Annotated in this window: 53 protein-coding genes and 1 tRNA gene (1 of these 54 only partly in view); 24 read left to right on the top strand and 30 right to left on the bottom strand. The window is 63.5% G+C overall.

From position 1 onward, the window contains the following. The 5 genes from ACIDOCELLA78_RS000000108660 to ACIDOCELLA78_RS000000108640 form a co-directional block, all read left to right on the top strand. A protein-coding gene (locus tag ACIDOCELLA78_RS000000108660) for a glutamate-5-semialdehyde dehydrogenase (RefSeq protein WP_201729239.1) crosses the window boundary here: on the top strand, nucleotides 1-523 show its final stretch. It extends 740 nt beyond the left edge of the window; the window shows 523 of its 1,263 coding nt (coding positions 741-1,263); the start codon falls outside the window, past its left edge; the stop codon is at nucleotides 521-523. Next, nucleotides 481-1,164: a nicotinate-nucleotide adenylyltransferase gene (locus ACIDOCELLA78_RS000000108655; RefSeq protein ID WP_307850923.1), complete on the top strand. Its 684-nt coding sequence runs from the start codon at nucleotides 481-483 to the stop codon at nucleotides 1,162-1,164. Before ACIDOCELLA78_RS000000108660 ends, ACIDOCELLA78_RS000000108655 begins: the two co-directional genes overlap by 43 nt. Before the next feature lie 155 nt (nucleotides 1,165-1,319). Beyond that, the gene (gene rsfS / locus ACIDOCELLA78_RS000000108650) at nucleotides 1,320-1,685 is read left to right on the top strand and encodes a ribosome silencing factor (RefSeq protein ID WP_374223260.1); all 366 of its coding nucleotides are present in this window, start codon (nucleotides 1,320-1,322) and stop codon (nucleotides 1,683-1,685) included. Continuing rightward, entirely contained in the window at nucleotides 1,682-2,158 is a 477-nt protein-coding gene (locus ACIDOCELLA78_RS000000108645) for a 23S rRNA (pseudouridine(1915)-N(3))-methyltransferase RlmH (RefSeq protein WP_249676289.1), read from the top strand. The genes rsfS and ACIDOCELLA78_RS000000108645 overlap by 4 nt, the downstream gene beginning before the upstream one ends. A 54-nt stretch (nucleotides 2,159-2,212) precedes the next feature. Beyond that, a tRNA-Met gene (locus ACIDOCELLA78_RS000000108640) sits at nucleotides 2,213-2,287 on the top strand. A 242-nt stretch (nucleotides 2,288-2,529) separates the two neighbouring features. Here ACIDOCELLA78_RS000000108640 and ACIDOCELLA78_RS000000108635 read toward each other — a convergent pair. The 5 genes from ACIDOCELLA78_RS000000108635 to flgF form a co-directional block, all read right to left on the bottom strand. Beyond that, a protein-coding gene (locus ACIDOCELLA78_RS000000108635; RefSeq protein WP_374223207.1) for an IS5 family transposase occupies nucleotides 2,530-3,284 on the bottom strand; the annotation gives its coding sequence in 2 pieces (ribosomal slippage) (nucleotides 2,530-2,961 and nucleotides 2,964-3,284; 753 coding nt in all). Nucleotides 3,285-3,496: 212 nt separating this feature from the next. After that, on the bottom strand, nucleotides 3,497-4,276 hold the full coding sequence (flgH, locus tag ACIDOCELLA78_RS000000108630) for a flagellar basal body L-ring protein FlgH (protein WP_201729244.1): 780 nt from the start codon (nucleotides 4,274-4,276) through the stop codon (nucleotides 3,497-3,499). Further along, nucleotides 4,269-5,267, bottom strand: coding sequence for a flagellar basal body P-ring formation chaperone FlgA (flgA, locus tag ACIDOCELLA78_RS000000108625; RefSeq protein ID WP_201729238.1), 999 nt, complete (start codon nucleotides 5,265-5,267; stop codon nucleotides 4,269-4,271). The genes flgH and flgA overlap by 8 nt, the downstream gene beginning before the upstream one ends. Nucleotides 5,268-5,277: 10 nt before the next feature. Then, nucleotides 5,278-6,060 carry a flagellar basal-body rod protein FlgG gene (flgG, locus tag ACIDOCELLA78_RS000000108620; protein WP_201729237.1) on the bottom strand — a complete coding sequence of 261 codons (783 nt, stop codon included), beginning with the start codon at nucleotides 6,058-6,060 and terminating at the stop codon, nucleotides 5,278-5,280. A gap of 27 nt (nucleotides 6,061-6,087) precedes the next feature. Next, complete coding sequence (flgF, locus tag ACIDOCELLA78_RS000000108615) at nucleotides 6,088-6,831, bottom strand: flagellar basal-body rod protein FlgF (RefSeq protein ID WP_201729236.1); 744 nt, start codon at nucleotides 6,829-6,831, stop codon at nucleotides 6,088-6,090. Between the two features lie 168 nt (nucleotides 6,832-6,999). On the opposite strand from flgF, the gene ACIDOCELLA78_RS000000108610 reads away from it, so the two are divergent. From ACIDOCELLA78_RS000000108610 to ACIDOCELLA78_RS000000108575, 8 genes are all read left to right on the top strand, one after another. Continuing rightward, nucleotides 7,000-7,596, top strand: coding sequence for an ImuA family protein (locus ACIDOCELLA78_RS000000108610; RefSeq protein WP_249676284.1), 597 nt, complete (start codon nucleotides 7,000-7,002; stop codon nucleotides 7,594-7,596). Then, a complete protein-coding gene (locus ACIDOCELLA78_RS000000108605; RefSeq protein WP_201729235.1) occupies nucleotides 7,535-8,821 on the top strand; it encodes a DNA polymerase Y family protein in 1,287 nt (428 codons plus the stop codon). Before ACIDOCELLA78_RS000000108610 ends, ACIDOCELLA78_RS000000108605 begins: the two co-directional genes overlap by 62 nt. Beyond that, nucleotides 8,821-11,436, top strand: a complete 2,616-nt coding sequence (locus ACIDOCELLA78_RS000000108600) for an error-prone DNA polymerase (RefSeq protein ID WP_249676280.1) — start codon at nucleotides 8,821-8,823, stop codon at nucleotides 11,434-11,436. The genes ACIDOCELLA78_RS000000108605 and ACIDOCELLA78_RS000000108600 overlap by 1 nt, the downstream gene beginning before the upstream one ends. A 118-nt stretch (nucleotides 11,437-11,554) precedes the next feature. Then, nucleotides 11,555-11,944: an OB-fold nucleic acid binding domain-containing protein gene (locus ACIDOCELLA78_RS000000108595; protein ID WP_249676277.1), complete on the top strand. Its 390-nt coding sequence runs from the start codon at nucleotides 11,555-11,557 to the stop codon at nucleotides 11,942-11,944. 117 nt (nucleotides 11,945-12,061) lie between these two features. Continuing rightward, nucleotides 12,062-12,529, top strand: coding sequence for a flagellar basal body-associated FliL family protein (locus ACIDOCELLA78_RS000000108590; RefSeq protein ID WP_249676274.1), 468 nt, complete (start codon nucleotides 12,062-12,064; stop codon nucleotides 12,527-12,529). A gap of 49 nt (nucleotides 12,530-12,578) precedes the next feature. After that, entirely contained in the window at nucleotides 12,579-13,103 is a 525-nt protein-coding gene (locus ACIDOCELLA78_RS000000108585) for a DUF6468 domain-containing protein (protein WP_201729233.1), read from the top strand. Continuing rightward, nucleotides 13,093-13,818 carry a hypothetical protein gene (locus tag ACIDOCELLA78_RS000000108580; protein ID WP_201729232.1) on the top strand — a complete coding sequence of 242 codons (726 nt, stop codon included), beginning with the start codon at nucleotides 13,093-13,095 and terminating at the stop codon, nucleotides 13,816-13,818. Before ACIDOCELLA78_RS000000108585 ends, ACIDOCELLA78_RS000000108580 begins: the two co-directional genes overlap by 11 nt. Continuing rightward, nucleotides 13,815-16,136: a hypothetical protein gene (locus tag ACIDOCELLA78_RS000000108575; RefSeq protein ID WP_201729231.1), complete on the top strand. Its 2,322-nt coding sequence runs from the start codon at nucleotides 13,815-13,817 to the stop codon at nucleotides 16,134-16,136. The genes ACIDOCELLA78_RS000000108580 and ACIDOCELLA78_RS000000108575 overlap by 4 nt, the downstream gene beginning before the upstream one ends. A 58-nt stretch (nucleotides 16,137-16,194) precedes the next feature. Here ACIDOCELLA78_RS000000108575 and ACIDOCELLA78_RS000000108570 read toward each other — a convergent pair whose 3' ends face one another. The 13 genes from ACIDOCELLA78_RS000000108570 to ACIDOCELLA78_RS000000108510 form a co-directional block, all read right to left on the bottom strand. Continuing rightward, nucleotides 16,195-16,677 carry a nuclear transport factor 2 family protein gene (locus ACIDOCELLA78_RS000000108570; RefSeq protein ID WP_201729230.1) on the bottom strand — a complete coding sequence of 161 codons (483 nt, stop codon included), beginning with the start codon at nucleotides 16,675-16,677 and terminating at the stop codon, nucleotides 16,195-16,197. A gap of 28 nt (nucleotides 16,678-16,705) precedes the next feature. Beyond that, on the bottom strand, nucleotides 16,706-17,905 hold the full coding sequence (locus tag ACIDOCELLA78_RS000000108565) for a pyridoxal phosphate-dependent aminotransferase (RefSeq protein WP_201729229.1): 1,200 nt from the start codon (nucleotides 17,903-17,905) through the stop codon (nucleotides 16,706-16,708). Nucleotides 17,906-17,936: 31 nt separating this feature from the next. Continuing rightward, nucleotides 17,937-20,126, bottom strand: a complete 2,190-nt coding sequence (locus ACIDOCELLA78_RS000000108560; RefSeq protein WP_201729228.1) for a hypothetical protein — start codon at nucleotides 20,124-20,126, stop codon at nucleotides 17,937-17,939. A gap of 4 nt (nucleotides 20,127-20,130) precedes the next feature. Next, nucleotides 20,131-20,916 carry a hypothetical protein gene (locus ACIDOCELLA78_RS000000108555; RefSeq protein ID WP_201729227.1) on the bottom strand — a complete coding sequence of 262 codons (786 nt, stop codon included), beginning with the start codon at nucleotides 20,914-20,916 and terminating at the stop codon, nucleotides 20,131-20,133. A 50-nt stretch (nucleotides 20,917-20,966) separates the two neighbouring features. Beyond that, nucleotides 20,967-21,839, bottom strand: a complete 873-nt coding sequence (locus ACIDOCELLA78_RS000000108550) for a DUF1217 domain-containing protein (RefSeq protein WP_201729226.1) — start codon at nucleotides 21,837-21,839, stop codon at nucleotides 20,967-20,969. A gap of 21 nt (nucleotides 21,840-21,860) precedes the next feature. After that, a complete protein-coding gene (locus ACIDOCELLA78_RS000000108545; protein WP_201729225.1) occupies nucleotides 21,861-22,202 on the bottom strand; it encodes a flagellar biosynthesis regulator FlaF in 342 nt (113 codons plus the stop codon). Nucleotides 22,203-22,235: 33 nt separating this feature from the next. Then, nucleotides 22,236-22,634 (bottom strand): flagellar biosynthesis repressor FlbT, encoded by a 399-nt coding sequence (locus ACIDOCELLA78_RS000000108540; RefSeq protein ID WP_201729224.1) that lies wholly within the window; start codon nucleotides 22,632-22,634, stop codon nucleotides 22,236-22,238. Between the two features lie 70 nt (nucleotides 22,635-22,704). Continuing rightward, entirely contained in the window at nucleotides 22,705-23,598 is an 894-nt protein-coding gene (locus ACIDOCELLA78_RS000000108535; RefSeq protein WP_201729223.1) for a flagellin, read from the bottom strand. A 96-nt stretch (nucleotides 23,599-23,694) separates the two neighbouring features. Beyond that, entirely contained in the window at nucleotides 23,695-24,756 is a 1,062-nt protein-coding gene (locus ACIDOCELLA78_RS000000108530; RefSeq protein WP_201729222.1) for a flagellin, read from the bottom strand. Then, complete coding sequence (flgK, locus tag ACIDOCELLA78_RS000000108525; protein ID WP_201729221.1) at nucleotides 24,753-26,213, bottom strand: flagellar hook-associated protein FlgK; 1,461 nt, start codon at nucleotides 26,211-26,213, stop codon at nucleotides 24,753-24,755. The genes ACIDOCELLA78_RS000000108530 and flgK overlap by 4 nt, the downstream gene beginning before the upstream one ends. Nucleotides 26,214-26,256: 43 nt before the next feature. Next, nucleotides 26,257-27,801, bottom strand: coding sequence for a flagellar hook protein FlgE (gene flgE, locus ACIDOCELLA78_RS000000108520; RefSeq protein ID WP_249676255.1), 1,545 nt, complete (start codon nucleotides 27,799-27,801; stop codon nucleotides 26,257-26,259). Between the two features lie 94 nt (nucleotides 27,802-27,895). After that, a complete protein-coding gene (locus ACIDOCELLA78_RS000000108515) occupies nucleotides 27,896-28,189 on the bottom strand; it encodes a hypothetical protein (RefSeq protein WP_201729220.1) in 294 nt (97 codons plus the stop codon). A 168-nt stretch (nucleotides 28,190-28,357) separates the two neighbouring features. Beyond that, a complete protein-coding gene (locus ACIDOCELLA78_RS000000108510; protein WP_201729219.1) occupies nucleotides 28,358-28,588 on the bottom strand; it encodes a hypothetical protein in 231 nt (76 codons plus the stop codon). A gap of 115 nt (nucleotides 28,589-28,703) precedes the next feature. Between ACIDOCELLA78_RS000000108510 and ACIDOCELLA78_RS000000108505 the strand changes: the two genes are divergently transcribed. The 5 genes from ACIDOCELLA78_RS000000108505 to ACIDOCELLA78_RS000000108485 all read left to right on the top strand — a co-directional run bounded on the left by ACIDOCELLA78_RS000000108505 (nucleotide 28,704) and on the right by ACIDOCELLA78_RS000000108485 (nucleotide 35,529). After that, nucleotides 28,704-29,453 carry a flagellar hook-length control protein FliK gene (locus ACIDOCELLA78_RS000000108505; RefSeq protein ID WP_201729218.1) on the top strand — a complete coding sequence of 250 codons (750 nt, stop codon included), beginning with the start codon at nucleotides 28,704-28,706 and terminating at the stop codon, nucleotides 29,451-29,453. Nucleotides 29,454-29,501: 48 nt separating this feature from the next. Further along, nucleotides 29,502-30,254: a flagellar hook assembly protein FlgD gene (locus ACIDOCELLA78_RS000000108500; protein ID WP_201729217.1), complete on the top strand. Its 753-nt coding sequence runs from the start codon at nucleotides 29,502-29,504 to the stop codon at nucleotides 30,252-30,254. 738 nt (nucleotides 30,255-30,992) lie between these two features. Further along, nucleotides 30,993-31,820 carry a response regulator transcription factor gene (locus ACIDOCELLA78_RS000000108495; protein WP_201729216.1) on the top strand — a complete coding sequence of 276 codons (828 nt, stop codon included), beginning with the start codon at nucleotides 30,993-30,995 and terminating at the stop codon, nucleotides 31,818-31,820. Nucleotides 31,821-32,239: 419 nt separating this feature from the next. Then, the gene (locus ACIDOCELLA78_RS000000108490; RefSeq protein ID WP_201729215.1) at nucleotides 32,240-32,563 is read left to right on the top strand and encodes a hypothetical protein; all 324 of its coding nucleotides are present in this window, start codon (nucleotides 32,240-32,242) and stop codon (nucleotides 32,561-32,563) included. After that, nucleotides 32,563-35,529 carry a glycosyltransferase gene (locus ACIDOCELLA78_RS000000108485; protein WP_201729214.1) on the top strand — a complete coding sequence of 989 codons (2,967 nt, stop codon included), beginning with the start codon at nucleotides 32,563-32,565 and terminating at the stop codon, nucleotides 35,527-35,529. Before ACIDOCELLA78_RS000000108490 ends, ACIDOCELLA78_RS000000108485 begins: the two co-directional genes overlap by 1 nt. Here ACIDOCELLA78_RS000000108485 and ACIDOCELLA78_RS000000108480 read toward each other — a convergent pair. The 8 genes from ACIDOCELLA78_RS000000108480 to ACIDOCELLA78_RS000000108445 form a co-directional block, all read right to left on the bottom strand. Then, nucleotides 35,489-36,457 (bottom strand): L-threonylcarbamoyladenylate synthase, encoded by a 969-nt coding sequence (locus ACIDOCELLA78_RS000000108480; RefSeq protein ID WP_201729213.1) that lies wholly within the window; start codon nucleotides 36,455-36,457, stop codon nucleotides 35,489-35,491. The two genes, ACIDOCELLA78_RS000000108485 and ACIDOCELLA78_RS000000108480, sit on opposite strands and share 41 nt — an antisense overlap. Then, a complete protein-coding gene (rbfA, locus tag ACIDOCELLA78_RS000000108475) occupies nucleotides 36,454-36,876 on the bottom strand; it encodes a 30S ribosome-binding factor RbfA (protein ID WP_201729212.1) in 423 nt (140 codons plus the stop codon). The genes ACIDOCELLA78_RS000000108480 and rbfA overlap by 4 nt, the downstream gene beginning before the upstream one ends. Further along, nucleotides 36,846-39,524, bottom strand: a complete 2,679-nt coding sequence (infB, locus tag ACIDOCELLA78_RS000000108470) for a translation initiation factor IF-2 (protein ID WP_201729211.1) — start codon at nucleotides 39,522-39,524, stop codon at nucleotides 36,846-36,848. The genes rbfA and infB overlap by 31 nt, the downstream gene beginning before the upstream one ends. A gap of 55 nt (nucleotides 39,525-39,579) precedes the next feature. After that, nucleotides 39,580-40,338, bottom strand: a complete 759-nt coding sequence (locus tag ACIDOCELLA78_RS000000108465; protein WP_201729210.1) for a DUF448 domain-containing protein — start codon at nucleotides 40,336-40,338, stop codon at nucleotides 39,580-39,582. Then, nucleotides 40,271-41,785, bottom strand: coding sequence for a transcription termination factor NusA (gene nusA, locus ACIDOCELLA78_RS000000108460; RefSeq protein WP_201729241.1), 1,515 nt, complete (start codon nucleotides 41,783-41,785; stop codon nucleotides 40,271-40,273). The genes ACIDOCELLA78_RS000000108465 and nusA overlap by 68 nt, the downstream gene beginning before the upstream one ends. A gap of 30 nt (nucleotides 41,786-41,815) precedes the next feature. After that, nucleotides 41,816-42,340 (bottom strand): ribosome maturation factor RimP, encoded by a 525-nt coding sequence (rimP, locus tag ACIDOCELLA78_RS000000108455; protein ID WP_201729209.1) that lies wholly within the window; start codon nucleotides 42,338-42,340, stop codon nucleotides 41,816-41,818. Between the two features lie 136 nt (nucleotides 42,341-42,476). After that, on the bottom strand, nucleotides 42,477-43,103 hold the full coding sequence (locus tag ACIDOCELLA78_RS000000108450) for a phospholipid-binding protein MlaC (RefSeq protein WP_201729208.1): 627 nt from the start codon (nucleotides 43,101-43,103) through the stop codon (nucleotides 42,477-42,479). 39 nt (nucleotides 43,104-43,142) lie between these two features. Beyond that, nucleotides 43,143-43,952, bottom strand: coding sequence for a VacJ family lipoprotein (locus tag ACIDOCELLA78_RS000000108445; protein WP_249676234.1), 810 nt, complete (start codon nucleotides 43,950-43,952; stop codon nucleotides 43,143-43,145). Between the two features lie 198 nt (nucleotides 43,953-44,150). Here ACIDOCELLA78_RS000000108445 and metF point away from each other — a divergent pair, with 198 nt between their 5' ends. From metF to ACIDOCELLA78_RS000000108430, 3 genes are read left to right on the top strand one after another with little or no spacing between them, the layout of a single operon-like run. Further along, a complete protein-coding gene (gene metF / locus ACIDOCELLA78_RS000000108440) occupies nucleotides 44,151-45,083 on the top strand; it encodes a methylenetetrahydrofolate reductase [NAD(P)H] (RefSeq protein WP_201729206.1) in 933 nt (310 codons plus the stop codon). After that, a complete protein-coding gene (locus tag ACIDOCELLA78_RS000000108435; RefSeq protein WP_201729205.1) occupies nucleotides 45,080-47,266 on the top strand; it encodes an ATP-dependent helicase in 2,187 nt (728 codons plus the stop codon). The genes metF and ACIDOCELLA78_RS000000108435 overlap by 4 nt, the downstream gene beginning before the upstream one ends. Beyond that, the gene (locus ACIDOCELLA78_RS000000108430) at nucleotides 47,266-48,183 is read left to right on the top strand and encodes a 50S ribosomal protein L11 methyltransferase (protein WP_201729204.1); all 918 of its coding nucleotides are present in this window, start codon (nucleotides 47,266-47,268) and stop codon (nucleotides 48,181-48,183) included. The genes ACIDOCELLA78_RS000000108435 and ACIDOCELLA78_RS000000108430 overlap by 1 nt, the downstream gene beginning before the upstream one ends. A 46-nt stretch (nucleotides 48,184-48,229) precedes the next feature. Here the strand turns inward: ACIDOCELLA78_RS000000108430 and ACIDOCELLA78_RS000000108425 are convergent, their stop codons facing one another. After that, complete coding sequence (locus ACIDOCELLA78_RS000000108425; RefSeq protein ID WP_201729203.1) at nucleotides 48,230-48,499, bottom strand: DUF1127 domain-containing protein; 270 nt, start codon at nucleotides 48,497-48,499, stop codon at nucleotides 48,230-48,232. A 165-nt stretch (nucleotides 48,500-48,664) separates the two neighbouring features. Between ACIDOCELLA78_RS000000108425 and ACIDOCELLA78_RS000000108420 the strand changes: the two genes are divergently transcribed. Next, nucleotides 48,665-50,422: an aminopeptidase P family protein gene (locus ACIDOCELLA78_RS000000108420; protein ID WP_201729202.1), complete on the top strand. Its 1,758-nt coding sequence runs from the start codon at nucleotides 48,665-48,667 to the stop codon at nucleotides 50,420-50,422. A gap of 13 nt (nucleotides 50,423-50,435) precedes the next feature. Here the strand turns inward: ACIDOCELLA78_RS000000108420 and ccmB are convergent, their stop codons facing one another. After that, a complete protein-coding gene (gene ccmB, locus ACIDOCELLA78_RS000000108415; protein WP_201729201.1) occupies nucleotides 50,436-51,089 on the bottom strand; it encodes a heme exporter protein CcmB in 654 nt (217 codons plus the stop codon). After that, nucleotides 51,086-51,691 carry a heme ABC exporter ATP-binding protein CcmA gene (gene ccmA, locus ACIDOCELLA78_RS000000108410; protein ID WP_201729200.1) on the bottom strand — a complete coding sequence of 202 codons (606 nt, stop codon included), beginning with the start codon at nucleotides 51,689-51,691 and terminating at the stop codon, nucleotides 51,086-51,088. Before ccmA ends, ccmB begins: the two co-directional genes overlap by 4 nt. A 117-nt stretch (nucleotides 51,692-51,808) precedes the next feature. Here ccmA and acnA point away from each other — a divergent pair, with 117 nt between their 5' ends. Next, nucleotides 51,809-54,496: an aconitate hydratase AcnA gene (gene acnA, locus ACIDOCELLA78_RS000000108405; protein ID WP_201729199.1), complete on the top strand. Its 2,688-nt coding sequence runs from the start codon at nucleotides 51,809-51,811 to the stop codon at nucleotides 54,494-54,496. Between the two features lie 101 nt (nucleotides 54,497-54,597). Then, nucleotides 54,598-55,299 carry an SDR family oxidoreductase gene (locus ACIDOCELLA78_RS000000108400; protein ID WP_201729198.1) on the top strand — a complete coding sequence of 234 codons (702 nt, stop codon included), beginning with the start codon at nucleotides 54,598-54,600 and terminating at the stop codon, nucleotides 55,297-55,299. 161 nt (nucleotides 55,300-55,460) lie between these two features. Here ACIDOCELLA78_RS000000108400 and ACIDOCELLA78_RS000000108395 read toward each other — a convergent pair. Further along, the coding region (locus tag ACIDOCELLA78_RS000000108395) for a UDP-glucose/GDP-mannose dehydrogenase family protein (RefSeq protein ID WP_201729197.1) at nucleotides 55,461-56,310 on the bottom strand (850 nt) is incomplete at its 5' end.

Raw genomic sequence — 56,310 nt, 5'->3', positions numbered from 1 at the left:
CGTTCTCGCCAACGCGAAAATGCGGCGCACCGGCATCTGCGGCGCCACTGAAACCCTGCTGATCGACGCAGCCATCGCCCCTGCCGTGCTGCCGCATCTCATCGAGGATCTCGCCGCCCTGGGCTGCACTTTCCGCGCCGATGACCGCGCGCGGGCGATCGTGCCGCACCTTCCGGCCGCCGGACCCGACGATTTCAACACCGAGTGGCTCGATTCGGTGCTCTCGGTCAGCGTCGTCGACGACATTGACGCCGCGCTCGACCATATCGCCCGGCACGGCTCGTCGCATACCGAGGCGATCATTACCGAAAACGCCGATGCCGCCGCCCGCTTCCTCGCCGGCACCGACAGCGCGGTGGCGATGTGGAACGCCTCGACCCAGTTCTGCGACGGCGGCGAATTCGGCTTCGGCGCCGAGATCGGCATCGCCACCGGGCGAATCCATGCCCGCGGCCCGATCGGCCCGGCGCAACTGACGACATTCCGCTATCACGTCGTCGGCACCGGCCAGGTGCGTCCCTGAGCAAAGACCGGCTGCCGCGCTTCGGCGACCGCAGGCCGCTGCGCATCGGCCTGCTCGGCGGCAGCTTCAACCCCGCGCATGAAGGCCATCGTCACGTCGCGACAGCAGCGCGGCGCGCCCTGCGGCTCGATCAGGTCTGGCTCATGGTCTCGCCCGGCAACCCACTGAAAAGCCGCGCCGATATGGCCCCCTTCGCCGAACGCCTCGCCTCCGCGGCGCGCCTCGCCGATGGACGACGGCTGGTGGCGACCGGGATCGAAGCCGCGCTCGGCACCCGCCGGACGGCCGACACCCTGACCCAGCTCCGCCGCCGCTTTCCCCGCGCAAACTTCGTCTGGATCATGGGAGCCGACAACCTCGCCCAGCTCCCCCGCTGGCACCGTTGGCGGGACATCGCCGCCGGCGTGCCGATCGCCGTGCTGCCGCGGCCGGGCGAAACGCGCGCCGCGCTGGCCGGGCGGGCCGCCGATGTGCTACGGCATGCGCGGATCGCCGCACGTTCGGCGGCAGCCCTCGCCGGCAGCCCGCCGCCGGCCTGGACCTGGCTGCCCGCGCGCGAAAATCCGTTATCAGCCACCGCGCTGCGCGCCCGTGCCCGCAAGGCCCGCGCGTCGCACGGCATTCAAGGAGACCGGCCATAGCCCGCCCGCCGACCCGCCCGACCCCGCCCGCCACCGCATCGCGCAAGCCGGCGCCGAAGCGCAAACCGCCGCTTCCCGCCGAGGTTGCGCCCAAAGCCCCCGGAACCCCGCGCAAGAAGGCCGCCATCGCCGGCCCCGCGCCGCAAGCCGCCCGCATCCGCCGCAGCGCGGACAAGGCGGCCGAACGGCTCGCGCAGATGGAACAGGTCATCACCGAGAGCCTCGCCGACGACAAGGCCGAGGATATCGTGACGATCGACCTTGCCAGCCGCGCCAGCTTCGCCGACCGCATGGTGGTCGCCACCGGGCTTGCAGACCGGCAGATCGCCGCGATGGCGACCCATTTGCTCGAGAAGCTCGCCGCGATCGGCGTCAAGCGTGTGCAAGTCGAAGGCGCCGGCGGATCGGACTGGGTGCTGGTCGATGCCGGCGACATCGTCGTCCATCTCTTCAAGCCGGAAGCCCGCGAGCTCTACGCGCTCGAAAAGATGTGGAGTGCGGATCTGGACGAACCGGCTTGACGGTTGCGGGCGCCCGGTTGCGCATCGTCGCGATCGGGCGCGACACCAGGGGGCCGGAGGCCGACCTCGTCGCCCGCTACGCCGAACGGCTTCAGCCACGGCCGGAAATCGTTTCCCTGCCGGACGGCACCGGCAGCCCGGCCGAGATCAAGCGGCGCGAGGCCGATGCCATCCTCCGCCGCCTTACCGCCGACGATCTGGTCATCGCCCTCGATCTCGATGGCAAGACGCCTGACAGCGCCGCCTTCGCCGCGATGCTCGCCTCCTGGCGCGAATCCGGCCGGCCGCTGGCCTTCGTGATTGGCGGCGCCGAGGGGCTGGAGCGGCGCATCATCGAACGCGCGGATGCTGTGCTGTCACTTGGCCGGCTGACCCTGCCCCATCTTCTCGCCCGCGCAGTTCTCGCAGAACAGCTCTACCGGGCACAATGCATCCTCACCGGGCACCCCTATCACCGGGCGGGGCGGCCATGAAGACAACATGATTGACTTGCCTCTCCGGTGAGGCTACCTCAGCGCCAGCCATGGGGCGGCGTAGCTCAGCGGTAGAGCAGGGGAATCATAATCCCTTGGTCGGTGGTTCAAATCCGCCCGCCGCTACCACGGCTTTCAATTCCATTTTTGTTTTGGCTTGTGAGCAGATCCCGGTTTAGCCGCGTCTGTGTCAATTGTATTCGACTGTTTGTGGATCGTGTAACTGTCGCACAGCGCAGAACTTGACCTGCCGTCCACGATGATGACTTTGAATCGCTGTCGATATTGACATCAATCGGTAAAACCCGAGCCGTATGACAGATTGACGAGGCTTGCCCGCCGACAGGAGCGGCTTCGCCTAGGTTCTGGACTCAACTGATCCAAGATGTGACGGCGAGGACGAGGCAGATACCTGCGAGGAAATTTCGTGCGGTTTTGTCGTAGCGTGTGGCGATGGCGCGCCAGTCCTTGAGCCTGCAGAAGGCGCGTTCGATGAGATTGCGCTTTCTGTAGGCGACGGGGTCGAAGGGCGGAATGGCGCGGCGGTTGGGCATGGGCGAGATCACGGGCCTGGTGCCTTGGCGGGTGAGGAAGGCGCGCAGGTCATCGGCGTCGTAGGCTTTGTCGGCGATCAGCTCTTCTGGTGGCGGTATTGTGGGCAGAAGCGCCCTGGCGCCGCTGATGTCGGAGGCCTGTCCCGGCGTCAGGAGGAGTGCGGCGATGCGTCCCTGCTCATCCGCGACGGCGTGGATCTTGGTCGTCCGTCCACCCCTCGACCGGCCGATAGCCTGGCTTTGCGCCCCCCTTTACCGCCCGCGGCCGCGCGATGTGCCCGAACCGAGGTGCTGTCCACCATGGCGATGCGCGGCGGATACGCGCAGGCGACCAGGGCCGCAAAGATCTCCTGCCAGAGGCCACGCTGGCTCCAGCGGTTGAACCGGTTGAACACCGTGGTTCGTGGCCCATAGGCCTCAGGAAGCGCTCGCCATCGCAAGCCCTCGCGAAAGCGATGCAGGATGCCGCTCAGCACCCGGCGGTCATCAACCCGAGGCTTGCCGCCAAGCTTCGGCAGCAATGGTTCGATCGCAGCCCATTGCGTGTCGTTCAGCCAGAAAAGTTCCGCCATGTTCCAAGTCCTCCAAACAGACTTGAATCAGACGCTCCGTAGTCATGGCAATAGGTACAGAACCTAGAGCATCATCCGATCAGATGGAGTCATCTGATCGGATAAAGATGCTCTGATTATCAATATCATAGAGCACTACATCCGATCCGGATGGATCGGAAAGTGCTCTAGATGACGAGCCCGCCCTTGCGGTCAGCGCCTCTACCGCAAAATCAGAACGGGACGATATCGTCGAGAATCTGCTGACCGTAGCGAGGCGATTGCTGTCCGCTGACAATGCCGCGGCCGCCATAGGATATCCGCGCTTCGGCCAGTTGGTTCGACTGGATGGTGTTGCTGCTCGAAATATCCTGCGGCCGGCAAATGCCGGAGACGGTCAAAACCCGCAATTCATGATTGACCCGCATTTCCTGCTTGGCCATCACCACGAAATTTCCATCCGGCAGTACCTGGGTGATCTCGCCCGCAAGCGAGAGCGAAACCGCTTCGTTGCGCTGGATCTGCCCGGTGCCGGTCGAATTGCCGGCGCTGGACACCGACACAAGGCTCGACGGGCTGACAGCCTTGCCGATCACCCGTGGGATCAGGCTCTCCAGACCGAACAGGTTCGGCACGCCGAGGGATTCCGACCCGGTTCGACCAAGTGTCGTCTGGTCTTTCAGATTGGCATTGTCATTGATGTTGATCAGGATGGTGATGATATCGCCAACCTGTGAAGCCCGCTGATCCTTGAAGAATGCGCGCGCGCCCCGCCGCCAGAGACTGTCGGGCTCGGTCGGCGCCTTCCGAAGCGGCGGCATCGGCATGCTCACAGGACGCCACGATGGCTCCTTGGTCGGATTGACGATGGGCGACATCGGCGGCGGCCGGCCGACATAGGCGAGGTTCGAAAACGTGCCGCAGCCCTGCAATAGCGATACGGCGGCAAAAACGGAGATCCTCAGCCCGCGTCGACGCTGTTTCGACAGGAAGACGAGAAAGGGTTCAGCCATTCTGTCCGACCATGCGGTTGTAATATGGCACCGTTCCGTTCTGCGGCGTGGGATGGCTGCCGGGGATGACGTGGGCATGATTCTGGCCATCCACCACGGCCTGCACCACCTCGCGCGAGCTGGGGTTCAAAACCGGGATCACCGCACCTTCCGGGCCAGAAGCCAGCGCGACACCCTCGGCGGTCACTTCAAGACCGGGCGTCTCGACCGCGAGGCTGACCGTCGCCCCACGGGTAACCATCATGACCCGGGCGATGTTTTGCCGGCTCAGCGGGGTGCCCGCAGCAAGGCGGCGGCTGATCTGCATGCCGAGAACCTCGGATGCGCTGGTCAGCATGCCCTGTGGCAATGCCGCCCTCGCGACCCATGCCATCTTGACGTCATTGATGGTGACGACATCGCCGGGTTGTAGCGTATGACGGGCGACAATCACCCGCTCGGCGGGTGCCGCGATTCCGGAAATATCGAAGCTTTCTGGCTTCATGCCCGTGGCGCTGATCAGGACGGAGGCGGCGAACTGACCATTGACCTGATCGTAGCGAATATTGTTGACCACGATATCAGGCAGCGCGCCGGGCGGGATCATCGGCAGGCGATCGGAGCCCAGCTGAACCACGAAATGATCAGGCGCCCCCGCGCCGAGCAGGGCGGGCCGCAACGCGCGCGTGATCGAAGCAGCCCGGACCGGCACGCCCGGGCGCTCGATGACCACGACATTGTCGGGGCCACCGCCCGTCCAGCCGACGCCATAGGCACGGGCAATGGCCGAGAGCTGCGCTCCGCCCACCTCGATACGCTGACCCGGCGCAGGGGCTGGGCCCAGCACATCCTTGGCCTTCGGCCCCGCATCGCTGAACAGATCCTGGAGCTGAACGACGGAGCGGTTGATCGTGACGATCCCGCGCGGCGCCGGCGCCGCGACCGCGACACCGGCGGCAAGGCCGATCATGACGGTCAGAACCGCAATCGTGCGTCCGGTCGATCGGGGCATGTCGCAATCCTCAGAGTTGCGTCAGGGTCTGAAGCATCTGGTTGGTTGCGGTGACGACCTGGCTGTTCATGTCGTAGGCGCGCTGGGCAGTGATGAGATCGGTCACTTCACTGACAACGTTGACATTCGAGTTCTCGACGAAGCCCTGCATCACCGTTCCGAAACCAGGGGCGCTGGGCGCGCCGGTCACCGGGTTGCCGGAGGCGGCGGTCTGGAGGAAGAGGTTCCCCCCCTGCGCGGCAAGACCGGCATCGTTGGGAAAGACTGCGAGCTGCAACTGACCAACCGTTTGCGGCGCGGTCTGCCCAGGCAGCGAGACCTGAACCTGGCCGGAGGCGTTGATCGTGACATTCGTGGCGTTTGTCGGAACCTGGATGCCCGGCTGCACGATATACCCATCCGCCGTCACGATCGTGCCATTCGGCGACAGCCCGAACGTGCCATCGCGCGTGTAGGCGAGCTGGCCGGAGGGCAGGGTCACCTGGAACCATCCGTTCCCGGAAATCGCCATGTCGAGCGTGTTGTTCGTCTGCTGAAGATTGCCCTGCTGATCGATCCTGTAGATCGCGGCGGTCTTCACGCCGAGGCCGATCTGGGTGCCGGAGGGCACGATCGTGCCGGCATCCGAACTGTTCGACCCCGCACGCCGCAGATCCTGATACAGCAGGTCCTGGAAGGCGACCCGCTGGGCCTTGTAGCCCGTGGTCGTCATGTTCGCGATATTGTTGGAAATGACTTCCACATTGGTCTGCTGGGCCTGCATACCGGTGGCGGCGATGTCGAGTGCGCGCATTCTTGCTTTCCTGTCAGGACAGTGGCGTCAGCTGGTCGTGCCGCCGAGGATCTGGGAGATGGCGGTCTGGCTGCGGCTCTTCTCGGAGGTCAGGAACTGGGCGAGCATCTCGTAGTTCCGGCTGGCCTGGATCATGTTGGTGATTTCCGTGACCGGCTGGACATTCGATTCCTCGATCGCCCCCTGCACGATCTGCGGGTTGGGCGATGGAATCGGCGGAGTTGTCGTCTGGAAGAGATTGGCGCCCTGGGCAGTCAGGGTTTGCGGGTTCGCAACGGTGACAACGCCGACCTGCCCGATAATGCCCTGCTGGGTGCTGACCGTCCCATCGGCCGCGATGGTCAGCGCGCCGCTCTGCGGCGGCACCGTGATGGGCTGACCGTTCGTGCTGAGAAGACTGTAGCCATCGGCATTGGCGATCGTGCCGTCGGGCATCAGGTTGAACTGCCCGTCCCGCGTCAGGCGGGGACCGTTCGGGGTCTGGACGGTGAAATAGCCGCCGGCCGGAAGTGCGAGATCGAGAGGATTGCCGGTGTTGCGGATGGTCCCCGGCTGCGCGTCGCGCCACGTGCCGTTGGCCTGGGTATAGGCTTGGGTGGACCCGCCGGGCGGCGCGGTAACGCCGCGCATGTGATCGAGCCAGGATGTCGAGGCGAGGTGCAGCGACTGATAGCCGGGCGTGGACGCATTGGCGATGTTGTTCGCGATCACGTCGACATCGCGGGATGCCGTCAGCATGCGCGAAAGAATGATCGTGCTGGTATTCTGCATCCTGACCTGTCACCCTTTTGGGACGTCACACCGGAACGTGCAGGGAAACAATGGCGGTTAAAGCTTAATGTTCGGCTAAGCAGGCGAATAAATTTGCCCCGCCACCATCGCGATATCGGGATTGACGCCCGCCCGAAAAAGAACAAAATAAGAACAAAGGACAGGATCATGACCAATGTGGCGCTATTTTCCGGCCTGCCATGCCCGGAGATCCAGCCGGGGACGGTGCATGAAATCGCCGGCGATCAATCCATCATGAGTTTCGCGGCGTTACTGCTTGGCCGCACGCGAGGCGCGCCGGTCTGCTGGGTCGGCACCTCGGTCGATCTCTATCCGCCGGGGCTCGCCGGGCTGGCGCTCGATCCCGGCCGGCTCGTGCTTGCCGAGGCGGAGCGGGAGCAAGACCGACTGGCGCTGCTCGAAACCGCCCTGGCCGGTGGCCTGCACGCGGCTGGGCCGGTGGAGCGGATCTCCCGTCTCGCGGTGCGCCGCCTCGCACTGGCGGCACGGCGGGGCCAGGCTGTCGGGCTGGTGCTGAACATGGGAAAGGCAAGTGATTCCAATGCGTTCTCGACGAGATGGCGAATTGGCGCAGAACCTTCCGGGCCGGATGGCGCGCGGCGCTGGCGGGCCGAGTTGCTGCATGCGCGCGGCGTGCCGCCGGGCGCCTTCGGCCTAGAGCTGGGCCATGACGGAGCGACGCATGCTTTCGATCTGGCTGGCGGCGGGATTGCCCGCCAGCAACCCCTCAGACGCGCCAGCTGAGCGCGCCCTCGATCAGCTCGCCCTGCGCTGCCAGGGCTTCACGCCGCTGGTGGCGCCGGACCCGCCGGATGGTCTCCTGCTCGACATCACCGGCTGCGCCCATCTGTTTGGCGGCGAGGCCAGGCTGTGCGCGCGGATCGGAGCCATGCTGCCCGGCGCCCGGATCGCGATCGGCGGCACCGCGATGGCGGCGCGGGCGCTGGCCCGGCACGGCATAACGTCGGACGCCAGACTCGACACTCTGCCGGTGACAGCTCTTGGGCTGGAAGCACCGGTTGCGCGGCGGCTGCACCGGCTTGGAATCAGACGGATCGGCGCGCTGACGCGCCTCTCGCGCAGCGAGATCCGGGCCGGTTTCAGCGAAGACCTGCTGCTCAGACTCGACCGCCTGCACGGAAGGGTCGCCGAGCCGCTGCATTTCCTGCCGCCGCCGGCCGCATGGCGCGAGGCGGAATCGCATCACGAGCCACTGCTGACGGCCGAACAACTGCGGGCGGCGCTGGCCCGGCTTGTCATCCGCCTCTGCGACAGGCTGGAGGCGGCCGAATGCGGCCTGACGATTTTGCAGGTCCGGTTCCGGCGGGTCGATGCGCGCGTGGTCGGGGAGACGATCGGCTTCGCAGCCCCCGCGCGCGATGCGCCGCATATCTGCCGCCTGCTGGCCGAGCGTCTGAACCGGGTCGATCCGGGATTCGGCGTGGAAGGCCTGGAGATCGAGGGAGAGGTGGCAGCACTGCCAGCGGGACAGCCGGAGCTGGGCGGCGCTTTTCGGCCGGAACACACCCAAACCTTCGACCTTCTGGCCACCCGGGCCCGGCTGTCGCGGCTGGCGCCAGTGGCGAGCCATGTGCCGGAGCGCGCGATGCGCCGGATTCCGGTAACGGAACCGCCGCCAGGCTGGCCACCCGCCGGCCATCCACGGCCGGTCCGGCTGTTCGTCCGCCCCGAGCGGATCGAGGTGATCGCGCCGGTGCCCGACGATCCGCCGCTGCTGATGCGATGGCGCGGAGCCAGCCATCGCATCACCCGCGCCACCGGGCCGGAGCGGATCGCACGCGAATGGTGGCGTCACGAATCCCCTGAGGCAGCCGGCCGCGCCGAGGTGGAGATGCTGCGCGACTATTACGCGATCGAGGATGAGGCGGGGCAACGTTTCTGGGTGTTTCGCACCGGGCTGCACGGCGGCGCGCGGCCGCCCCGATGGTTCATCCACGGGGTATTCTGATGACAGAATATGCCGAGCTTGCCGCCGCCAGCGCGTTCAGCTTCCTCGAAGGCGCGTCGCACCCGCAGGAACTGGTCGACCAGGCCCTGTTCCTCGGCCATGCGGCGCTGGGCATCGCGGACCGGAACACCGTCGCCGGCGTGGTGCGCGCGCATGTCGCGGCGAAGCGGCGCGGTCTGCGCCTGCTGGTCGGCAGCCGGCTAGGCTTCGAGGATGGACCGGACGTCATCGCCTATCCGCGCGACCGCGAGGGCTGGGGTCGGCTCTGCCGGCTGCTCAGCCTCGGCAAGGGGCGGGCAGCGAAAAGCGGCTGCCGGCTTCGCCTCGACGATCTGGAGGACCAGGCGGCCGGGATGGCGCTGATCGTGATGCCGCCGCCCTGGCCCGATGCCGCCTTCGCCGCCAGCCTCGACCGGATCGCCGGCTTCGGCGCCCTGGTCTGGCTCGGGGCGGCGCGCCGCTATGCGCCGGACGACGCCGCGCGGCTGGAGGCGCTCGCCGCCCTGGCCGGACGGCGGCGGCTGGTGGCGGTGAACGACGTGCTGTATCACGCGCCCTCGCGCCGGCCGTTGCAGGACGTGATGCGCTGCATCCGCCATGGCTGCACGATCGCCGAGGCCGGTCTGCGCCTCGAGCCGCATGGCGAGCGCCACCTCAAGCCGGCCGCCGAGATGGCCCGGCTGTTCCGCGGATATGAAGGGGCGATCGCGGCTCAGGCCGAGATTCTGGAAGCTGTAGGCTTCACCCTTGGCGACATACACTATGAATATCCCGACGAGCCGGTGCCGCCGGGCAAAACCCCCGACGGCCATCTCGCCGACCTCGCCTGGGCGGGAGCGGCGATCCGCTATCCCGGCGGCGCGCCGGCGGCGATCACCGCGACGATCCGCCGCGAGCTCGACCTGATCGCCCAGCTCGGCTACGCGCGCTATTTCCTGACCGTGAACGATATCGTCGGCTTCGCCCGGCGGCAGGGGATTCTCTGCCAGGGGCGCGGCTCGGCGGCGAATTCGGCGGTCTGCTACGCGCTCGGCATCACCGCGGTCGATCCCGCCGAGATCGACCTGCTGTTCGAGCGCTTCGTCTCGGCCGAGCGGGGCGAGCCGCCGGATATCGACGTCGATTTCGAGCATGAGCGGCGCGAGGAGGTGATTCAGTATATCTATGGCCGCTACGGCCGCGCGCGGGCGGCGATCGCGGCGGCGGTGATTCACTATCGGCCGCGCAGCGCGATCCGCGATGTCGGCAAGGCGCTCGGCCTGGAAGCGGCGACGATCGAGACGCTGGCGGCGCAAAGCTGGAATCCGGGCGATGCGCTGTGGTCGGACGAGCGGCTGCGCGAGGCCGGGCTCGATCCGGCCTCGCCGGACCTGCGGCGGGCCATCGGCCTCGCGCGCGAGCTGGTCGACCTGCCGCGGCATCTGTCCCAGCATGTCGGCGGGTTCGTGCTGACGCGCACCCGGCTCGACGAGATCGTGCCGGTCGGCCCGGCCGCCATGGCGGAGCGCAGCTTCATCGAATGGGACAAGGACGATATCGACGCGCTGGGGCTGATGAAGGTCGACGTGCTGGCGCTGGGCATGCTCACCTGCATCCGCAAATGCTTCGCCCTGCTGGGGATCGCCGATCTGGCCGACGTGCCGCGCGAGGACCCGCGCGTTTACGACATGCTGTGCCGGGGAGATGCGCTCGGCGTGTTCCAGGTGGAAAGCCGGGCGCAGATGAACATGCTGCCGCGGCTGCGGCCGCGCACCTTCTACGACCTGGTGATCGAGGTCGCGATCGTCCGGCCGGGGCCGATCCAGGGGGATATGGTGCATCCGTATCTGCGGCGGCGGAACGGGCTGGAGGCGACGAACATGCCCTCGCCCGCCCTGCGCGCCGTCCTCGGCAAGACGCTCGGCGTGCCGCTGTTCCAGGAGCAGGCGATGCGGATCGCCATCGAGGCGGCCGGCTTCACGCCCGGCGAGGCCAACGAACTGCGCCGCGCCATGGCGACCTTCCGCAGCCCCGGCGCGATCGAGCGATTCTTCACCCGGATGGTCGAGGGCATGGTCGCGCGCGGCCATGAGCGCGATTTCGCGGAGCGCTGCTTCCGCCAGATCGAGGGTTTCGGCACTTACGGGTTTCCCGAAAGCCATGCCGCGAGCTTCGCGCATCTGGTCTATGTCTCGGCCTGGCTGAAATGCCACCACCCGGCGGAATTCGCCGCCGCTTTGCTGAACTCGCAGCCGATGGGGTTCTACCAGCCGGCGCAGATCGTGCGCGATGCGCGCGAGCACGGCATCGCCGTCCGCGCCGCCGATGTGGCGGCGAGTGCGTGGGACTGCACGGTGGAAAACGGGGCGCTGCGGCTCGGCCTGCGGATGATCAGGGGCTTCAGGGCCGACTGGGCGGCACGGATCGACGCCCTGCGGGCCGAGAGGCGAATCGGCCTGCCCGAACTTGCGTCGCTGCCAAAAGCCACACTCGAAGCGCTGGCCGAGGCCGGCGCCCTGCGGTCTCTGGGCATGGGGCGGCGCACCGCGCTCTGGCAGGCCGGCCTGGTGGACAATGCGCCCCCTTCCCCGCTCGGGCCGCTTTCCTGCCCTGCCGCCGCCCCGAACTGCCCCTGATGCAGCACGGCGAGCACGTGGCCGCCGACTATCGCGCCACCGGCCTGTCCCTGCGCGCGCATCCACTAGGCTTGCTGCGAAGCCATCCCCGGCTGCGCGCACCATCACCTGCAAGGACATGGACGAACGCGTCCAAGACGGCGGCCAGGTCCGCCTTGCCGGCCTGGTCACGGTGCGCCAGCGCCCCGGCAGCGCCAAGGGGACCGTATTCATCACGATCGAGGATGAAACCGGCATCGCCAACCTGATTGTCTGGCCCGCCCGCGTCGAGGCACTGCGACAGGAGATCGTCTCCGCCCGGCTCCTCGGCGTGCGAGGCCGGGTGCAACGCGGCGTCGAGAGGGATGTCACGATCGTGCATGTTCTGGTCGATACGCTTGCCGATTTATCGCCCCTGCTCGACCGGCTCGACCGGCTCGACCCGCCAGAGGCAGCGAGCGAGGCGGGCGGTCAAGGGAAATCGAGGCCGGAACGGCGAACAGCGCCACGAAGCCGTGATTTTCACTGATGCCCAAACGGAACATAACCATCCATTAATATTCATCCAAGATAATCGCCTCAGAGGATCAGAGGACAATCTATGGCCAAGCCACCGACAGCCGCAAAAAATGCAGCCGACGAAACCTTGCCCGAAGCCGAGGGCGAGGCGGTGCCGGCAAAGCCGTCAAAGCGCAAGCTGATCTTCATCGGCGGTGCGGTCGCCGCGTTTCTGCTGCTGATCGGCGGCCTGTGGATCACCGGTATCCTGCCGCGCATGCTCGGGGAGAGACCACCGCCGAAAGTAACCGGGCCGGTTTACGTCAAAATCCCGGAAATCGTCGCGAATCTCGACGTCCCCAATGGCCAGGACTCCTATGTGAAACTTGAAGCCACCATCGAACTTGCGGATCAGAAATCCGCAAAAATCGCGACGGCCGACATGCCCCGCATCGTCGATGTGTTCCAGACCTATCTCCGTGCCATGCGTCCAGGCGAACTGCGCGGCGCATCCGGCACCTACCGCCTGCGGGAAGCCCTGATCGATCGCGTCGAGGTGGCGACGGCGCCTGCCGTGGTGAAAGACATCCTGTTTCAGGAACTGATCGTTCAATAATACTGATATCTACCAGCGTCGAAGCAAAAATTGTCGAAATGGTGAAAAAATGCTGACCTATATCCTGACTTATGGCGCATGGGGATTTCAGAGCGTATTATTTGGAGTTCTTGTTTTCACGCTGGTTTATGCACGCCGCCTGGACAAATCCATTCTCCAGATGCGCGCCGATCGCCATGCCCTGCAGGAACTGGTCGACCAGATCGGCACATCGGTCAGCTCCGCCATATCCGCCACCGAACGTCTGAAGGAGCAGGCCGGCCAGAGTTTCACCGCCCTGGAGGAGGCGTGCAAGGCCGCCGCCGCCTCCACCACCCGTCTCGACGAACTGATCAGCCAGGCCAATATCGCCGCGGACACCCAAAAGCGCGCCGAGAGCAAGGAGGGCTTCGATATGTCCGATACGTCTGCGGCCGTGATCGACCTGAAGCCTCAAGACGCCGTAGCTTCGCCGCGCGGGGTGCTGATGGCAAAACCAAACCCCCTGCACCGTTCGAACCAATCCCGGCGCCCCGCGAAGCTGCAAAGCAGAGCCGAGCGCGACCTTGCCCGGATGCTGCTAGATGCCACCTGATGAGCTGCAATCCCGCGGACTGCCACGCCTACTGCCGATCGTGACGTTTTGTCTGTGCGGAACCATTCTCTTCAAGTCGGCCGGGCTTGTGGATGCAGCTTTCGCGGGCGCCTCAACGTCCGAAAAGGCGTCCACAAGCCTTCACCAGGCCCAGGACAAGCATTCCGGAACAAAGAGCGGGAATTCCGCTCCCTCGGCCTACGAACCCGTGGCCAACTGGAAAGACAAGCCCCCGCCTCCTCCTCTCTGCAAGCCAGACCCTCTGGACCAGACCGGCGAACGCAAGCTTTTGCTTCAACTCAAGCAACGGGCCGAGCAGCTTGATTCGCGCGCCGCGGCACTGAACCGCCAAGAGGCGGAACTGGCCGTGGAAAAGGAAGCCATCGCCAAGCAAATAGCGGCGATCAAGCCGCTGGCGCAGAAGCTTGAGCAGATCAATGCCGCTCACAAAGCCGCAGATCAAAAGAAATGGACCGCTTTGGTTTCAACCTACGAAACGATGGATCCCCGGAGCGCTGCACGCATATTTGACGGTCTCGATCCCAAAATCGTCCTGAATGTGATCCAGCGCATGAGCAGCCGAAAATCGGCGCCCATTCTGGCCGACATGAGCCCAGAAAAGGCACAAATCGTCACAGAGAAGCTCGCCGGCATGACGGCCATGACGCCCAAGCCTCAACCAGTCGCATCCCTTCTGCCTGATGGTGCACCATGACCCGCTCCCGCATGGCCGCTGCCAACAGGAAAAAATTCAGATATGTCGCCTATATATCGCTTGCGCTCGGCGGAGGTATTCCGCACGCAGCCTTCGGCAATTCATCGTCATACTGGTTTCGTATCCTGGTGCCGGATAACCTGGTGCCCGCCAATGTCGGACAATCCATTTTCGAAGAGGGAGGCAATTCTTATCTGGTATTGGCTGGCAGCTTTCCAATAAAAGCATATGCGCTCAAAAAAATAACTGGCAATCAGAAAGCCGCCGTCATTCATCTTCAGAATTCCACAGTTCTCAAGATACCGACACCTGCAGGGCAATCATTATCGACGCAGGCCGGCAACAGCTCAATCCATGTCAACCTGACCCAATCGGCGCCCCAAAACAACGTCAAGATTTCTTTCGACAAGGGCTTTATAAACCTCGGTTGCACCGATGCCGGGCCCATCGTCACAATGGCCGATCCACAAACCGGAAGACCCTTGTTGATCGGTACCGTGACCGGGACAACGGCCTTGAGCGACGCGCCAAGCGGGCCAGGATACAGGTTTTTGCCAACATCCCGAGGCATTGCCGTCATCGCATCGTCCGATGAGGTCGCGCTGTCCCGTCAAGCTGGCGGGTTCAGCCTGGGCTCCCTGAAAGCCGGCACCGGTCTGCCAATCGGTAATCCGCTTCTGGTTCCTCCCCTTACTGCGGCTTCAAGAACACCCGATGGCCTTGATCTTCCACGTTACAATCTGATCGGCCTACGACAGCGACTAGGGCTGCAACGCATCGCCGTGACCCAGGCGCCGGCTCTCGATAAAGAAGAAGCAACATTCAAGCTGGTTCGGGTGATGCTCGCACTCGATATGGGCCCCGAAGCCATCGGCGCACTTGACCGGCTTGCGCAAACTCAACCACTGATTACAGAAGGCGAGCAATGGAACCTTTTGCACTCCGTCGCGAATATCATTTCCAATAACCCCGCGGGGGCACTAGATAATCTCGGAAAAATCAAAAATAATTCAAAAATAAAAGACACACTAAGCGCCTTGGCATACGCCAAGAAAGGCAAATATAAAAAGTCCATCAATGGAATAAAGTCTGGAATAAATTATATATTATCTCTTCCGACACTAATAAGAAATGGTATTCTTCCAACCGTTGCAAAATCACTTATAAATACAAGTAATTTTGATACATTCAAGAAATATATGAATTTTTTTCCAAAAAACTCAATATTTAATTTTTATATTGGGAACTATTATGAAAAAAATGGCAATCTCAATAAGGCAATTTCTATCTACAACAATATCCTTCACACGCGAAATAATAAAGCATTTGGACTTGCCAATTCACATAAGATATATCTCGAATACAAAACACATAAATTAAGCGCACATTCCGCAGCCGATCAGCTATTGCGTCATGTTTATGACTGGAGAGCGGCGAAGCACGAATTAAATCTTCGCATGGAGGTGGCAAAATTGTATGCAAAAGCCAATGATTGGCCCTCCGCGATGTCAGAACTCAAGCATGATTTAATGCTATTTCCCAGCAAATCCAACAAAATCAATCGCCTTCGACAAAAATTATTTTCAGATCTAACGAGTTCCAACCAGTTATCCAAGCTCGGGCCATTAGGGTCAGCATCGATCCTCCAAGATAATATTGACCTTATTCCAAAAAATAATAATGAGTTAAAATATGTGAAATATATGATAAATAATTTTAATCAATTAGGGCTTCCAGAAAACTCAATTCCTGCGCTTGAATATCTCATACAAAAAAATGAAAAACCAGAAAATCTGCCTTCACTTGGACTAATGTTGGCAAATGAACAATTCAAGAATAATCAATTCAATTTTGCAAAGAAAACACTAGATAAAACGAACGGATTATCCAATAACGACGACATAATTCAGAAAAGACGCACGTTATACAAGCTCATTTCAGAAAAACTGAATCCAACTGTAACGAACCACCCTTCCAGCAAAAAGAGTCACCTGATTGCTGAAGCAGATCACTCGCACACGCAAAAAAACTGGCAAACTGAAGAAGAAAGACTCTCTAACTATGCATCAAAATATCTCAAAAATATAAATAAATTGAACAAGAAACAGTCAGATATTATAAACCAGCTCGCGACAGCGGCTTATAAAAACAATGACAAAAAAACAATTGATAATTTGCGCCAAACCTATCTCAATCGGATACTTCCTGGACCAGAATCAGCACTATTTCAAATAATAACTAGCGAGCCTATTTCTAAAAATTCAGATCTTCAGGATGCAATAAGGAAGATTAAATCCCTTGAAGATGTCACAAAGTGATTCTTATTTATATGACGCGATTCCCGTCCGATTTTCAATATGAAAATTTTTGCAGTTTTTAAGGTCGCGAACCGAAACCCAACATCTCTATCCCAGGATGATGCTCTGGACGGGCGCCCAAAGGCCACAAAAACCGTCTTTCAGCGGCGTCAATTGGTTTGTCGTTGATACTAGCTTCGCGGCGTCTCATCAGGCCATTTTCATCAAATTCCCACTGTTCGTTGCCATAGGCCCGAAACCACTGGCCATCTGCACACCGGTATTCATACTGAAACCGCACAGCGATACGATTATCGGTAAATGCCCAAAGCGCCTTGGCAAGCCTATATTCCAGCTCCCTTTCCCACTTTCGTTGGAGAAACGCGATAATCGAAGTGCGCCCCACGAAAAATTCATCTCTGTTGCGCCAGGCGCTGTCTTCAGTATACGCGCCAGCCACGCGCACAGGATCTCGGGAGTTCCAAGCATCTTCCGCAAGACGAACTTTCAACGCCGCGCTTTGCGAATCAAAAGGTGGAAAAGGGGGCTTCTGGACGGTCACGGCAATCACCTCAAGTGTTTTACTTGAATTAGACCAAAGCTTTGCAGAAATCCACGATGCGGGAACACGCGATGTCGAGGTCCATGTCAGCCGCGGCCGTCGATAGTCGAATATGACCCGACATGGCAAAAGCTGTCCCCGGAACAGTCGCCACAAGAGCTTCCTCAAGCAGTGCGCCGGCAAAGTCCTCGTCGTTTACCAGCAGACGGCCTCTTGGAGTACGGCGCCCAAGGAGGCCTTTTACTGACGGAAACGCATAAAATGCGCCTTGGGGAGGAGAGCAGGAAAGACCAGGTGCCCGAGCGAGCGCGTCAACAACCCTGATGCTTCGCTGGTGATAGACAGCTCGGCGCTCCTCCAGAATGTCCTGGGGACCATCGAGTGCAGCCACCGCCGCAGCCTGACTGATCGTTGACACACCAGCTGTCGAGCTGCCCTGCACAACCAGCATCCCATCGAGCCAATCGCGTGGCCCCGTGCAAAACCCCAGCCGCCAGCCAGTCATCGCATAGGACTTCGATACACCAGACATCGTCAGAATGCGGTCTGACAGGTCTGGCGCTTCGGCAGCCAGAGTTTTGCACAACCCATCGAAAACCAGGTGCTCATAGATATCGTCCGATACCACCCGTAATTGAGGGTGTTTTCGCAACACCTCTGCAATGTCACGCAGCATGGCCGCATCAGCAACAGCCCCGGACGGATTGTTGGGGAAATTCAAGAGAAGTAACTTACTGCGCGGTCCAATCGCCGCGGAAAGGTCCGACGCAGAAAGCCGAAAGCCGTTTTCCGCCGGGCACGGGACAAAAATAGGGCTCCCGCCCGCGAACTCAACGACCTGAATATACCCGGCCCAGCACGGCGCGGGGATAACCACCTCGTCACCTTGTTCAACAACAGCCATAACGGCATCGAAAATTGCCTGCTTGCCGCCGTTTGTTACCAAAACATCCGTCGGCGCCACCTTGAGCCCTTGATCTCGTCCAAACTTTCGAGCGACAGCACAGCGCAGGGCCTCAGTGCCCGCAATCGGCGGATATCGTGTCTGCCCGTCAAGTGCAGCTTTGTGAGCGGCTTCAATGACGTGATTGGGCGTCGGAAAATCAGGCTCGCCGATGGCCAGCGAAATAACATCACGACCCGCAGCTCGGAGAGAGCGTGCAAGCGCAGCAGTTGCAAATGTAGCGGCAGGTCGGGTCCGGGTGACACGTAAAGAAAACGGGTTCATCCCGCCTCAGCACCACACCCGACCAAAATATTCAAGTGCATGCGCCGAGTTGGCAGCATTCCTTCCAAGCGCTCCTTAGCGCGTTCCCAAGATTTCGTCCGAAGCGCGGGGCATCACAAAGTGGGCTTTCCAAAACCCGCTGCCGGAGACCCGCACGAAGGCTCGCTAGGGCTTCCAGATCCGACGCCATCGCAACGGCCTTATCAACATAGGAATCCGTACTATCGGTCACGCAATCACAAAGACCGACATTGGAAAGATGGCTGACTGAGTGCCGCGCAGCAAAAAAGTCTCCAGCTAGTGTGATGACAGGAACCCCCATGAACAAAGCTTCGCACGTCGTCAATCCGCCAGAATAAGGTATCGGATCTAGAGCAACATCAACATCTTGATATCCAATTATAAATTGATGGTGCCCAGCACGCCCCCGCAATTCAAGTCGGTCAAGATTTATGCCAATTTCAGCTGCCCGCTTTAGAAACCTATCCGGAACACCAACTTCAGAAAATTGTGGGCATCGCAAAATTAGCCGTGAATTTGGAAGGTGAGACAAAACTCTTCCCCACAGAGAGAGAGATTCGTCAGTAATTTTTGAAAGATTATTAAAGCAACCGAAAGTAACATATCCATTTGCACGGGCAGGAAGCGCCGTAACTGAAGGCGGGTCAGGTGGCGGCGAGTAACAAACATAGCCATCAGGGAGCCGCAATAAACGTTCTGTGTAAAACTGCTCATAACCCACAGGCGTTTCCCACCGGTCCGTGAGTATCCAGTCCACACGCTTCATACCCGTTGTAGATGCTTGTGTGCCAACCCACTTTATTTGAACCGGCGAAGGCCGGTAAGCCAAAGCACCCAATAAACCACCGTCACCGATACCGCTTAGGTCAATAAGGATATCAATCATATTCTCGGCGATCAACTCTGCAATCTCTCTGACCCCCATGCCAGTGCATTCGTGCCATGACGCACTGAAGCCGGAAAGTCTTTTTGCAAACCGATCGTGGTCAGTATAGTGCCCGAAGCAATGCAGCTCGAACATTGACCAATCCAAATTTTCTAGCCCAGCGAAAGTAAGCCAACCAACAGGATGCTGCCTCAATGTATGTGAGAGAACTCCCACCCGCAGAACCTTGTCGGGTCGGAAATCAGTTATCTTTGCGAGGGGAGGACATTCTTCGGGTAGCGTGGAAGCCAATCTCCGCATAGCGGCAAAGAGATCACCAGCTGTTGTACCGTATTTATAAGGAAGCAAAGTACTTTCCGTTTGATACAACAAACCTTTTTCTGCGTAAGGAGCCGCAGTTTGAATATCATCAATTGAACCTGAAATATTACCAGACGATGCACGAATAGTAGCACGATTAAGAAGAACAGTTGAAGAACTTTCAGGTGGAATTATTAATGAGTCTAATAGATCAGCCGCCTCTCCATATCGATATTGCCGACCAAGAGAAACGGCCAAATCATTTGTTATATCGATATCCCCCGGCCGCTGCTTGAGCGCATCTCGGAGAAAAAGTTCAGCCCGCTCAGGCTCTTGGCAAGATAATTCGAAATCCGCATGAAGTTGGAGTAAGTCAGGATCCCCGGGCTGAAGCTTTAACGCCGCTTCTGAAAATGCAATCGCCTCCTGAAGATAGCCCAGGCGACGCGATTTCCGCGCCTCAAGGGCAAGCTGTACGGCGGGTGTCCATTGGGGTACCTCAACCGAGATATCAGAACTACCGGACACTACCGCAAGGACGTCACTGTGCATCATTGCATACCGCAAACAATGTGGCGCTAATACGCCTGCTCGAGTGACAGCCTCAAGGGATAATCCAACAACTCCAAGTGCAAGACACGCAATCGAAAATGCATGCCATGCCTCATCATTATCTGGCGCCCGCCTGGTAGCTTCCTCAAGATATGAAAATGCTTCAAGAGGATCATTGTCTCGCAGCGCCAAAACACCCGCAGCAATGAACGGTTCATTACGACATATAGGCAAAGATGTCGCCCTGCGATAATATTCCCGGGCCTCTACAATCTTGTTTTGCCCACGCATATATTGCGCAAGCCTAATCCATGGCTCATCCCAACTAGGAGCAACGTAAGCTGCCATTTCAAGTAAACACAGCGGAGATTTATCAGAGCAATCTACCTCAGCAGCTAACGCCATCGCTATAAAATCGGCCGCCCGCCGTCTATCTTCCGCCACCACGGCACGCCCATTCATAGAATCAAACAGTCCGCGGTAAAGAGCGCGTCGCGGCGTTAAATAATGTTGTCGCCTCCTCCCAATTACCTGTATTTGTGGCCACCTGTACGGCAAGAAGGCAAGTATCAAGATTGGCAATGCCGTCAATAATAAGATCGCTGATAAGAGATGAGGCTTCCTCAAAGGCACCACGCGCAAGGAGTGAAGAAATCAAGACATGCGTGAGTTCCAATTTCTGTGTTTGATCTCCATCAGCACGAGACCCAAATCGATCAAGGGCCGCCTTCGTAGCGATTTCCGCCTCACCAGGAGCCGACCGCGCTAAAGCACGTAAAATTTGTAGATTATCTGGCATATCGACCAAAGCCTCACGCAAGCAAACAACTCCTTCGTCTTCCTGCCCGAGTTCTAGCAATGCTCGACCAAGCATAGATTTCGAAGTCGCATCTCGTGGATTAAAGGTAATTGCTTCCGCTGACGCTTTTGCGGCCTCGATCCAATCATGTTCATCGAGGCTGATCTCAGCGGTCATGCGTAGCAAAAGCGGATGACCAGGATGCTCAATAAGCGCATCCGCCACGATCTGTTTGGCGCGACCGCGATCACCCAGGCTAAATTGAATCATGGCTTCAAGCACCGCAATCATACCAAAATCTTCGCCAAGGCGCCTCAACGACGGCAATAGAAGCGCGGCGGCATTCAACTGTCCGCGCTCAATCAACTGCCGCACTCGATTTCGAATTATTTCATGCGTACTCGGTCTTACAGATATAAATTCGAACGGAATATTGCTTTCTACTTCATTCATTTTATGTTCCTTTTGAACATCTTTATTTTTCCTCGACGTACTCGATTATACTATGCAGTAAGAGAACTGGCTTGAACAGCAAGAGAGATCAGGTTAGCCGATGCACCATTACCACCCATTTGACTCGCTTGGGTCACGGCTAGGAAACGGTCTGTAAAAGACTGCACAAAATTCTTGTCCTGAAATTTCGTTACGTCCAGGCGACTATTTATCGCTTGCTCTTGTGCATTTAGAGGCTGAAACGCTATTTGCTGGGGTAATCCGAGCGCTGTTGTGACAACCGATCGCATGACAGCGTCACCTAGAATTTGCGTGGCGTTCGTAAATTTTGAGGCATTTTGAATAAAATAAAGGGCATTAGATAAACCAGGCGTTTGCTTATCAAGAGACTGACGCCATAATACCTCTGCATAAGCATTTGTCAAAGTTGAGATTGTTGACTGCTTTTTAATTACTGACAGCCCCTGCGAGTAAAATTGATATAGCTGTGCTGTTGCCAGCCATTGCGTGTTCGTTGAGGCTAATTGATTTGCGAGACCGTTGGGGTCTTTTGGATTCGATAGCAACGCCTTTTGCGCAAGCGCCGGAAATCCTGCCTCTGCACCCAGTCCATTTGCAGTCAGAAGTACCTTTAGAACTGTTGGATTTGATAATAGTTCTTTAGGTGATTTTGCTTTGTTAACCGCCTTTGTAAAAGCGGCGATATCCCTCTGAACTTGAGGAGTTTTAGCCTGCGCTTGGATATCTTTCGTCTCATTCCGCTGCGCGATGTCGAGGGCAAGGATGGGATTTTGTGAGCTAAATGTTGTTGCGCCTACTGTTCCACCGTAACTCGCCTGAAGCAGAGATACTGTGTTGGATGATGAACCAACGCCGGATGCCGCAAATAGCGAATTTATGTTGGACGAAAACGAAACAGACACAGATTGCTCCGTAGCTTTATGTTACGCCCTACCACTCAAGCCATTTGCAAAATTATCGCAAATTGTTGCAATGAAATCAACGTCTATGGTTTCTAAATTCATCTGTCTAAGAACAGTGTTTGCAACAGATACAATTTGAACTCGCAATGATTCTGGTAATGGATTTAGTGGGTCTAGATTTGTAGCTAAAACTGTTTGCCAAACTCTTCTTGCTGTAGACAGCGCCTTGACACGTTCAAGTTCATTATCTGCCGACCGTAATAACACACTGACGCTACGAAAGACCTCTGCGTCCTGCTGCCGCTGATCACGGAGGCTATTGGCGGACTCGTAAGCTTTAAGAGCTTTTGCTTGATAAGACATCGATGATCCCTTTTGGTGACCCACATTTCGTTATCACTGACATGACCCCAGGACCGCTGCCTCGTGCCGCATGATCCTCCGTGACAATTTTAGAGCTTCGTAACAATCATCTGCCTTCGCACATTCAAGCGCCCGGTCTAGAATTTCCCGGGCTAGGGGGGAGGTGGTTGCCTGCTTGAACTGCTCGATAAGCTCACGCGCCCTTAAAAGGGCAGATTCACGTTCTTCAGTTGTTCCAATATATGCAGTTTGTAGAGCAAAATATATCTGCTTCGCTGGCGTATTTACTTCATCCGGACGTAGTATTTGCTTTCCGAACATGAAGCGAGCCTTCGCGGTTAGCTCTATCCGCGATTTTGTGCGGAAGCGGATCGGTGCGCCATTCAAAACCATGATATCGCCTTGGCGAAGCTCCAGCACCAGAACCGACATTCGAGTATCCTTTTTAAGGCGGGAGACGGAGCCGGCCTGCCTAGTCTCCAGGCCGGCCCCTGGCTGATGGCTAGATCAGCTTCGTGAGAATTGACGGCTGCTGATTCGCGATGGAGAGAGCCGATGTCGCAAGCTGCTGCTGGATCTGGAGGGACTGAAGCTTGGCAGACTCAGCCGCCATGTTAGCGTCAACAAGCGCTCCAAGACCGTTGCTCAGAGCATCCATTTTGTTTTGATTATATGTAATTTGGGCGTCGATTTGGTTAGTTAAATTACCATATGTATTTAGGTAAGAACCGACACTGGAGACCTGTTTGCTGAATGAGCCAGTGGCGGTCAAAAAGTTCGCAACTGTTGCGTAGCTGTATGTGCCGGAAGCAACTTTTGCGAGCGACGCTCCGATTGTAGACAACGCACTGTATACACTGCCGAGGGAGTTTGCTGTGATCGATATTGTGTTGCCGTTAGCATCAAGTGACACGTGCAGGGCAGAGGACGTAAATGTGGCCGAAGATGTTTTGAGAGTGCCGCTGCTGGACCCAATCAGGGTCTGCCCATTATATCCGGCTCCCTGGATATAAAATTGGAGATTTTTTAGCTGAGACGTAAACTGAGCTGCGTACTGTGACTTTTGGGAGTCCGAAATCGACGAGCTCGACAAGTTCACCAGCGTCGAATCCATGCTCTGCATCAGATTCGAGATATTGGTCAGGGCGGTATTAGTCGTCGAAAGCAGCCCCTGGGTATCACCAAGCTGCTGGTTTGCCGCCGTAAGGCCGGAGATGTTGGTACGGACCGACTGGGCCACCGCGAACGCGGCACCGTTGTCAACGGCGCTGCTGACAGAATAGCCCGTCGAAATCTGGTTCTGAACGCTGTTCAGCGCCGTGTTAATTGAGTTGAGGGTTTCAACGCCCACCATAGCGGCGGAGTTGGTGATAATCGAGCTAACCACACCGGACATGCTTTGTATCCTTGGCTATCATTCAGTCTTTGGTCCGCATTTTGCGGAGATGACGTATATTACGCCGCACTCGTTAACGCCCGATGAAGTTCGGCCTCAAATATATTGAGTGAGGCTCATCGTTTTCACCGCGGCGATAAGCTGATAAGAAGCCTGCAATTGCGTTTGCGTTGACGACAAATGCGTGAGAGTCTTTGCCATATCAACCTGATCGAAGCCTGCAACCTGGTTTGTGAAGGCCGTGTATGTGTTCTGCAGATCAGATATTTGCGTATTCACCAGCGCCTGGTTATTTCCGAGCGCGCCAGCATCCTGAGCCATCGTGTTGATTGCGTTTCCGAGGCTGGACGACATCGCGCTGGCAAAGCCGTTGAAATTCGGATTTGATATCTGACTAGAATTGAGACTGCCAATCGCGGAAAGCGTTGTGAGAATGTCCTTGATGTAGGACCCAGTTGTGTTGCTTCCCGTCGACTGCCCGATGAACTGGTTACCGCTAGCGACGATCCCCGTGGTGATCGGTACCCCGCCGGCACCTAGAACAACCGGAGCGGCCGCGTTGCTCGATAAAGTGCTGGAGAATGGGCTGTTCGATGCACTCGTCGCCGCCGCGAACACACCCGAAACCGAAAGGTTGCTGGTCGCACTCTGGATACTCACGTAAAACGCGGCACTGGTAAAACTGGTCGCGTTCGGCACCGGCGGTATCGTGCTGTCCTGCCCGGCGAAGATATACCTCGTGCCATCCTGGCTGTTCAGCAGGCTGGCAATCTGGGTCACCGCTGTTCGCGCGGTTGCCGCCGCAGTGTCTAGCGCTCCGCTCGTGAGCGAGCTTACACTCTGGAATTGTTGCAGCGCCTTTGACGCGATATCGCTGATCGTCTGGATCGCATTCTGCTGCACGCCCATTTGCCCCTGGGCAACCTTCAGATTTGAGATCGTATTATTGAGCGTATTGAGCGATGCGTTGACGGTGAGCGTGGGGCTGGCCGATCCAGCCTGCGCGCTCTCAAGACCCGCATAGGTCGTTGCGACATATCCCGTCTGTGACTGGATCGTCAGCTGGCCGAGCTTCTGATTGATGACGTCCGAATTCGCCGCGAGCTGCTGGATCAGCCCGAAATTGCCGGTGGAGAGTCCTGATATGGATGCACTCATTGGACCATCGCCTGCACCGCCTGCCACATCTGTTGGGCGATCGTCACCGTTTTGGCGTTCGCCGCGTAAGCGTTCTGCAGCGTGACGAGCAGACTCATCTGCTGATCTATATTCACGCCACTGGTGGACGCAGCCTGCGTCTGCAAGGCTGTTGAAAGGCTAGTCGCATTCGTCGCGGCAGTTTTTGCCGTACTGCTGAGCGTTGCCTCGTTGGCGGTGAAGTTCGAGGCAACGGTCGTAAGCGATCCGGAACCGGAATAGGGGAGCGTCGCGGTGCCTGACGCATCCGTATAGGTGGAAATCGCTGCGGGCTGCGCCGACCCACTCAGTGTTGTGGTTCCGAGCGCGGCGTTCAGAACATTTTGGATCAGCCCGGTGAAGCCCGCCGGACCATTAGAGGGGTTTGGTGTAAACAATACCCCACCGGATGAATTCGTTACGGTATTGGTGCCATCGCGCACCAGCGCGGGATTGGCGGTAACGGTGGGGTTAACGGTAATGGATGCCGAATATCCGTTGCCAGCACTGGTTGGCACCGCACCCGAGGGATCCGTGAACAGGCTCAGACCGGCATTGGCGAACCGGCTTGAGAGAGCCTGGGAGAACGAGTCGAGGCCTGCCTGGATTTGAGGAAGCGTCGTGTTGACGAGCTGCTGAGCACCGCCAAGCTCGCCACTGAAGCTGACGGCGGTACCGCCGACTGAAAATGTGGTCCCGCCCGCGGTCGACGAAACATTGACCTGGGACTGGCCGCTCAAGGGCAACTCGATCCCGTTCGGCGAAAACAGGGAAACAGCGCCGTTGGCTTGCGTGATCGTCTTCGCACCGGTCAGGGAGGCGACGGTCTGAATAGCCAGGTCGCGCTTGTTTGTCAGATCCGCGGTGCTTTTGTTCTGCTGCCCGAGATTGATGATCTGCGCATTCAACGAACCGATCGTGGTTAGCGTGGCGTTCAGTTTCGTGACGTCAGCAGCAACCGTAGTCCCGGTTGATTGCACCGCCGATTGGACGGTATTGGCAATCGTGTTGATCTGGCTCGTGAGAGACTGGGCGGCATTCACGACAGAGAGCTGCTGAACCGCGCTTGAGGGATCGGTCAGCAAGGTCTGGAAGCCAGATTGCAGATTGGCCACCAGGCTAGGCAGGTCATTGCTCTGGCCCGGCGTCCCCATGACCTGATCGATCCCGGACAAGGTCGAGGAGACGATGCCCTGATAGGAATTCTGCGCCAGAGACTGATTGACCTGCGTCTGAATGGCCGTGTTGAGCTGCCGCGTCGCGGGACCGGCGATGACGCCAGACCCTTGGCCACCGGCGGTTTCGGTCGAAAGATTGACGGTCTCGACCGAATAGCCGGGCGTCGTTGCGTTCGCCACGTTCTGCGACACGACGGCCATCTGCTGGTCGATCGCGCTCAGCCCGCTGCTGGCGATCGCGAGTCCGGTTCCGATGCTCATAATCTCTTATTATCCGGTGAAATGATTACGGAAAGGTAAACGATTACTGAACCATATTAACCGTTGTCTGGAGCAGCTGTTGTGCCGCGGTGACGACTTTCGTATTCGCGGTATAGGCTTGCTGGGCGTTGATCAGATCCGTGAATTGCGTCGCAATATCCACGTTGGAATTCTCGATCGACCCCGTCACGAGCGATCCGCCGCTCCCGCCAACGGCGTTGACCGTGGCAGACCCCGAAGCCTGCGTGGCTGTTTCGAGCTGGCCGCTCTGGTTCTGCAGCGCATCCGGCGATGCGAAGGAGGCCAGCGGCACCTGCGCCACGAGTTTGGAAAACCCGTTGGTGTAATTCGCGGTGATGTTGCCCTGCGTGTCGATCGACAAATTGCTGAAATTGCCGGACGGCGATCCGTTCTGGGTAACCCCCTGCAGGTTCAGCGTCGTCCCGGCATACTGGGTAAGCCCGGTGGTGCTGCCAGGCGTACCGAAATCCAGAGTGATGGGCTGGGATGTGCCGCTGAATGTCGGCGAAATCTGCAACTGTCCGCCCGTTGCGGTGGCGCTCGAGCCGGTAGCGGGGGTGATGGAATTCAGCGTGCCGTTCCCATTGAACACGACATTGGCCGTGAAGGTCTTCCCGCTCGTATCATTCGGCGAGGACGCCGTCAGCGTCCAGGTTGTTGTTGGCTGACCCGCGGTAGTCGTTGATGTTGGAGAGGAAAACTGGAGATCCAGCTGCTGCAGGTTGCCCAGCGAATCATACGTATCAACCTGCGTCGTCACCGGCGTGGTTGTCGGCGTGGTCGGCAATGTCGCTGAAATCGTCACATTCGAGGTCGGCACCGGCGGCGAGGCCCCCTGGGAGACCTGGATCGGCGCGAGCGCCGAGGTATTGATGGTTCCTGTCGTGGGATCAGCGGACCAACCGTCGAGATAGGCGCCGGAGCCGTTCACCAGATAGCCCGATGCATTCAGCTTGAAGTCGCCCGCACGCGTGTAATATTGCTGGGCATTGAAGGTCTGGGTGGTTTTGCCGCCAACTGTTGTGCTGGCGCCCGGAAGTGACACTGTGAAATATCCGTTGCCGTTGATCGCCATGGCAAGCGGATTGCTCGACTGGGTGATCGTCCCCTCGACCGTATTGGTATATTCGGGGTTGGCCACCACCGAGTCAGGCCCGTTGCTGGAAGCTGTGCTCTGGACGAGATAGTTGATGAAATGGGTGTTGACGCCCTTGTAGCCGGTCGTCTGGGCGTTCGCGATATTGTCGCTGATATTGGTGAACGCGGCAGACTGGGCCTGCAGACCACTGACCGAAGTATCCAAAGCACCGAAAATCGACATCCTGTCCTCAGCTCCAAATGGTTGACGGCTCATCCGCCGCGCCGCCAGCGTCGCCTTGTGGGCGAGAGGAAACGCGCTCACCCCGCTGCTGCACGAACCATGCCAAGACGCAGGAGCGCGCCCTGCCGCCGTTTCAACGCCGCCCGGCAGAAGAAACCCGGCAGAAACGGCCGGCCCATTCGGTCCAACCCGGCAGTTTTTGCCGCCCGACCGCAAGTCTGCGCCGCGATCGCCGTGCGTTTTCATCAGGCGCGTCTTGGCAAGTTTTTTGCTTATTAGCTCGCATGACCTCTGGAACCGTCATCTCCGTCGCGCCCGGCCTGCCCGCTCCACCGCCGCCTCAGGGCGGCAGCCAGATCTCGGCGCCGTCCAGCGCTGAGGGAAGGGACAAAAGCTCGGCCGCCACCGCCTCCGGCACCGCCAGCAGCCAACCCTCCTCGACGACACCGTCCACCGCGCCACGCCTATCGGCGGTCGCAAATGGACAGGCCGATGCAAAGACGACGGCGGGCAGCGGCCATGCGCCTTCCTTCGGCGCCGCGCTGGCCGGGGCGGCCAAAGGATCCGGTGAGGCGAAATCCACCGCCGCTGGCGGCACGGCCCAGGCCGCATCCAGTGCGAGCGCAGATCCCAAGGGCAAAACGTCCGGCAAAACGGCTGCTCGCCCTGCCGTCGATGCAGCGGGCGCGCCGTTGCAGATCGCGCAACCCGACCCTGGGGGAGCCCAGCCGGCGACGCCAGCCGCAGCGGCGCCGGCAAGTGCCTCTACCGGACAGGCGAAGGACAATTCGCACAAATCCGATCACACCGCCTCGACATCTGGCGCAAGCGCGGCTCCAGCAAGCGCGCTCCCTGCCGCCCAGCCTGCAACGCCGCCAGCACCAACCGGGCCCGTCATCGCGATCGTGACCACGGCGGCGCACGCGGTCGCCAGCGGCCCAACGACCCCCGCAGCAGCCGACGGGAACGCTGCGCCATCGATTTCCGGCAAGCCGGCGGCCAGCAGCACCGCGACGACCTCGGCCTCCGGCAACACGTCCGCCGGCGCCGCGTCCTCCGCCGCGGCCGGTTCCGCCGGCAGCCCACCCTCCGCCGGACCGACACCTGCCGAAACAGCCCTGGCGCATGAGGCCGCGGCGCGGTTTCATATGGCGCTCGCCGCCGCCACGCCCGGGCACGCCGAGCCGGCCCATGCGAAACCGTCCTCAGCGGCCGGGACAACCGGACAACCCGGTACGACCGTATCGCCCGGAACCGTTTCCTCGCCCCTGCTCGCCGCATCGGCCGCGGCCCCGTCACAAACTGGCGGCGCAACTGCCTCGGGCGCTGCCGCAAGCGCCAGCCCGGCTTCGGCGTCGAGCCAGATTTCCGCGGCCCTGGTCAATGTCAGCAAGCTCGACGCCTCTCACGGCGCCGCCGGCGCGGCATCGGGCACCCGCCTGACCATCGCGCTGGCGCCGCCGGCTATCGGCACCGTCACGCTGCAGATCGACCGTCATTCCGATGGCAGCTCCTCGGTCACAATCGGGGCCAGCCATGCGCAAACGCTGCTCGACCTGCGGAACGACCATACGACTCTCGATCAGGTCCTGACCCAGGCCGGCCTGCCAGCAGCCAACCGGAGCATCAGCTTCAACCTGATCGAGCCGCGCGCGAGCACCGCAAGCCAGCCGCAACCCGGATTCGGCGGCGGCTTCGGGTTTTCCGGCGGCGCGCCCCAAGGTGGGTCTGCGGGGGGCTCTGGAGGGGGCTCCGGGGGCGGTTCGGCGCGAAACGCCGCGCCCGTTTACCAGGTCCCGTCCATTGCCGCCGGCCCCGCCACAACCTCTGTTGCGGAAGCCGTAGGGCTTCCGGCCAATGTGACGCTGCGCCGCTTCGGCGTGAATGTCATGGCCTGACCGTTTGTTTCACCCGCCGTTCCGAATTCGATCCCAAAGGAGCCCATGATGACCAGCAGCGTCGCCTCAGTCGCCTACCAGCAGAGCCAGCTGACCGCCGCCGCCAACGCCGCCGCTGCCGGGATCGGCGGCGCAAGCTCCAGCACGAGCGCCGCCAGCAGCGCGGCCGCGTCCAGCACCGGTGGCAGTTCGACGGCGAACGCCCTGAGTTCGCTCTCCTCGAACTACAACAACTTCCTGACCATGCTGACCACGCAGTTGCGCAATCAGGACCCCACCAACCCTGTCAGCTCAAGCCAGTTCACCTCCGAGCTGGTGCAGTTCTCGCAGGTCGAGCAGCAGATCAACACCAACCAGAGCCTGACGCAGTTGCTGCAACTCACCCAGGCGGGCGACCTTACCCAGGCCAGCGCGATGCTTGGCAGCAAGGTCACCGCAACATCGAGCCAGCTGCCGCTGCAGAACGGCACGGCGACGCTCAACTTCAATGCGCCCACATCCGGCCCGGTGGCGGTCGCGGTTTACAACAGCGCCGGCCAGCAGATTCTCGACAGCGCGATCAACGCCACCGCCGGCAGCAATTCCTGGACCTGGAATGGCAAGGACGCGTCCGGCACGCAGATGCCGGACGGTGCCTATAACGTCGCCGTGGTCGAAGGCGGGGCGAATGGCGCCACCACCACCCTCCCCTTCACCATCACCGGCACGGCCACCGGCGTGACGAGCAGCGCCAACAGCGTTTCGCTGCAACTCGGCAACGTCGCGATTCCCTTCACAGCTGTCACCAACGTCACGAAATGAGATACGACCGGCCGGGCGGTTCCCCGCCCGACCGGCGCCAGCCCCCGATCTCCATCCCGCGGGCCAACTCCGTTTTCCCTGACGGGGGAAGCGCCCTCTCAGGCAGGTCGTGAATATGAATGGGGCCAAGCAAGAGAATCATCCGCGCCGGAAGGATCGGATGCTGCTCAGGTCTCGCGCATTGGTCTTATTGCGTCATAAATACTGACATAAAAACCGTCCCCTGTCACCGGAGCACTTTCCGATCCATCCGGATCGGATTCAGTGCGCTATAATATTGATAAACAAAGCATCTTTACGCGATCAGATGTCTCCATCTGATCGGGTGATGCTTTCGCAGCACGGCTGAGCCCGTCAGCGCCGCGCTGTATTTCAAAAATCGCATATCACTCCACGGACAGACGAGCCGGCCACAATGCCCTCACAACGGGCGCGACAGGTCGAGGACTGATTATGGTGGTTTTTCTGCTCCAAATTTTCTAAATCTCTGAAAACATGACGTATTTTTATTTTTACAATCAAACGAAAAATAATTCGTATTATTTACCAAAGTGTAAATTATTCTATAAATTGTAAATATACGATTACAATATTTTCTTTCTTAATATTTATCTTCTTACAGAATCAAATTGTCCCATCTCTTGTGCATTTAGAGTATTCGTTTATGTAAAACCGAGTGAATTATCTGAATCGAAACGAAACGGATAATTTTGATTACGAAATAATGAGGATACCTCGATGAACTCGCTCTCCCAGAACGGCAAATTTGATATGGAAATTGATATAAAAAAATACAACATATCTCTGTTCTGTGAATCTGAAGATATCAATATCGATTTTCCTAATAATTTATTTAACGTTAATTATTTTGAAATAAAAAATAATATCCAAAAGAATATCAAAGACAACATAATTGTAAGTGACGTATTTATATTTGTGCTAAACGGTGACAATTTTTCCTCTCTGGCCAGTATAACCGAGATTCGTGACCTGACGCGTAGGCCGATCATAGTCCTTGTAAAGAATTACAGCGAGGCGGTGGCTGTGACCCTGTTCCGGATCGGCGCCGACGAGGTTCTCGATGCCTCGATCGGCATGCACGATCTGGAAATCCGCATCGGCAACATGGTCAGACGGCAGGCCAAACATGCCCCCAGAGACATGGAAACGCCCAGCGTCGCGATTGCGGATTTCCTGTTTCTCAACATCCGCAACCGTGCGGTGCTCCATGAAATTTTCACGCCCTATGAGCTGATGGCGCTCAGCCTCCTCGTGCGCAATGCCGACAAGATTCTGTCACGCGGCGACATGGCCTCAGCCATCAAGGGCCGAGCCGTCGGCTACAACGATCGCAGCATCGACAACCTCATGTCGCGTATCCGCAAGAAACTCCGCAACCTTGGTCTTGAGAAATACAAGATCCGCAGTTTCAATTCCGTTGGCTATCACTTCATCTCCGGCGGCGAAAACTTCATCGCCGATCTCGACAACGCGCTGCAAACCCAGATTTACGCGGGCATGAATCCCCACGACCCCGAAACACCATCATCGGATACCGACTGGTAATCACGCCCCACGTTTGCGAACAGCAAAGAGGCGGCCTCCGCGCGGATGACGGATCGCGCGCGGAGGTCTGCACGTTCTCGCCGTGCATCTCCGCCGGGGCAAATTGTCAGCCCCCAGCCCGATGGGAGAGCGATTGTCCTCATCAGCGACCCTGCAAAGCAGAATTATTTTTTAGATTTTATTGAAACAAGTTGAATAATAAATAAAATTGTAATCAATCAAATATATTTTATCTATTTCATATAATACATATTATATTTTTTATATAGATAGTGAATTTATTCCTTCGTTCACCCGATATTCAAACTTGTATTATGTATTTTCATATTTTATCGGTCATGCGTTCAGACCACAGGAACCTGACAGATGAACAAAGATTGCACATCGCCCGGCTTCCGCAGAACTCCCGTTATCAACCCATGATCAAGAAGAGCCATGCGAGGCGGATCGCCGGTTCCTGCCTCAACCGGCTTGCCGATCTGGTTCGTCCCCATCAGCGGTTGCGGCGTCTGGCGCTGGCCTGCCTGCACGCCACCCCCTGGCTCGACAGGTGGCAGCGCAGTCTCCGCCATCAATCGCTGGCCGGCGCCGCCGGCGAACGGGTAATCGGCAAGCCCCGACGGCCGCGCCCCACGATCCGGGCCAGGCAGTTCCACCATCGCCGCGATCTCGCAAACCTCAGCGCCACGGCCGGACGACTGTATCTGCAAATGCTGCGCGCCAGCGCCAACCGGCAGGGCTGATGCGCCTCGTCATCGATGTTCAGGGCGCGCAGACCAAAGGCAGCGCGACACGCGGCATCGGCCGCTATACCCTGGCACTGACACAGGCGATCGCTCAGCTGCGCGGCAACCACGAAATCATCGTCGTCGCCAGCGATGCCTTCCCCGAGAGTCTCGCCCGGCTGCGCAACGGCATCGCCGATCTGCTGCCACCGGGCTGCTTCCGGGTCTGGCAGTGCCCACGGGGTCTGAGCCCGCATACCCCGGCCGGACTCGCCCGCAGGCGGGCCGCCGAAATGGTCAGGGAAGCTTTCCTCGCCGCGCTCAGGCCTGACGCGATCCTGATCTGCAGCCTGTTCGAAGGCGGCGACGATGATTGCGTCGCCAGCATCGGCATGTTGCACGACATCCCCACCGCCGTGGTGCTCTACGACCTGATCCCGCTCATCCACCGTGAAATCTACCTCTCGCCCTGCCCCGCACGGGAAGCCTGGTACGAGGCGCAGCTCGCGCATCTCCGGCGTGCCGATCTCGTGCTCGGCATTTCCGGCTCGACCTGCCGCGAGGCCGAAACCATGCTCGGCCTGCCGGCGTCGCGCATCGCCGCCATCGGCGCCGCCGCCGACAAGGCGTTCCACCGCGAGGCGCTGCCGGCGGATGCGGTGCAGGCGGTCCGCGCCCGGCACGGGCTTCGCGAGCGCTTCGTGATGTATACCGGCGGCATCGACCACCGGAAGAACCTCGATCGGCTGGTCGCCGCCTTCGCCCGCCTGCCGGCGCACCTGCGCGCGGCGCACCAGCTCGTTATTGTCTGCGCCGCCGACGCCGCGGCGCGCGAGCGGCTGCAAACCCTCGCCCGGCGGGAAGGGCTGGGGCCGGCCGATCTGGTGCTGCCCGGCTTTGTCCCGGAAGACGAGCTGATCGCGCTCTACCAGGCCTGCACCCTCTTCGTGTTCCCGAGCTGGCACGAGGGCTTCGGCCTGCCGGCGCTTGAAGCCATGGCCTGCGGCGCGCCGGTGATCGCCAGCAACACATCGAGCTTGCCCGAAGTCGTCGGGTGCGACGACGCGCTGTTCGACCCGATGGAGACCGGGGCGATCGCGGCGAAACTCGAACAGGCGCTCGACGATGAGCCGTTCCGCCGCCGCCTTGCCGCGCACGGACTTCGCCAGGCGACGACCTTCTCGTGGCACGCCACCGCCCGTCGCGCGCTCGATGCCATCGACGCCCTGCCACGCCGCCCGCCGGCTCCGGCGCCCACGCCACAGCGCCCGCGCCTCGCCTATGTCTCGCCGCTCCCGCCCGAGCGCAGCGGCATCAGCGAGTACAGCGCCGAACTCCTGCCCGAACTCGCCCGGTTCTACGAGATCGAACTGATCGTCCGGCAGGACGAGGTTCTGCCCGCGTGGCTCGGCACCCAGTTTCCCATTCGCACGCCGGATACGCTGCGCGAGACCCCTGCCCGCTACGATCGCGTGCTATATCATGTCGGCAATTCCGCCTTCCACGAGCACATGTTCGACCTGCTGGCCGAAGTGCCGGGCGTCGTCGTGCTGCACGACGTCTGTCTCTCCGGCGTCATGCGGTGGCTGGAGGACAACCGGCAGAGCGCCGGATTCTTCGCCCGCGCGCTCTATCGCAGCCACGGCTATGCCGCCGTCGCGCGCGGCACGCGCGACGCCGGCGAGGGACTCGCCCCCTACGCCTGCAATCTCGACGTGCTCGAAAACGCGGTGGGGGTCATCGTCCACAGCGCCGGCGCGGCGCGGCTGGCCGCGGAGATCCACGGCCCGGCGATGGTGCGCGACTGGCAGGTGATCCCGCTGCTGCGCACCCCAGCGCCACCGATCCCGCGCGGCGCGGCGCGGGCAAGGCTTGGCCTGCCCGCCTCGGCCCTGCTCACCTGCAGCTTCGGCATCCTGGCGGAAACCAAGCTGAACCACGCCCTGCTCGATGCCTGGCTCGCCAGCGGGCTGGCCGAAAACCCCGACGCCCTGCTCGTCTTCGTCGGCGAATCGAGCAGCGATGCCTACACCGCCGCCCTGCTCGACCGCATCGCCGGCAGCCCCGCTGCCGGGCGTATCGCGATCACCGGATGGACCGACGCCGCCACCTATCGCGACTATCTCGCCGCCGCGGACATCGCGGTGCAGCTGCGCGCCGCCTCGCGCGGGGAAACCTCCGCCGCGGCGCTCGACTGTCTGAACAGCGGCATTGCCACCATCGTCAACGCCAACGGATCGATGGCCGAACTCGATGAGAGCATCGCCGTGAAGCTGCCGGAGGATTTCGAACCGGCAAGTCTGGCCGCCGCCCTCGAACGCCTCGCCGCCGACACCGCGGCACGGCAGGCACTCGGCGGCCATGCGCGCGACCATGTCCGTCACCACCACGCACCTCGCGCCTGCGCCGAGGCCTATCATCAGGCGATCGAGACGGCATGGCGGCGGGCGCTGATGTCGGTCCAGGGGGCGATCGCGCGGATCGGCCAGCTCGCCCCCCCGTTATCGCGGGCCGAACTCGGCGAGGCCGCCGCATGCCTCGCGCAGAACCGCGAACACGGCGGACTGCGTCAGCTGCTCGTTGAAATCCCGCCCGAACCCGGGCCCGACGCCGCCCAGCGCAGCCTGCTGGCCAGGCTGCTGCGCGCGCCGCCAGCGGGATTCCGGGTCGAGCCGATCCGCTTCGAGGCGGCGTCCTGCCGCTACGCGAGATGCTGGACGATGGACCTGCTCGACCTGCCCCGCGCCGGCTTCACCGATGATCACGTCGAGGCGCATGATGGCGATATCGTGCTGTCGCTGCCCGCAGGGCACGCGATGCAGGAGACACGGTACGCATTCACCCGCCGCTGGCAGGCCCTTGGCATCCGGTTCGGCCAATTCGACGATTACATCCGATCGGATGATGCTCCCTACGCTGCCCCGCGCTGTCCGCCGCAGCGCCTCAGCCCCGCGGCGCGGCCGCGCGCGCAAGCCGGTCGTTGATCGCAACGCCAAGCCCCCGCAAAGGCACCCGCGCCACCGCGATGCGCCGAAGCCCGGCGGCGATCGCGGTATCGTCCAGCTCATGCAGGGCATCGAACAGCCGGGCGGCGGCCTCGACCAGATCGCCCGCCGGCGAGAGATTGAGCCTGACCGCGGCTGCACCACCCGGCTCCGGCCCGAAACCGAGCCAGGCCTCTTCCGCCTCCGGCGTCTCGGCATCGAGGCGCAGCGGCAACACCGGCGCGTAGTGCGACGCCAGCATTCCCGGCGCCTTCACGTCTCCCCCCGTCCCGCTTGCGAGATCGATCGGGCCAAGCACCGCTTCCAACGCCTCGCGGGACACGCCGCCGGGGCGGAGAATGGCGGCACGCGGTCCGGTGAGGTCGAGAATGGTGGACTCAAGCCCAACACCGCAGGCTCCGGACTCCAGAATCCCGGCAATCCGCCCCTCCAGCCCGGCGAGAACATGCGCAGGGCGCGTCGGGCTCAGCCGGCCGGACAGATTGGCCGAAGGCGCCGCCACCGGCCGGCCGGTGGCGGCAAGCAGGGCGCGCGCCACCGGATGGTCGGGCACCCGAACGGCGAGGCTGTCGAGCCCGGCAGTGACGAGGGCGGCGATGTCGCTCTCGTCGCGGCGCGGCAGAACCAGGGTCAGCGGCCCCGGCCAGAACGAAGCCGCCGCCCGCGCCGCCCGCGCATCCGCCTGCGCATGGCGGAACGCCGCATCGGCGTCGGGCAAGTGACTGATCAGCGGGTTGAAGCGCGGCCGGCCCTTGGCCTCGTAGATCGCGGCGACCGCGCTGGCATTGGTGGCGTCCGCCCCCAGTCCATAGACGGTCTCGGTGGCGAACGCGACGAGTTGGCCGGCGGCCAGCAGCGCCGCGGCCCGGGCGATTCCGGCCGCATCCGCGGCAAGGCGCTCGGTCATTCCTCGTCCGGCTTCAGCAGGTCTCTGGCGACTTCCGGCCGGTGCAGCAACTGGTTGATCCGCGTCGCCTCATCCAGCGCGTGATCGGGCTGGAAATGCAGCTCGGGGACGAATTTCATCCGCAACCCGTGGCCGATCGCGCCGCGCAGATACGGGCCGACGCGCCGCAGCGCCGGCAGATAGCGCTCGATATCCGCGGCGCCGAGCCGGGAGACGAACACCGTCGCGTGCTTGAGGTCCGGGCTCATCCGCACCTCGGCTACCGTGACATGCACGCCCGCAAGGTCGGGATCGCGGAACTCGGTGCGAGCGAACAGTTCGGCAAGCCGGTGGCGGAGATCCTCCGCCACCCGGCGCTGCCGTTGCGAGGGCCCCTCGGCGCCGCCCTTTACGCCGGAACGGTTTCGGTCTCGTAGCATTCGACCACGTCGCCTTCGCGAAGATCGGAGAAGCCGGCGAAGGACAGGCCGCATTCATAGCCGCGCGCGACTTCCCGCACATCGTCCTTGAAGCGCTTGAGCTGCGACAGCTCGCCCTGGTGGATCACCACGCCCTCGCGCAGCAGGCGAACGCCGGCGCCGCGCTTGACCTGCCCCTCGGTGACATAACAGCCGGCGACCTTGCCCACCTTGGTGATGTTGAACACCTGGCGGATTTCGGCGTAGCCGAGGAACTTCTCGCGCTGGATCGGCGCGAGCTTGCCCTTCACCATCGTCTCGATGTCGTCGGACACCTGGTAGATGATGCTGTAGTAGCGGATATCGACACCATCCCGGCTGGCCAGGGTACGGGCCTGCGCATTGGCGCGCACGTTGAACGCGACGATGATCGCGTCCGACGCCTTGGCAAGCTGCACATCGCTCTCGGTGATCTGGCCCACCCCGGCGAGCAGCACGCGCACGCGCACCTCCTCGTTGCCGAGTTTCTGCATGGTGACCTGGATCGCCTCGGCGCTGCCCTGCACATCGGCCTTGATGACGAGCGCGACTTCCTTCTGCTCGCCGGCCTGGATGCGGGCGAGCATCTGGTCGAGCGTGCCGCGCGCGGCGGCCCCGGCGGCGGCGGCATGCTCGCGCATCCGGCGCTGGCGGAACTCCGCGATCTCGCGAGCCCGTCCCTCGCTCTCGACCACGACGAACACCTCGCCCGCCCCCGGCACGCCGGAAAGCCCGAGAATCTCGACCGGCGTGGATGGGCCGGCTTCCTTCACCGTCTGCCCGCGATCGTCGATCATCGCCCGCACGCGGCCCTGCTCGGTGCCGGCGACGATGATGTCGCCCTGCCGCAGCGTGCCCTTCTGCACCAGAATCGTCGCCACCGGGCCACGGCCGCGATCGAGGCTGGATTCGATCACCGCGCCTTCGGCGGTGCGGTTCGGGTTGGCCTTGATGTCGAGCAGTTCGGCCTGCAGCAGGATCGCCTCCTGCAACGCGTCGAGCCCCTGCCGCTTCAGCGCCGAAACCTCGACATCCTGGGTCTCGCCGCCCATCGACTCGACCGCGATATCGTATTGCAGCAGCTCGCTGCGCACGCGGTTGGGGTTGGCATCGCCCTTGTCCATCTTGTTGATGGCGACGATGATCGGCACGTTCGCCGCCTTGGCGTGGCGGATCGCCTCGACCGTCTGCGGCATGACGCCGTCATCGGCGGCAACGACCAGCACGACGATGTCGGTGACCGACGCGCCGCGGGCACGCATCGCGGTGAACGCCTCATGGCCCGGCGTGTCGATGAAGGTCATCTTCGCGCCGGAATCGAGCGTCACCTGATAGGCGCCGATATGCTGGGTGATGCCGCCGGCCTCGCGGGCCGCGACATCGGTCGAGCGCAGCGCGTCGAGCAGGCTGGTCTTGCCGTGATCGACATGGCCCATGATGGTGACCACCGGCGGGCGCGGCTTGAGATCGGTCTCGGTATCCTCCTCGCCCTCAAGCCCCTGCTCCACATCCGATTCCGACACGCGCTTCGACTTGTGGCCGAATTCCTCGACCACGAGTTCGGCGGTGTCGGCGTCGATCGTCTGCGTCGCGGTGGCCATGACGCCGAGTTTCATCAGCGACTTCACCACCTCGGGCACGCGCGCGGCCATGCGGTTGGCGAGTTCCTGAACGGTGATGGTCTCCGGCAGGATCACCTCGCGGACGACGCGCACCTGATCGGAACGCAGCCGTTCCAGCTCGGCCTGTCGGCGCTCGCGGTCGCGCTGGCGGCGCACCGAGGCGAGCGAGCGGACGCGCTCGTCATCGCCGGACAGCGCGGCCTGAACGTCGATCCGCGCGCCGCGGCGGCGATCGTCGACGGCCTTCTTCGGCGCCGGCACGGAAGGCTTGCGACTGGGCGCGGCGCCGCCGGGGCCACCGCCACCGGGGCGGCGCGCCGGGCGCGGCGCTTCCTCTTCCTCCTCGCGCCCGCCACGGCCGGCGCGCAGGCGAAGGGTTTCGGATGCAGCACCAGCCGGGGGCGCGGCCGCCGGCCGGCGCGGGGGCACCGCGGCGGGGCGGGCGGCGGATGGCGCAGCGGCGGCGGGCTTCGGCGCAACCGGCGCTACGGCCGCTTCCGGTGCCGGCGTCGTGGCGGCGGCAGTCTCCTGCTCGGCCTTGCGCCGCGCGGCGTCTTCCTGCTCGCGGCGCTGCGCCTCTTCCTCCTCGGCGCGGAGACGGGCGGCTTCCTCGGCGGCGCGCGCCTCCTCCTCGGCCTTGCGCCGGGCTTCCTCGGCGGCGGAGAGGATCGAGATCTTTTCCTGCTCGCGCCGCTCGGCCTCGGCCCGTGCCGCCTCGCGCTGCTGCTCGACCACGGCGCGCTGGCGCGCGGCCTGCTCAGCCGCGGTCAGCGCCCGCGGCGCGGCGGCGCCACCGCCCGAACGCGGCTGCCCCGAAGGGCGTCCCTGCTCGGCGGCGCCGGCAGCGCCCCGCTTCTTGCGCACCTCCACCTGGACGACCTTGGATCGTCCATGGCTGAAGCTCTGGCGCACGGAACCGGCATCGACCGTCCGCCCCAGCTCGCCCCGGTTTGCCGGGCGCAGCGAGAGCCGCCCCTTGGTTTCGCCTTGATCCTGCTCGTCGCTCATTCAATCCGGTCCGTAATCAATTCTGTGTCTTCATCAGCATCTTGTCGGCGGGCGGTCAGATCTGCCGGCCACCCCGGTCGGTCTTCTCTCTGCCCGCTCCCTGCGGCGGTTGCAATCGCAAGGCCGCAGGTTCGGTATCGGTCACCCCCGCCAGCCGGACGGAGTCGGCCTCGATCTGGACGGCGAGCCGTCCCGGCCCGATCGCCACGTGCACCGAGCGTTCCCGCCCGAACACCGCCCCGAGCCGCGCCGCGTCCAGCGGCCGCACCACCCTGGTTTCGCGGCGCTGGACCAGCCGTTCCTGCTCGGCCAGGCTGCCATCGGACGCCTCGACCAGCAGGGCGCACTGCCCGGCGGCAATCTTTTCCTTCGCCTTCTCGAAACCGCACACGGCCTGACCGGCGCGGCGCGCCAGCCCGAGACGTTCTGCAATCCGCTGTTCCAGCGTGCTGGCCACGATTTCCGCCAAGCCAGACGGTGCCACCAGACGCCGCCCCGCCGCGCGGGAGAATGCGTTGGCCTTCACCGCCTTGTCTATCACATCCCGGCGCGCACTCAACCACAGCCCGCGACCGGGCAGGGTTGCAGCGGCGTCGAAAACCAGCGCATCCGACGCCAGCGCCTCCGGGGGCGCGACGAATCGCAGCATCGTCTCCCGCGGCAGGCGCGCGCGCGTCACCAGGCAGCGGCGCAGGGGCCCGTCCTCGGCCGCGTCGTCTTCCGCAAGCCCGGCCAGTGTGTCGGGATCAGCCAGCGTCCTGCTCTCCCTCGAACCAGTGGGCGCGCGCCGCCATGATGACGGCGTTCGCCGCATCCTCGTCCATCGCCTCGGCGCCGACGATCTCGATCAGCTCGTCGGAGGCGAGGTCGGCCAGATCGTCCAGCGTCTTCACCCCCTTCTCGCCGAGCGCCACCAGCATCGGCGCGGTCAGCCCCTCCGTCCCGGCGAGGTCGTCGGCAACGCCGAGGGCGCGGCGTTTGTCCTCAAGCTCGTTCGCCTTGCGTTCGAGCGCGGCCTCGGCGCGGCGCTGCAGCTCGGCGGCGATCCCCTCGTCGAACCCCTCGATGGAGGCCAGCTCATCGACCGGCGTGGCCGCAAGGTCGTCCACCCCCTCGAAGCCTTCCGTCACCAACAGGCCGGCGATCACGTCGTCGACATCGAGCGCCTCGACGAACAGGCCGGAGCGGCGGCGGAACTCTTCCTGCCGGCGCTCGCTTTCCTCGGCTTCGGTGAGGATGTCGATGTCCCAGCGGGTAAGCTGGCTGGCGAGGCGGACATTCTGGCCACGTCGGCCGATGGCGAGGCTGAGCTGGGTGTCGGGCACCACGACCTCGACCTTGCCGGCCTCCTCGTCGAGCACGACCTTGGACACTTCCGCCGGCGCCAGCGCGTTGACCACGAAGGTCGCCGGATTCGGGCTCCAGGGAATGATGTCGATCTTCTCGCCCTGCAGCTCGGCCACCACCGCCTGCACGCGCGAGCCGCGCATGCCGACGCAGGCGCCGACCGGGTCGATCGAGCTGTCGCGGCTGATCACCGCCATCTTCGCGCGCGAGCCCGGATCGCGGGAAACCGCCTTGATCTCGATGATCCCCTCGTAGATTTCCGGCACTTCCTGGGCGAACAGCTTGGCGAGGAAGCCGGGATGGGTGCGCGAGAGGAAAATCTGCGGCCCGCGCGGTTCCTCGCGCACATCGTAGATGAAGGCGCGCACCCGGTCGCCATTGTGCAGATTCTCGCGCGGAATCGTCTCGTCGCGCCGCAGCAACGCTTCCGAGCGGCCGAGATCGACCATGAGGTTGCCGTATTCGGTCCGCTTGACCACGCCGGTGATGATCTCGCCGACACGATCCTTGTATTCCTCGAACTGCCGCTTGCGCTCGTATTCGCGAACGCGCTGAACGATCACCTGCTTCGCCGTCTGCGCCGCGATGCGGCCGAAATCGATCGGCGGCAGCGGGTCGACCAGAAATCCGCCAACCTCGATCTCGGGCTTGAACTTCCGCGCGATATGGATCGGGATCTGGGTTTCCTCGTTCTCCACCGTCTCGACCGCCTCGGTCCAGCGCGAGAGGCGCACATCGCCGGTCTTGCGGTCGATCGTCGCCCGGATGTCCTTCTCGTGGCCATACTTGGCGCGGCCGGCCTTCTGGATGGCCTGCTCCATCGCCTCGAGCACTTCTTCACGGTCGATCTGCTTCTCGCGGGCGACCGCGTCGGCGACGAGCAGAAGTTCGGGGCGGGCTATGGCGGTGTCCATGGTCATCTCGCTCTGTTCACGGATCGTGGGTCAGTTGGCAGACGGCGGGGTTTCCGTCGCCTTGATGAGGTCTTCGGTCAGCACGAGCTTGGCGCGGCGGATATCGCCATGCGGCAGCTCCACCGTCTCGCCGGAATCGAGCTTCACCCGCGCATGGGCGGCATCGGCGCCAAGCACCGTGCCGGTCAGGCGCTTGCGGCCCGAGGCGGTCGGCACGTCGAGATCGATGCGGGCGAGATGGCCGGCATAGCGGTTCCAGTCCTTCACCCGGGTCAGCGGCCGGTCGATCCCGGCGGAACTGACTTCCAGCGTCCAGGCCGAGCTGATCGGATCATCGACGTCGAGCACCGCCGAAACCAGGTGGCTGATCCGCTCGCAATCATCGAGCGAAAGCTGGGTCTGGTCGGCGCGGTCAGCCATGATCTGCACGGTCGGCGTCTGCTTGCCCATGATCGCGACGCGCACAAGCTCGTAGCCGATCGATTCGAGGCCCGGCGCGATCAGCTCGGCGATCCGGCCCTCAAGGCCGCTATGGGTGGGTCTGGTATCGTTCACAGGAAACTCTCGGCATATCCGGAAAACAAAAAAGGCGGCCGGTAAGGGCCACCTCCATAACGCTGGAGATTTTGATTTCTCTCAATATAGACCGATCACCGCCCCCGGGCAAGGGCGGCGATCGTCCGGCGGCGGCTCAGCCCGCCGCGATGCGGCTGATCTGCTGCTTCATCGCGTCGAGCAGGGCACTCACCTCGCCGCCATGATCGTTGATCACGCTGGAATAATCGGAGCGCTCGGTGATCCTGAGCGACGTGCCCTCGACCACGACATCGACGATGCGCGGCGCGCCGCCCACCGTATCCACGACCCATTGCACATCCGCCGGCGACTGGCCCGGCCGGGTGACGGTGGTGGCGACCATCTGCCCCTCCGGCCCGGGCTTCGCCCCGTCCACCGCGAAGGTCACACCCTTGTAGGCGCGGATCTGGTTGGTGATGTTGTAGGCCAGCGTCTGGTGGAACAGATGCAGGTATTCCTGCTGCTGCGCCGGCGTCGCCACCCGCCAGTAGCGGCCGAGCACGAAGCGGCCGATCTGGTCGACCGCGACGATGCGGTCCACCAGCGCGCGCAGCTTGGCCGACTTGGCCTGGTTCGAGCCAGGCCCGTTGACGATCGAGACGAGCTGGTCGCCGGACTGCTTGATGAAGTCCCGGGCCGTCGTCGCGTCCGGTGCCGCGGCCAGGACGGTCGCGGGCAGCGCGCCGAGCATCGGCAGCACGGCGAATGCGCCGAGCAGAACGCGGCGGAAGGAAGCAGCCATGAGGGGAAATCCTTTCTGCTGTGGGTCGTCCCTGAAGCCCTACGGCGCGCCGTAGGGGCGCGGATGCATCGCGTTCCGCTCTTTCGCCGGATACCAGGCCGGCGGAGTCGCGATGTCGCGCTCGTTGATTGTCTTCAACTGTGCGGCACGATGTTGGCGATAAAGGCTCCGGAATGTGGCATAGGGGTCGAGCGACGATTTCTTGATGTTGCCGATCGTGCCGATCAGGTTGGCCCGCGTGTTGACCACGCCGAGCCCGTCCGAGCCATAATTGAAGATGGTCAGGCCGGTCGAGGGCGGGGCGGCGGCGGTGGGCGAGAGAAACAGCCCGGCGGGCAGCACCGCGGCATCCCGCAGGTCGGACGGGCCGGCGAAGGGCAGATAGAGATACGGCCCTTCCGGCACGCCATAGCCGGCCAAAGTGAGGCCGAGATCGGTATAGACCCGCCGGTAGCCGAGCGCGCCCGCGGGGTCGAAAATGCCGCCGATCCCCACCGTCGAGTTGAGGAGGAAGCGGACCAGCGTGGTTCCGGCGTCGCGCGGCTTGCCGGCGGCCATGAACTCGACGAGCTGCGCCGGCGCATCCATGTTGTTCATGAAATCGCCGACATGCTGGCGGATCGCCGGGGTGGTGACATGGCTGTAGCCCACCGCCACCGGCCGCAGCGCATAGGCATCCAGCACGTTGTCGAACCGGTAGAAGGCCTGGTTCGCCGGTTTCAGCGGATCGTTCTGCTGGCGATAGGCCTCGTAGGCCGCCTGGTTGCTCCGCGGCGGCGGCGTGGCGCAGCCGGCGAGCAGAACCGGCACGGCCAGCAACGACAGCAGCGATGTCTTGACGATACCCACGAGCCTCTCCTTGTCTCGGCGTCCGGAACGGCGCCGCATCGTTGCGTGGCGTCCGCCCGGGGGTCTGCCCGACCGGCGCGCACGCTCTATATCGCCGGTATGTAGCGTCGCGGCCGGGCGGATCAACAGCGCCTCTCGCCGCGGGCCAGCCTTGCCACCGGCGGCACTTGCTGCCACGAGACGACCGAGGAGTTTTCGATGAGTCACACCCCGCCCCGCGCCGTCCTGGAACGCTGGCTGTCCGGCCCGCGCATCGCCCCGCTGCCCGCCCGCGCGCAGCCGGCCCAGGCCCCGGCGATTTCGTTCGAATTCTTCCCGCCCAAGACCGAGGCGCTGGAAACCCAGCTCTGGGCCTGCATCCGCCGGCTCGAACCGCTGGCGCCGCGCTTCGTCTCGATCACCTACGGCGCCGGCGGCTCGACGCAGGAGCGCACCCACGCCACCGTCACCCGCCTGGTGCGGGAAACCACCCTTGTTCCGGCAGCGCATCTGACCTGCGTCGGCGCCTCGCGCGGCGAGGTGGATGATGTCGCCCGCCGCTACTGGGATGCCGGCGTGCGCCACATCGTCGCCCTGCGCGGCGATCCGCCGGGCGGCACCGCCTATGCGCCGCATCCCGAGGGCTACGCCTATGCGGCGGATCTCGTCGCCGGCCTCCGCCGCGTCGCCGATTTCGAGATCTCGGTTGCCGCCTATCCCGAAACCCATACCCAGGCGGCAAGTCCGCAGGCCGATCTCGACAACCTCAAGCGCAAGCTCGATGCCGGGGCAACGCGGGCGATCAGCCAGGTCTTCTTCGAGACCGGCCATTTCCTCGACTTTCTCGACCGCGCGCTGGCCGCCGGCATCACCGCGCCGATCATCCCCGGCATCATGCCGGTTTCGAATTTCGCCCAGGCGAAGCGGATCAGCGAGATGGCCGGCACCCATGTCCCGGCCTGGATGGGCGAGATGTTCGACGGGCTGGACGACGATGCCGAGACCCGCAAGATGGTCGCCGCCAGCATCGCCGCCGAGCAGGTCCGCACGCTGCAGGCCAACGGCATCGACGAGTTCCATTTCTACACCCTCAACCGCGCCGACCTCACTTACGCGATCGCGCGCATCCTGGGTGTGAAGCCGGCCAGGTGAGCGACTATCTCGACAGGCTGAACACCGCCCAGCGCGAAGCCGTCGAGGCGGTGGACGGGCCGGTTCTGGTGCTCGCCGGCGCCGGCACCGGCAAGACCCGCGTGCTGACCACCCGCTTCGCCCATATCCTCCTCACCCGCCGCGCCTTTCCGAACCAGGTGCTCGCCGTCACCTTCACCAACAAGGCGGCGCGGGAGATGCGCGAGCGCGTCTCCGCCCTGCTCGGCGAGCCGGCGGAGGGGCTCTGGCTCGGCACCTTCCACGCCCTCGCCGCGCGGATGCTGCGCCGCCACGCCGAGCTTGTCGGCCGCACCGCGAATTTCTCGATCCTCGACCCCGACGACCAGCTCCGCCTGCTCAAGCAGGTGATGGAAGCGCGGCGGATGGACGTGAAGCGCTTCACCCCGCAAGGGCTGATGGGCACGATCCAGCGCTGGAAGGATCGCGGCCTGCTGCCGGACCAGGTGCCGCGCGAGCTGGATATCGACTGGGGCGCCGAATCCGCGCGCGATCTCTACGCCGCCTATCAGGAGCGGCTGCAGGCGCTGAACGCGATGGATTTCGGCGACCTGCTGATGCTCGCGACCGACCTGCTGAAGCGCGAGCCCGAAATCCTCGCGCAATATCACCGCCGCTTCCGCTACATCCTGGTCGACGAATACCAGGACACCAACCTCGTCCAGTATTACTGGCTGCGCCTTCTGGCCCAGGCCTCGAAGAACATCTGCTGCGTGGGCGACGACGACCAGAGCATCTATTCCTGGCGCGGTGCGGAGATCGAGAACATCCTGCGCTTCGAGCAGGATTTCCCAGGTGCGAAAATTGTCCGGCTGGAGGCGAATTACCGCTCGACGGCGCCGATCCTGCGCGCCGCCTCGGCGCTGATCGCGCATAACGAGGGACGGCTCGGCAAGACGCTGCATGCCGGGCGGAACGATTCCGAGGGCGAGCAGGTCGAGGTGCTCGCCTTCTGGGATTCGGACGAGGAAAGCCGCGCCGTCGCCAGCCGGATCGAGGCGTTGCGCGCCGACGGCCACCGTCTCGCCGAATGCGCGGTGCTGGTCCGCGCCGGCTTCCAGACCCGCGGCTTCGAGGAGCGCTTCATCACCATCGGCCTGCCCTATCGCATCGTCGGCGGCCTGCGCTTCTACGAGCGGGCGGAAATCCGCGACGCCATCGCCTATCTGCGGGTGCTCGCCCAGCCGGCGGACGATCTCGCCTTCGAGCGCATCGTCAACACGCCCAAACGCGGCCTCGGCGACACCGCGCTGCGCACGCTGCACGACCGCGCCCGCGCCGATGGCGTCCCGCTCGCCGAGGCCGCCGCCCGCGTCGTCGCCGAGGGCGGGCTGCGCGGCAAGGCGCGGGACGGGCTGCGCGACCTGCTCGCCCAGTTCGCCGAATGGCGCGAGACCCTGCGGCTCGATGGCCATGTCGTCGCCCTCTCCACCCTGCTCGATGCGAGCGGCTACATCGCGATGTGGCAGGAGCAGAAAACGCCCGAGGCGGCCGGCCGGATCGAGAACCTGAAGGAGCTGGTCCGCGCCGTCGCCGAGTTCGAGACGCTCGGCGGCTTCCTCGAACATGTCGCCCTTGTGATGGACAACGACAACGAGCCGGACGACGACAAGGTCGTGCTGATGACGCTGCACGCGGCGAAGGGGCTGGAGTTCGACAGCGTGTTCCTCCCCGGCTGGGAAGAGGGCGTGTTCCCCAACCAGCGCTCCCTCGACGAGGGCGGCGGCCGCGCGCTCGAGGAGGAACGGCGCCTCGCCTATGTCGGCATCACGCGGGCGAAGCAGCGCGCCATCATCTCCCACTGCGCCAACCGCCGGATCTACGCCAACTGGCAGAGCAGCGTGCCATCCCGCTTCATCGAGGAACTACCGGAGGACGCGATCCGCACCGGCGGCTCCGCGTCACTCGCGCAGCGCAACGCGCCGCCCGTCTTCGCCACCGCGCGCCCGCTGGTCGCCGCACGGCGGGCGAGCGGCGAGCACGCCGATGCCTGGGCCGCCACCCCGCGCCCACCCCGCACCGACAGGATCACCGAAGGAACCCGCGTGTTTCACCAGAAATTCGGCTATGGCGTCGTGATCGACGCGGAAGACGACCGGCTCGACATCCGGTTCGACAATGCGGGCGAAAAACGCGTGCTCGACCGTTTCGTGGAACGGGCGTGATGGCGCGGGGGAGCGCGGAAATGCTCGAGCGCGTCACCGTGACGGTGCCGGAGTCAGCACTCGAATCCTTCGAGGCGGCGCTGGCTTCCTGCTGCCGCAGCGTCGGCTTCTTTCTCGACGAGGCGAACGATACCTGGATCGTCGAAGGGCTGCGCGAGCCAGGCGGCGCGGATGGCGACCTCGCCGCCGCCCTGCTGCTGGCCGCGGCCGCGAGCGGCGTCAGCCCCGCGGTCGAGCGGGCGCTGGTGCCGGCCGGCGGCTGGCTCGCCCGCAGCTACGAAGGTTTCCCCGAACAGCTCATCGGACGCCGCTTCGCCATTCGCGGCACCCATGTCACAACCCCGCACGTGCCCGGCCGCATCACCATCCTGCTCGATGCCGGCCTCGCCTTCGGCACCGGCGAACACGGCTCGACGCGCGGCTGCCTGCTGGCGCTGGAGCGGCTCGCGAAACGGCGCGCGCCGGGCCGAATCCTCGATCTCGGCACCGGCTCGGGCATTCTCGCCATCGCCGGAGCAAAGATCTGGGGAAAGCCGGTCCTCGCCACCGATATCGACCAGCGGGCGGTCCGGGTCGCCAGCGCCAACGCGGCGCTCAACGGTGTCGCTCCGCTGCTGCGCGTCATCCGCTCGGAGGGCTGGTCGGCGCCGCTGCTCGCCCGCCGCGCGCCCTATGATCTGGTTTTCGCCAATATCCTCGCCCGGCCGCTGGTCGCCATGGCGCATGAACTGGCGGCGCATCTCGCCCCCGGCGGCACCGCCATTCTCGCCGGCCTGCTCGGCCGTCAGGCGCGCTGGGTGATGTCGGCGCATCGCCGCCACGGCCTCGTCCTCAAGGGCCGGATCGACGACGGCGAATGGACAACGCTGATCCTCGGCAAGGGCCGCCTGGCCCCGGACAGCAGAAACCCGGGCTGAGGCTGGCCGCCCGCCCGGGTTTCTCCAGTCATTCGAGCGCGATGGATCAGATCGGGCGCTTGAACGTCCCGTTCAGCACGGCGCGGATATCGGCGCGGCCGATGCCGAGATCCGCCAGCTCGCGGTCGCTCAGGCTCTGCAGTTCACGATAGGCCTCGCGCGCGGCGCGGCGCTCGGCGAACCAGGCGCCAATGCGGGCGAACCCGTTCGCCGCCAGCCGGGCGCTGTCGACCAGAGCCGCGTCGATCGCTGCGGTATGGGCCGCCATCGTGTTGGCGGCCGGGACAGTGCGCTTGTTGTGTGTCGTGGAAGACATGATACTTCACCGTTGTTTAAGGAGCCAAACCTCGATGCGGACAGTCATTGCCGTGCCATCCGTCACCGTGTTTTCGCAGTGCAACATAAGGGCGGCGACTTGGTTTGGGGAGCGATACGTTGCTTTGTCAGCCATGCGTAAAATCGATGGGAATTTTATTAAGATATGATGAAAACGCAGATCGGTTCCCTCCGAAACACGCTGCGCGCACAGGGGCTCGACGGCTTCATCCAACCGCGGAGCGACGAGTTCCTCGGTGAATACGTGCCCGACTCGGCGGCGCGGCTGGCCTTTCTGACCGGCTTCACCGGCAGCGCCGGCCTCGCCATCGTGCTGGCCGACCGCGCCGCCGTCTTCTCCGATGGCCGCTACACGCTGCAACTCGCCGAGCAGACCGATCCTGCGATCTGGGAGCGGCGTCACATCGTCGAGACCCCGCCGGTCGAATGGCTGAAAGCCGCCGCCCCCGGCGCGCGGATCGGCTACGATCCCTGGCTGATGACGGCCAACGCCGTCGCCGTCTATGCCGATGCCGGGTTCACCATGGTGCCGGTGGCCAACCCGATCGACCCGCTCTGGACCGACCGCCCGGCCCCGCCTTCCTCGCCCGCCCTCGCGCATCCGCAGGAACATGCCGGGGAGTCCGCCGCCGCCAAGCGCGCCCGCATCGCCGAAACCATCGCGCAGGACGGGGCCGACGCGGTCATGCTGACCGACCCGCACGCCGTCGCCTGGCTGTTCAACCTGCGCGGGGCGGACCTGCCGCATACGCCGATCGTGCTCTGCTTCGCCCTGCTCCGGCGCGACGCCACGGCGATCATCTTCATCGACCCCGCGCGGGTGCCGCCGGCGACGCGCGCGCATCTCGGCGCCGGCGTCGAGATCGTCCCCCGCGCGGCGCTGGAACAGGGCCTCGCCGCGCTGCGCGGCCAGCGCGTCCGCCTCGACCCGGCGACGGCGCCGATCCGCTTCAGCCAGCTGCTCGGCGATGCCGGGGCGATCACGGTTTCCGGCGGCGATCCCTGCGTCCTGCCGCGCGCGATCAAGAACCCGACCGAGCAGGAAGGCGCCCGCGCCGCCCACCGGCGCGACGGTATCGCGCTCTGCCGCTTCCTCGCCTGGTTCGCCGAAACATCATCCGAAGGCGGCCAGACCGAGCGGAGCGCGGCGGCGCAGCTGCTCGCCTGCCGCGCCGCCGCCCCGGGCTTTCACGGCGAGAGCTTCCCCGCCATTTCCGGCGCCGGCGAGCACGGCGCCATCATCCATTACAGCGTCACCCCCGCCTCGGACCGGCCGATCCGCCGCAACGAGATCTACCTGATCGACAGCGGCGGCCAGTATCCCGATGGCACGACGGACGTGACCCGCACGCTCTGGACCGGGCCGGACGCGCCGCCGCAGGCGCTGCGCGACCGCTTCACCCGCGTGCTCGCCGGCCATGTCGCCCTCGCCCGCGTGCGCTTCCCGCAAGGCACGTCGGGCCCGCAGCTCGACGCGCTCGCCCGCGCGCCGCTCTGGGAGGCGGGGCTCGATTTCGATCACGGCACCGGCCACGGCGTCGGCTCCTATCTCTCGGTGCATGAGGGGCCGGTGAGCTTCCACCGGCTGGCGAAGCCGGTGCCGCTGGCCCCCGGCATGATCCTGTCCGACGAGCCCGGCTATTACGAACCCGGCGGCTACGGCATCCGGCTGGAAAACCTGCTGCTGGTCGTCCCGGCGCCGGTCGAGGGTGCGAAACCGTTCCTCGAATTCGAGCCGCTCACCCTCGCCCCGTTCGACCGCCGGCTGATCGACCCTGCCCTGCTCACCCCCGCCGCCCGCGCCTGGCTCGACGCCTATCACGCCCGCGTGCTGGCGACGATCGGCCCGGATCTCGGCGCCGCGGCGCGCGCCTGGCTCGAAGCCGCCTGCGCGCCGCTGTAATGCCGCGATAAACTCAGCCGACCGAGGCCCGCAGCGCCGCCCCCGCGGCCAGCGGGGCGATCGGCAGGAACAGCGCGAGCAGCCCGCCGAGCATGGCCAGTTCGGCGAAGGGCGACTGCGCCACCGCCCCCGCCGCGCCGAAGATCACCGCCGGGATCATCAGCGGCAGGGCGATCAGCGGCAGCAGCACCGTGCCGCCGCGCGCGCCCAGCGTCACCGCCGCACTCATCCCGCCCACCAGCGAGAGCAGCATCGTCCCCGGCAGCAGCGTCGCCAGCAGCTGCGGCACCGCATCGCCGCCGAGCCGCAGCATGATCGCGACCGGCCCGGCGATGAGCAGCAGCGGCAGCCCCGTGGTCAGCCAGTGTCCGACGATCTTGCCGAGCGCCACGGCGCTGGCCGGCAGGCCGGAGAGCATCAGCTGGTCGAGCGAGCCATCCTCGAAATCGGCGGCGAACAGCCGGTTGAGCGGCAGCAGCGCCGCCAGCAGCGCGATCACCCAGACCACCCCCGGCGCGATGCCGGACAGCACATTGGCCGAGGGCCCGATCGCGAAGGCGAACAGGCTCGCCGCGATCACGAAGAACAGGAGCGAGGCAACCGAGTCGCCGGCATGGCGGAGGGCGAGGATCAGCTCGCGGCGGATCAGCGCGAGAAAGGGTTTCATGCCGCCTGCCCCGCAAGGTCGAACGGCCGCGCGCCGGGCAGGTCGAGCGGCAGATGCGTCGCCGCGATCACCATGCCGCCAAGGCCGAGATGCCGCGCGATATTGGCTTCGAGCCGCCGCACCGAGGCGGCGTCGAGCCCGGTGGTCGGCTCGTCGAGCAGCCAGAGCGGTGCGGCCGAAAGCGCGAGGCGCGAGAGCGCCAGCCGCCGCCGCTGCCCCGAGGAGAGCAGCCGCGCCGGCAGATCGGCGAACCGTTCGAGGTCAACGCTGGCCAACGCGGCCAGCACCTCGGCGCGCGGGCGCCTGCGGTCGAGGCCGAGATTTTCCGCCACGCTCAGCCCCGGCTTGATCGCGTCGGCATGGCCGACGAAGCACAGCCGCGCCGCGTGCAGCGGCGGATCGTCGAGCGCATCCGCCCCCTCCCACAGCAGCGCGCCGGCGGCCGGCGGCGTCAGCCCGGCCACCAGCCGGATCAGCGATGACTTCCCCGCCCCGTTCGGCCCGACCAGCACCAGCGCCCCGCCCCGCTCCAGCCGGAACGAGATGTCGCGGAACACGAGACGTTCGCCGCGGATCGCGGCGAGGCCCTTCGCTTCCAGCATGGCTAGCGACCGGCGCAGGACATGGACGCGGGGGCCACGCCGTGATTAAAGCGGCGCGAAACCGGGTTTTGCTGCGGCGCAACGCGCCGCAGTGGCGCGCGAAGAGGAGCGAACGCGATGAGCATGATCGGACGGGACAGTCTGCAAGTGGAAAAGACGCTGAGCGTCGATGGAAAGGACTACGCCTATTTCGCACTCAATGCCGCCGCTGAAAAGCTCGGCGACATTTCCCGCCTGCCGCGGACACTGAAAATCCTGCTGGAGAACGTCCTGCGCTTCGAGGACGGCTCGGCCTGCACGGTCGATGACGCGAAGGCGCTGGTCGAGTGGACCGCGCAGGCCCATTCCGACAAGGACGTGCCGTTCCGCCCGGCGCGCATCCTGATGCAGGATTTCACCGGCGTGCCGGCGGTGGTCGATCTCGCGGCGATGCGCGACGGCATCCTGCGCCTCGGCGGCAAGGCCGAGAAGGTCAACCCGCTGGTCCCCGTCGATCTCGTCATCGACCACTCGGTGATGGTCGACGTGTTCGGCCGCAAGGACGCGCTGGAAAAGAACGTCGACATCGAGTTCGAGCGCAACGGCGAGCGCTATGAATTCCTCCGCTGGGGCCAGGAGGCGTTCGACAATTTCCGCGTCGTCCCGCCCGGCACCGGCATCTGCCACCAGGTCAACCTCGAATATCTCGCCCAGACCGTCTGGACCTCGGCGTCCAACGGCAAGAGCTATGCCTATCCGGACACGCTGTTCGGCACCGACAGCCACACCACGATGGTCAACGGCCTCGGCGTGCTCGGCTGGGGTGTCGGCGGCATCGAGGCCGAGGCCGCCATGCTCGGCCAGCCGATCGCCATGCTGATCCCCGACGTGATCGGCTTCCGCCTCACCGGCAGCCTGCGCGAGGGCATCACCGCGACCGACCTGGTGCTCACCGTCACCCAGATGCTGCGCAAGAAGGGCGTCGTCGGCAAGTTCGTCGAATTCTACGGCGAGGGTCTCGACCACCTGCCGCTGGCAGACCGCGCGACGATCGCCAACATGGCGCCGGAATATGGCGCCACCTGCGGCTTCTTCCCGGTCGATGGCATCACGCTCGACTACATGCGCCTCTCCGGCCGCGACGAGCACCGCATCAAGCTGGTCGAGGCCTATGCCAAGGCCCAGGGTCTGTGGCGCGAAGGCGCCGACCCGGTCTTCTCCGACACGCTTGAACTCGATCTCTCCACCGTCGAGCCCTCGCTCGCCGGGCCGAAGCGCCCGCAGGACCGGGTGGCGCTGTCGCAAGCCTCGTCCGCCTTCGACGCCGAGCTGACCAAGGGTCTCGGCGTTCCCGCCGGCAATGTCGGCGCCACCGCCGAGGTGAAGGGAAAGAATTTCTCGATCACCCATGGCGACGTGGTGATCGCCGCGATCACCTCCTGCACCAACACCTCCAACCCTTCGGTGCTGATCGCCGCCGGCCTCGTCGCCCGCAAGGCCCGCGCCCTCGGCCTCACGCCGAAGCCCTGGGTCAAGACCTCCCTCGCCCCCGGCTCGCAGGTCGTCACCGAATATCTCAACCGCGCCGGCCTGCAGGACGATCTCGACGCGCTCGGCTTCGAAACGGTCGGCTATGGCTGCACCACCTGCATCGGCAATTCCGGCCCGCTGGATGACGCGATCGCCGATGCGATCGAGGACAACAAGCTGGTCGCCGTCTCGGTGCTGTCGGGCAACCGCAATTTCGAGGGCCGCGTGCATCCGAACGTGCGGGCGAACTACCTCGCCTCGCCGCCGCTGGTCGTCGCCTACGCGCTGCTCGGCACCATGCGCAAGGACATCACCAAGGACCCGATCGGCAAGGACAAGAACGGCAACGACGTCTTCCTGAAGGACATCTGGCCGACCACCGTCGAGATCGCCGCGATGGTGCAGTCCTCGCTCACCCGCGAGATGTTCCTCGATCGCTATGGCGACGTGTTCAAGGGGCCGAAGCAGTGGCAGGCGATCGCCGTCGAGGGCGAGTCGGACACCTATCGCTGGTCCGACAGCTCGACCTACGTCAAGAACCCGCCCTATTTCGAGGGCATGACGAAGGAGCCGGCGCCGGTGAAGGATATCGCGGGCGCGCGCATCCTGGCCCTGCTCGGCGACTCCATCACCACCGACCACATCTCCCCGGCCGGCTCCTTCCGCAAGACCACCCCGGCCGGCGAATACCTGCTCGAGCGCCAGATCCAGCAGAAGGACTTCAACTCCTACGGCTCGCGCCGCGGCAATCATGAAATCATGATGCGCGGCACCTTCGCCAATATCCGCATCCGCAACGAGATGCTGGACAATGTCGAGGGCGGCTACGCGAAGCACTTCCCCTCGGGCGAGCAGCTGTCGATCTACGACGCGGCGATGCGCTACCGCAACGAGGGCGTGCCGCTGGTGGTCTTCGCCGGCCGCGAATACGGCACCGGCTCCTCGCGCGACTGGGCGGCGAAGGGCACCGTGCTGCTCGGCGTCAAGGCGGTCGTCGCCGAAAGCTTCGAGCGCATCCATCGCTCGAACCTGGTCGGCATGGGCGTGCTGCCGCTGGTCTTCAAGGATGGCATGACCCGCAAGACGCTGGAGCTGAAGGGCGACGAGACGATCGACATCGTCGGCCTCGAAACCCTCTCGCCGCGCATGGATCTCGACATGGTCATCCGCCGCGCCAACGGCACGACCGACAAGGTCTCGCTGCTCTGCCGCGTCGATACCGCCGACGAGGTGCTCTACTACCAGAACGGCGGCATCCTGCATTACGTGCTGCGCAACATGGCCAAGGCCGCCTGAGCGCGACCCCGCCGCCCCTTGACGGGGGCGGCCGCATGACGGCTTGAAGAGAGGCCGGCGCCGGAATCACGGCGCCGGCCTTTTCGCTGTCGGGAGGAAGAATGACCAAGGAACGCGTGCTGGTCACCGGAGGGGGAGCGGGCATCGGGGCGGCAACCGCCGCCCGCTGCCGCGATGAGGGCTACGAGGTCGTGGTGATCGACCGGGTGGGCGATGGCATCGTCGCCGACCTGTCCGACCCGGCCGCGACCGAGGCGGCCCTGGCCGAGGCGCTGCGCGGCGGGCCGATCACCCGGCTGGTCAACAATGTCGGCACCGTCCGCCCCGCCCCGGTCGAGGCGCAGACCGTCGCCGACCTCGACGCCGTGGTCTCGCTCAACCTGCGGTGCAGCCTGCAATGCGTGCAGGCGCTGCTGCCCGGCATGAAGGCGGCGGGGTTCGGCCGCATCGTCAACATCGCCTCGCGCGCGGCACTGGGCAAGGAAGACCGCACCGCCTATGCCGCGACCAAGGCGGGGCTGATCGGCATGGCGAAGGTCTGGGCGCTGGAACTCGGCCGCTTCGGCATCACCGCCAACGCCGTCGGCCCCGGCCCGATCCGCACCGAGCTGTTCGATCGGGCAAACCCGCCGGACGATCCGCGCACCGCGGCGATCATCGAGGCCATCCCGGTCCGCCGGGTCGGCACCCCGGCGGACGTCGCGCACGCGATCGCCTATCTGCTCGACCAGCGCAGCGGCTTCGTCACCGGCCAGGTGCTCTATGTCTGCGGCGGCATGACGGTCGGCGCCGCCGGAGCCTAGCGTCCCGAACCTGAAATCCGGTGGATTTCAGATTCAACGTGGACACTAGAAAAAGCAATAATCTAGTGGCCCGCTTGTCCCTGAAATTCCCCCAACGAATTTCAGGAACAGGGCACTAGAGCATCATCCGATCGGATGGAGTCATCTGATCGGAAACCGCTCTAATCCGCGGCGGCGAGCGCCAGTTCCGCCATCTCGCCGGCAAACGCCCGGTGCGGCGCCGGCCGGCCGATCGCGTGATGGTCGAGCCCCGCCGCGCGCATCGCCGCCGGGTCGAACACGTTGCGCAGATCGACGACGACGCGCCCGCGCATCATCGCGCGCAGCCAGTCCGGCGCAAGGGCGCGGAACTCGTTCCACTCGGTCACCAGCACCGCGCCATCCGCGCCGGCCAGCGCCGCCGCGGCTCCCGGCGCATAGACCACCCCGTCCGGCAGGTCCCGCCGCGCCTGCTCCATGCCGGCCGGATCGTAGGCCACCACCTCGGCGCCAAGCTCGACCAGCCGGTGCACGATGGGGATCGCCGGGGATTCGCGCATGTCGTCGGTCTCCGGCTTGAAGGTCAGGCCCAGCACCGCGATCCGCCGCCGCCGCACCGTGCCGCCGAAGGCTGCGAGAATCCGCCCGGCCATCGCCGCCTTGCGCGCCTCGTTCACATTCACCACGGTCTCGACCAGCCGCGCCGGCGCGTGCGCATCCTGTGCGATCCGCATCAGCGCCTGGGTATCCTTCGGGAAGCACGAGCCGCCGAAGCCGGGGCCGGGATGCAGGAATTTCGGGCCGATCCGCCGGTCGAGCCCCATGCCGCGGGCGAGTTCGTGAACATCCGCCCCGACCTGCTCGCACAGATCCGCCATCTCGTTGATGAAGGTGATCTTCATCGCGAGGAAGGCGTTGGTCGCGTATTTGATCAGCTCCGCCGTCTCCAGCCCGGTGCGGAGCAGCGTCACCCCGGCCGGGTTGAGCGGGCGGTAGAGCGCGCGCAGCACCGCCTCGGCCTGCGCGCTGTCG

The sequence above is a fragment of the Acidocella sp. C78 genome (assembly GCF_907164655.1).
The sequence above is the reverse complement of the archived record's forward strand: the minus strand, read 5'-3'. Positions and strand labels throughout refer to the sequence as shown.

Coding starts and splice junctions, on each gene's coding strand:
- ACIDOCELLA78_RS000000108485 (WP_201729214.1), top strand. CDS start 32,563: ATGCGCCTCGTCATCGATGTTCAGGGCGCGCAGACCAAAGGCAGCGCG.
- ACIDOCELLA78_RS000000108585 (WP_201729233.1), top strand. CDS start 12,579: ATGCTGACCTATATCCTGACTTATGGCGCATGGGGATTTCAGAGCGTA.
- flgH (WP_201729244.1), bottom strand. CDS start 4,276: ATGGCTGAACCCTTTCTCGTCTTCCTGTCGAAACAGCGTCGACGCGGG.
- infB (WP_201729211.1), bottom strand. CDS start 39,524: ATGAGCGACGAGCAGGATCAAGGCGAAACCAAGGGGCGGCTCTCGCTG.
- ACIDOCELLA78_RS000000108400 (WP_201729198.1), top strand. CDS start 54,598: ATGACCAAGGAACGCGTGCTGGTCACCGGAGGGGGAGCGGGCATCGGG.
- ACIDOCELLA78_RS000000108480 (WP_201729213.1), bottom strand. CDS start 36,457: ATGACCGAGCGCCTTGCCGCGGATGCGGCCGGAATCGCCCGGGCCGCG.
- ACIDOCELLA78_RS000000108560 (WP_201729228.1), bottom strand. CDS start 20,126: ATGAATGGGCGTGCCGTGGTGGCGGAAGATAGACGGCGGGCGGCCGAT.
- ACIDOCELLA78_RS000000108505 (WP_201729218.1), top strand. CDS start 28,704: ATGGCGCTCGCCGCCGCCACGCCCGGGCACGCCGAGCCGGCCCATGCG.
- metF (WP_201729206.1), top strand. CDS start 44,151: ATGAGTCACACCCCGCCCCGCGCCGTCCTGGAACGCTGGCTGTCCGGC.
- flgE (WP_249676255.1), bottom strand. CDS start 27,801: ATGAAAACGCACGGCGATCGCGGCGCAGACTTGCGGTCGGGCGGCAAA.
- ACIDOCELLA78_RS000000108575 (WP_201729231.1), top strand. CDS start 13,815: ATGACCCGCTCCCGCATGGCCGCTGCCAACAGGAAAAAATTCAGATAT.
- ACIDOCELLA78_RS000000108495 (WP_201729216.1), top strand. CDS start 30,993: ATGAACTCGCTCTCCCAGAACGGCAAATTTGATATGGAAATTGATATA.
- flgG (WP_201729237.1), bottom strand. CDS start 6,060: ATGCGCGCACTCGACATCGCCGCCACCGGTATGCAGGCCCAGCAGACC.
- flgF (WP_201729236.1), bottom strand. CDS start 6,831: ATGCAGAATACCAGCACGATCATTCTTTCGCGCATGCTGACGGCATCC.
- ACIDOCELLA78_RS000000108545 (WP_201729225.1), bottom strand. CDS start 22,202: ATGTCTTATCAAGCAAAAGCTCTTAAAGCTTACGAGTCCGCCAATAGC.
- ACIDOCELLA78_RS000000108565 (WP_201729229.1), bottom strand. CDS start 17,905: ATGAACCCGTTTTCTTTACGTGTCACCCGGACCCGACCTGCCGCTACA.
- ACIDOCELLA78_RS000000108535 (WP_201729223.1), bottom strand. CDS start 23,598: ATGTCCGGTGTGGTTAGCTCGATTATCACCAACTCCGCCGCTATGGTG.
- ccmA (WP_201729200.1), bottom strand. CDS start 51,691: ATGCTGGAAGCGAAGGGCCTCGCCGCGATCCGCGGCGAACGTCTCGTG.
- ACIDOCELLA78_RS000000108430 (WP_201729204.1), top strand. CDS start 47,266: ATGGCGCGGGGGAGCGCGGAAATGCTCGAGCGCGTCACCGTGACGGTG.
- flgK (WP_201729221.1), bottom strand. CDS start 26,213: ATGAGCATCGGAACCGGACTCGCGATCGCCAGCAGCGGGCTGAGCGCG.
- ccmB (WP_201729201.1), bottom strand. CDS start 51,089: ATGAAACCCTTTCTCGCGCTGATCCGCCGCGAGCTGATCCTCGCCCTC.
- flgA (WP_201729238.1), bottom strand. CDS start 5,267: ATGCCCCGATCGACCGGACGCACGATTGCGGTTCTGACCGTCATGATC.
- ACIDOCELLA78_RS000000108465 (WP_201729210.1), bottom strand. CDS start 40,338: ATGCGGCGAACGCCGTCATCATGGCGGCGCGCGCCCACTGGTTCGAGG.
- ACIDOCELLA78_RS000000108610 (WP_249676284.1), top strand. CDS start 7,000: ATGACCAATGTGGCGCTATTTTCCGGCCTGCCATGCCCGGAGATCCAG.
- rbfA (WP_201729212.1), bottom strand. CDS start 36,876: ATGCTACGAGACCGAAACCGTTCCGGCGTAAAGGGCGGCGCCGAGGGG.
- ACIDOCELLA78_RS000000108420 (WP_201729202.1), top strand. CDS start 48,665: ATGATGAAAACGCAGATCGGTTCCCTCCGAAACACGCTGCGCGCACAG.
- acnA (WP_201729199.1), top strand. CDS start 51,809: ATGAGCATGATCGGACGGGACAGTCTGCAAGTGGAAAAGACGCTGAGC.
- ACIDOCELLA78_RS000000108555 (WP_201729227.1), bottom strand. CDS start 20,916: ATGAATGAAGTAGAAAGCAATATTCCGTTCGAATTTATATCTGTAAGA.
- ACIDOCELLA78_RS000000108490 (WP_201729215.1), top strand. CDS start 32,240: ATGATCAAGAAGAGCCATGCGAGGCGGATCGCCGGTTCCTGCCTCAAC.
- ACIDOCELLA78_RS000000108450 (WP_201729208.1), bottom strand. CDS start 43,103: ATGGCTGCTTCCTTCCGCCGCGTTCTGCTCGGCGCATTCGCCGTGCTG.
- ACIDOCELLA78_RS000000108425 (WP_201729203.1), bottom strand. CDS start 48,499: ATGTCTTCCACGACACACAACAAGCGCACTGTCCCGGCCGCCAACACG.
- ACIDOCELLA78_RS000000108540 (WP_201729224.1), bottom strand. CDS start 22,634: ATGTCGGTTCTGGTGCTGGAGCTTCGCCAAGGCGATATCATGGTTTTG.
- ACIDOCELLA78_RS000000108595 (WP_249676277.1), top strand. CDS start 11,555: ATGGACGAACGCGTCCAAGACGGCGGCCAGGTCCGCCTTGCCGGCCTG.
- ACIDOCELLA78_RS000000108500 (WP_201729217.1), top strand. CDS start 29,502: ATGACCAGCAGCGTCGCCTCAGTCGCCTACCAGCAGAGCCAGCTGACC.
- ACIDOCELLA78_RS000000108530 (WP_201729222.1), bottom strand. CDS start 24,756: ATGAGTGCATCCATATCAGGACTCTCCACCGGCAATTTCGGGCTGATC.
- ACIDOCELLA78_RS000000108600 (WP_249676280.1), top strand. CDS start 8,821: ATGACAGAATATGCCGAGCTTGCCGCCGCCAGCGCGTTCAGCTTCCTC.
- ACIDOCELLA78_RS000000108605 (WP_201729235.1), top strand. CDS start 7,535: ATGCTTTCGATCTGGCTGGCGGCGGGATTGCCCGCCAGCAACCCCTCA.
- nusA (WP_201729241.1), bottom strand. CDS start 41,785: ATGGACACCGCCATAGCCCGCCCCGAACTTCTGCTCGTCGCCGACGCG.
- ACIDOCELLA78_RS000000108580 (WP_201729232.1), top strand. CDS start 13,093: ATGCCACCTGATGAGCTGCAATCCCGCGGACTGCCACGCCTACTGCCG.